The 56,871-nt window shown below is 65.9% G+C and carries 56 protein-coding genes (2 of these 56 cut by a window edge); 20 read left to right on the forward strand and 36 right to left on the reverse strand.

From position 1 onward, the window contains the following. From ilvA to CFB89_RS34235, 3 genes are all read left to right on the forward strand, one after another. Nucleotides 1-427, forward strand: the end of a protein-coding gene (ilvA, locus tag CFB89_RS14220; RefSeq protein ID WP_089468420.1) for a threonine ammonia-lyase, biosynthetic. It extends 1,097 nt beyond the left edge of the window; only the last 427 of its 1,524 coding nucleotides appear in the window; its start codon lies beyond the left edge, outside the window; it ends in the stop codon at nt 425-427. A 12-nt stretch (nt 428-439) separates the two neighbouring features. After that, nucleotides 440-1,264, forward strand: coding sequence for an NADPH-dependent 7-cyano-7-deazaguanine reductase QueF (gene queF, locus CFB89_RS14225; RefSeq protein ID WP_089468421.1), 825 nt, complete (start codon nt 440-442; stop codon nt 1,262-1,264). Between the two features lie 108 nt (nt 1,265-1,372). Next, nucleotides 1,373-1,648, forward strand: coding sequence for a hypothetical protein (locus tag CFB89_RS34235; RefSeq protein WP_144030108.1), 276 nt, complete (start codon nt 1,373-1,375; stop codon nt 1,646-1,648). A 168-nt stretch (nt 1,649-1,816) separates the two neighbouring features. Here the strand turns inward: CFB89_RS34235 and CFB89_RS14230 are convergent, their stop codons facing one another. From CFB89_RS14230 to CFB89_RS14255, 6 genes are all read right to left on the reverse strand, one after another. After that, the gene (locus CFB89_RS14230; RefSeq protein ID WP_089468422.1) at nt 1,817-2,029 is read right to left on the reverse strand and encodes a hypothetical protein; all 213 of its coding nucleotides are present in this window, start codon (nt 2,027-2,029) and stop codon (nt 1,817-1,819) included. A gap of 231 nt (nt 2,030-2,260) precedes the next feature. Then, a complete protein-coding gene (locus tag CFB89_RS14235; protein ID WP_089468423.1) occupies nt 2,261-2,614 on the reverse strand; it encodes a DUF1493 family protein in 354 nt (117 codons plus the stop codon). After that, a complete protein-coding gene (locus CFB89_RS14240) occupies nt 2,614-3,048 on the reverse strand; it encodes an STM2901 family protein (RefSeq protein WP_089468424.1) in 435 nt (144 codons plus the stop codon). The genes CFB89_RS14235 and CFB89_RS14240 overlap by 1 nt, the downstream gene beginning before the upstream one ends. A gap of 251 nt (nt 3,049-3,299) precedes the next feature. Beyond that, on the reverse strand, nt 3,300-3,686 hold the full coding sequence (locus CFB89_RS14245; protein ID WP_050016655.1) for a RidA family protein: 387 nt from the start codon (nt 3,684-3,686) through the stop codon (nt 3,300-3,302). Nucleotides 3,687-3,761: 75 nt separating this feature from the next. Further along, entirely contained in the window at nt 3,762-5,243 is a 1,482-nt protein-coding gene (locus CFB89_RS14250) for an amidohydrolase family protein (protein ID WP_089468425.1), read from the reverse strand. Between the two features lie 2 nt (nt 5,244-5,245). Beyond that, nucleotides 5,246-6,184, reverse strand: coding sequence for a MurR/RpiR family transcriptional regulator (locus tag CFB89_RS14255; RefSeq protein WP_089468426.1), 939 nt, complete (start codon nt 6,182-6,184; stop codon nt 5,246-5,248). A gap of 119 nt (nt 6,185-6,303) precedes the next feature. On the opposite strand from CFB89_RS14255, the gene CFB89_RS14260 reads away from it, so the two are divergent. Both CFB89_RS14260 and CFB89_RS14265 read left to right on the forward strand, forming a co-directional pair. Then, entirely contained in the window at nt 6,304-7,584 is a 1,281-nt protein-coding gene (locus CFB89_RS14260) for an amino acid deaminase (RefSeq protein WP_089468427.1), read from the forward strand. Nucleotides 7,585-7,743: 159 nt separating this feature from the next. After that, nucleotides 7,744-8,325 (forward strand): DJ-1/PfpI family protein, encoded by a 582-nt coding sequence (locus tag CFB89_RS14265; RefSeq protein WP_089435629.1) that lies wholly within the window; start codon nt 7,744-7,746, stop codon nt 8,323-8,325. 68 nt (nt 8,326-8,393) lie between these two features. Here the strand turns inward: CFB89_RS14265 and CFB89_RS14270 are convergent, their stop codons facing one another. After that, the gene (locus CFB89_RS14270; RefSeq protein WP_069620876.1) at nt 8,394-8,840 is read right to left on the reverse strand and encodes a MarR family winged helix-turn-helix transcriptional regulator; all 447 of its coding nucleotides are present in this window, start codon (nt 8,838-8,840) and stop codon (nt 8,394-8,396) included. A gap of 54 nt (nt 8,841-8,894) precedes the next feature. Then, nucleotides 8,895-10,490 (reverse strand): MDR family MFS transporter, encoded by a 1,596-nt coding sequence (locus tag CFB89_RS14275; RefSeq protein WP_089468428.1) that lies wholly within the window; start codon nt 10,488-10,490, stop codon nt 8,895-8,897. A 106-nt stretch (nt 10,491-10,596) separates the two neighbouring features. Between CFB89_RS14275 and CFB89_RS14280 the strand changes: the two genes are divergently transcribed. Next, nucleotides 10,597-11,439 carry an EcsC family protein gene (locus CFB89_RS14280; protein WP_089468429.1) on the forward strand — a complete coding sequence of 281 codons (843 nt, stop codon included), beginning with the start codon at nt 10,597-10,599 and terminating at the stop codon, nt 11,437-11,439. Here the strand turns inward: CFB89_RS14280 and CFB89_RS14285 are convergent. From CFB89_RS14285 to CFB89_RS14305, 5 genes are all read right to left on the reverse strand, one after another. Beyond that, entirely contained in the window at nt 11,409-12,371 is a 963-nt protein-coding gene (locus CFB89_RS14285) for an alpha/beta hydrolase (protein WP_089468430.1), read from the reverse strand. The two genes, CFB89_RS14280 and CFB89_RS14285, sit on opposite strands and share 31 nt — an antisense overlap. 89 nt (nt 12,372-12,460) lie before the next feature. After that, complete coding sequence (locus CFB89_RS14290) at nt 12,461-12,895, reverse strand: CHRD domain-containing protein (protein ID WP_089468431.1); 435 nt, start codon at nt 12,893-12,895, stop codon at nt 12,461-12,463. 328 nt (nt 12,896-13,223) lie between these two features. Next, nucleotides 13,224-13,997 (reverse strand): class II aldolase/adducin family protein, encoded by a 774-nt coding sequence (locus CFB89_RS14295; protein WP_089468432.1) that lies wholly within the window; start codon nt 13,995-13,997, stop codon nt 13,224-13,226. A gap of 244 nt (nt 13,998-14,241) precedes the next feature. Next, a complete protein-coding gene (locus CFB89_RS14300; protein WP_089468433.1) occupies nt 14,242-15,864 on the reverse strand; it encodes a phospholipase D family protein in 1,623 nt (540 codons plus the stop codon). A gap of 214 nt (nt 15,865-16,078) precedes the next feature. Next, on the reverse strand, nt 16,079-16,795 hold the full coding sequence (locus CFB89_RS14305; protein WP_089468434.1) for a FadR/GntR family transcriptional regulator: 717 nt from the start codon (nt 16,793-16,795) through the stop codon (nt 16,079-16,081). A gap of 128 nt (nt 16,796-16,923) precedes the next feature. Between CFB89_RS14305 and CFB89_RS14310 the strand changes: the two genes are divergently transcribed. The 4 genes from CFB89_RS14310 to CFB89_RS14325 are packed head-to-tail and all read left to right on the forward strand — an operon-like array spanning nt 16,924 to nt 21,636. Further along, nucleotides 16,924-17,721 carry a (Fe-S)-binding protein gene (locus tag CFB89_RS14310; protein ID WP_089468435.1) on the forward strand — a complete coding sequence of 266 codons (798 nt, stop codon included), beginning with the start codon at nt 16,924-16,926 and terminating at the stop codon, nt 17,719-17,721. Beyond that, a complete protein-coding gene (locus CFB89_RS14315; protein WP_089468436.1) occupies nt 17,718-18,443 on the forward strand; it encodes a lactate utilization protein C in 726 nt (241 codons plus the stop codon). Before CFB89_RS14310 ends, CFB89_RS14315 begins: the two co-directional genes overlap by 4 nt. Beyond that, complete coding sequence (locus tag CFB89_RS14320; protein WP_089468437.1) at nt 18,440-19,885, forward strand: LutB/LldF family L-lactate oxidation iron-sulfur protein; 1,446 nt, start codon at nt 18,440-18,442, stop codon at nt 19,883-19,885. Before CFB89_RS14315 ends, CFB89_RS14320 begins: the two co-directional genes overlap by 4 nt. Nucleotides 19,886-19,935: 50 nt before the next feature. Next, on the forward strand, nt 19,936-21,636 hold the full coding sequence (locus tag CFB89_RS14325) for a lactate permease LctP family transporter (protein WP_089468792.1): 1,701 nt from the start codon (nt 19,936-19,938) through the stop codon (nt 21,634-21,636). Nucleotides 21,637-21,759: 123 nt separating this feature from the next. Here CFB89_RS14325 and CFB89_RS14330 read toward each other — a convergent pair whose 3' ends face one another. From CFB89_RS14330 to CFB89_RS14350, 5 genes are all read right to left on the reverse strand, one after another. Then, nucleotides 21,760-22,521, reverse strand: a complete 762-nt coding sequence (locus tag CFB89_RS14330) for a M48 family metalloprotease (protein ID WP_089468438.1) — start codon at nt 22,519-22,521, stop codon at nt 21,760-21,762. A gap of 203 nt (nt 22,522-22,724) precedes the next feature. Beyond that, the gene (locus tag CFB89_RS14335; protein ID WP_089468439.1) at nt 22,725-23,507 is read right to left on the reverse strand and encodes a glycosyltransferase family 2 protein; all 783 of its coding nucleotides are present in this window, start codon (nt 23,505-23,507) and stop codon (nt 22,725-22,727) included. A gap of 125 nt (nt 23,508-23,632) precedes the next feature. Then, nucleotides 23,633-24,925, reverse strand: coding sequence for an endoribonuclease L-PSP (locus tag CFB89_RS14340; RefSeq protein ID WP_089468440.1), 1,293 nt, complete (start codon nt 24,923-24,925; stop codon nt 23,633-23,635). A 37-nt stretch (nt 24,926-24,962) separates the two neighbouring features. Next, nucleotides 24,963-25,679 carry a 3-oxoacyl-ACP reductase FabG gene (gene fabG, locus CFB89_RS14345; protein ID WP_089468441.1) on the reverse strand — a complete coding sequence of 239 codons (717 nt, stop codon included), beginning with the start codon at nt 25,677-25,679 and terminating at the stop codon, nt 24,963-24,965. 124 nt (nt 25,680-25,803) lie between these two features. Next, a complete protein-coding gene (locus CFB89_RS14350) occupies nt 25,804-26,088 on the reverse strand; it encodes a phosphopantetheine-binding protein (protein ID WP_084044082.1) in 285 nt (94 codons plus the stop codon). Nucleotides 26,089-26,631: 543 nt separating this feature from the next. On the opposite strand from CFB89_RS14350, the gene CFB89_RS14360 reads away from it, so the two are divergent. The 10 genes from CFB89_RS14360 to CFB89_RS14405 all read left to right on the forward strand — a co-directional run bounded on the left by CFB89_RS14360 (nt 26,632) and on the right by CFB89_RS14405 (nt 37,009). Then, nucleotides 26,632-27,285 (forward strand): hypothetical protein, encoded by a 654-nt coding sequence (locus CFB89_RS14360; RefSeq protein ID WP_089468442.1) that lies wholly within the window; start codon nt 26,632-26,634, stop codon nt 27,283-27,285. Between the two features lie 59 nt (nt 27,286-27,344). Further along, nucleotides 27,345-29,105, forward strand: coding sequence for an AMP-binding protein (locus tag CFB89_RS14365; protein WP_089468443.1), 1,761 nt, complete (start codon nt 27,345-27,347; stop codon nt 29,103-29,105). Then, complete coding sequence (locus tag CFB89_RS14370) at nt 29,102-30,079, forward strand: acyl-CoA synthetase (RefSeq protein ID WP_089468444.1); 978 nt, start codon at nt 29,102-29,104, stop codon at nt 30,077-30,079. The genes CFB89_RS14365 and CFB89_RS14370 overlap by 4 nt, the downstream gene beginning before the upstream one ends. Beyond that, nucleotides 30,076-30,714: an outer membrane lipoprotein carrier protein LolA gene (locus tag CFB89_RS14375; protein ID WP_089468445.1), complete on the forward strand. Its 639-nt coding sequence runs from the start codon at nt 30,076-30,078 to the stop codon at nt 30,712-30,714. Before CFB89_RS14370 ends, CFB89_RS14375 begins: the two co-directional genes overlap by 4 nt. Next, nucleotides 30,714-33,188 carry an MMPL family transporter gene (locus CFB89_RS14380; protein ID WP_089468446.1) on the forward strand — a complete coding sequence of 825 codons (2,475 nt, stop codon included), beginning with the start codon at nt 30,714-30,716 and terminating at the stop codon, nt 33,186-33,188. Before CFB89_RS14375 ends, CFB89_RS14380 begins: the two co-directional genes overlap by 1 nt. Further along, a complete protein-coding gene (locus CFB89_RS14385) occupies nt 33,185-34,069 on the forward strand; it encodes a polysaccharide deacetylase family protein (RefSeq protein WP_089468447.1) in 885 nt (294 codons plus the stop codon). Before CFB89_RS14380 ends, CFB89_RS14385 begins: the two co-directional genes overlap by 4 nt. 63 nt (nt 34,070-34,132) lie before the next feature. Beyond that, a complete protein-coding gene (locus CFB89_RS14390; RefSeq protein ID WP_089468793.1) occupies nt 34,133-35,356 on the forward strand; it encodes a beta-ketoacyl-[acyl-carrier-protein] synthase family protein in 1,224 nt (407 codons plus the stop codon). Nucleotides 35,357-35,364: 8 nt separating this feature from the next. Then, a complete protein-coding gene (locus CFB89_RS14395; protein WP_089468448.1) occupies nt 35,365-36,183 on the forward strand; it encodes a beta-ketoacyl synthase chain length factor in 819 nt (272 codons plus the stop codon). Next, nucleotides 36,180-36,683: a hotdog family protein gene (locus CFB89_RS14400; RefSeq protein WP_089468449.1), complete on the forward strand. Its 504-nt coding sequence runs from the start codon at nt 36,180-36,182 to the stop codon at nt 36,681-36,683. Before CFB89_RS14395 ends, CFB89_RS14400 begins: the two co-directional genes overlap by 4 nt. Beyond that, nucleotides 36,680-37,009, forward strand: a complete 330-nt coding sequence (locus CFB89_RS14405; protein WP_089468450.1) for a hypothetical protein — start codon at nt 36,680-36,682, stop codon at nt 37,007-37,009. Before CFB89_RS14400 ends, CFB89_RS14405 begins: the two co-directional genes overlap by 4 nt. Before the next feature lie 112 nt (nt 37,010-37,121). On the opposite strand, the gene CFB89_RS14410 is transcribed toward CFB89_RS14405, so the two are convergent. The 18 genes from CFB89_RS14410 to CFB89_RS14495 form a co-directional block, all read right to left on the reverse strand. After that, the gene (locus CFB89_RS14410; RefSeq protein WP_089468451.1) at nt 37,122-37,328 is read right to left on the reverse strand and encodes a hypothetical protein; all 207 of its coding nucleotides are present in this window, start codon (nt 37,326-37,328) and stop codon (nt 37,122-37,124) included. 105 nt (nt 37,329-37,433) lie between these two features. After that, nucleotides 37,434-38,177 (reverse strand): acetoacetyl-CoA reductase, encoded by a 744-nt coding sequence (gene phbB, locus CFB89_RS14415; RefSeq protein ID WP_089468452.1) that lies wholly within the window; start codon nt 38,175-38,177, stop codon nt 37,434-37,436. 219 nt (nt 38,178-38,396) lie between these two features. After that, complete coding sequence (locus tag CFB89_RS14420) at nt 38,397-39,578, reverse strand: acetyl-CoA C-acetyltransferase (RefSeq protein ID WP_089468453.1); 1,182 nt, start codon at nt 39,576-39,578, stop codon at nt 38,397-38,399. A 302-nt stretch (nt 39,579-39,880) separates the two neighbouring features. Next, the gene (gene phaP / locus CFB89_RS14425) at nt 39,881-40,465 is read right to left on the reverse strand and encodes a TIGR01841 family phasin (RefSeq protein WP_089468454.1); all 585 of its coding nucleotides are present in this window, start codon (nt 40,463-40,465) and stop codon (nt 39,881-39,883) included. Between the two features lie 501 nt (nt 40,466-40,966). Continuing rightward, complete coding sequence (locus tag CFB89_RS14435) at nt 40,967-41,731, reverse strand: ParA family protein (protein ID WP_089468455.1); 765 nt, start codon at nt 41,729-41,731, stop codon at nt 40,967-40,969. 113 nt (nt 41,732-41,844) lie between these two features. Beyond that, complete coding sequence (locus tag CFB89_RS14440) at nt 41,845-42,465, reverse strand: DNA-3-methyladenine glycosylase (RefSeq protein ID WP_089468456.1); 621 nt, start codon at nt 42,463-42,465, stop codon at nt 41,845-41,847. Beyond that, on the reverse strand, nt 42,452-42,982 hold the full coding sequence (mug, locus tag CFB89_RS14445) for a G/U mismatch-specific DNA glycosylase (protein WP_089468457.1): 531 nt from the start codon (nt 42,980-42,982) through the stop codon (nt 42,452-42,454). Before mug ends, CFB89_RS14440 begins: the two co-directional genes overlap by 14 nt. A gap of 131 nt (nt 42,983-43,113) precedes the next feature. Continuing rightward, nucleotides 43,114-43,314, reverse strand: a complete 201-nt coding sequence (locus CFB89_RS34880) for a hypothetical protein (RefSeq protein ID WP_179233437.1) — start codon at nt 43,312-43,314, stop codon at nt 43,114-43,116. Between the two features lie 246 nt (nt 43,315-43,560). Continuing rightward, entirely contained in the window at nt 43,561-43,827 is a 267-nt protein-coding gene (locus tag CFB89_RS14450; RefSeq protein ID WP_089456946.1) for a PAAR domain-containing protein, read from the reverse strand. Between the two features lie 22 nt (nt 43,828-43,849). Further along, nucleotides 43,850-44,251 (reverse strand): hypothetical protein, encoded by a 402-nt coding sequence (locus CFB89_RS14455; RefSeq protein WP_089468458.1) that lies wholly within the window; start codon nt 44,249-44,251, stop codon nt 43,850-43,852. Next, nucleotides 44,248-50,235 (reverse strand): type VI secretion system tip protein TssI/VgrG, encoded by a 5,988-nt coding sequence (tssI, locus tag CFB89_RS35330; RefSeq protein ID WP_089468459.1) that lies wholly within the window; start codon nt 50,233-50,235, stop codon nt 44,248-44,250. The genes CFB89_RS14455 and tssI overlap by 4 nt, the downstream gene beginning before the upstream one ends. Before the next feature lie 1,038 nt (nt 50,236-51,273). After that, nucleotides 51,274-52,221 carry a toll/interleukin-1 receptor domain-containing protein gene (locus CFB89_RS14465; RefSeq protein ID WP_089468460.1) on the reverse strand — a complete coding sequence of 316 codons (948 nt, stop codon included), beginning with the start codon at nt 52,219-52,221 and terminating at the stop codon, nt 51,274-51,276. Nucleotides 52,222-52,343: 122 nt separating this feature from the next. Next, nucleotides 52,344-52,925, reverse strand: coding sequence for a TIR domain-containing protein (locus CFB89_RS14470; protein ID WP_089468461.1), 582 nt, complete (start codon nt 52,923-52,925; stop codon nt 52,344-52,346). An 89-nt stretch (nt 52,926-53,014) separates the two neighbouring features. Further along, a complete protein-coding gene (locus CFB89_RS14475; RefSeq protein WP_089468462.1) occupies nt 53,015-54,496 on the reverse strand; it encodes an SIR2 family protein in 1,482 nt (493 codons plus the stop codon). A gap of 58 nt (nt 54,497-54,554) precedes the next feature. Continuing rightward, nucleotides 54,555-55,340: a toll/interleukin-1 receptor domain-containing protein gene (locus CFB89_RS14480; protein WP_179233438.1), complete on the reverse strand. Its 786-nt coding sequence runs from the start codon at nt 55,338-55,340 to the stop codon at nt 54,555-54,557. A 146-nt stretch (nt 55,341-55,486) separates the two neighbouring features. Further along, nucleotides 55,487-56,095: a toll/interleukin-1 receptor domain-containing protein gene (locus CFB89_RS14485; protein WP_089468463.1), complete on the reverse strand. Its 609-nt coding sequence runs from the start codon at nt 56,093-56,095 to the stop codon at nt 55,487-55,489. A 40-nt stretch (nt 56,096-56,135) separates the two neighbouring features. After that, nucleotides 56,136-56,774 carry a hypothetical protein gene (locus tag CFB89_RS14490; protein WP_089468464.1) on the reverse strand — a complete coding sequence of 213 codons (639 nt, stop codon included), beginning with the start codon at nt 56,772-56,774 and terminating at the stop codon, nt 56,136-56,138. Then, nucleotides 56,771-56,871: the final stretch of a toll/interleukin-1 receptor domain-containing protein gene (locus tag CFB89_RS14495; RefSeq protein ID WP_089468465.1), read on the reverse strand. It continues 1,066 nt past the right edge of the window; 101 of the gene's 1,167 nt are visible here — the last part of the coding sequence; its start codon lies beyond the right edge, outside the window; its stop codon occupies nt 56,771-56,773. Before CFB89_RS14495 ends, CFB89_RS14490 begins: the two co-directional genes overlap by 4 nt.

Genomic DNA, 56,871 nt, shown 5'->3' on the forward strand with positions numbered 1-56,871 from the left:
CGATGCGCAATCCGCGCACATCTTCGTCGGCGTGCAGATCAAGCGCCGCGGCGAATCGGCGGAGATCGCCGCGAACTTCGAGTCGCACGGCTTCAAGAGCGTCGACCTGACGCACGACGAGCTGTCGAAGGAACACATCCGCTACATGGTCGGCGGCCGCTCGCCGCTCGCGCTCGACGAGCGCCTGTTCCGCTTCGAATTCCCGGAACGGCCGGGCGCGCTGATGAAGTTCCTGTCGTCGATGGCGCCGGACTGGAACATCAGCCTGTTCCACTACCGCAACCAGGGCGCGGACTACAGCTCGATCCTCGTCGGGCTGCAGGTGCCGCAGGCCGATCGCGCCGAATTCGAACGCTTCCTCGCAGCGCTCGGCTATCCGTATGTCGAAGAGAGCGCCAACCCGGCTTACCGCCTCTTCCTGTCGTAAAGGTTTCGTGCAATGAATCCCGAACACTCCCCGCTCGGCAAGGCCACCGTCTACGCGGCGCAGTACGACGCGTCGCTGCTGTTCCCGATTCCGCGCGCCGGAGCGCGCGCGCAGCTCGGCATCACGTCGGCGCTGCCGTTCTTCGGCACCGACATCTGGAACGCATACGAGCTGTCGTGGCTCAACGCACGCGGCAAGCCGCAGGTCGCGATCGCGACGTTCTACGTGCCGGCCGAATCGCCGAACATCGTCGAATCGAAGTCGTTCAAGCTGTATCTCGGCTCGTTCGCGCAGTCGAAGTTCGACTCGGTCGACGCGGTGCGCGACGTGCTGAAGCGCGACGTGTCGGCCGCGTGCGGCGCGAGCGTATCGGTGCAGTTGGTGTCGGCGCACGATTTCCGCAAGCTGGAGATGGACGAGCTCGACGGACTGTCGCTCGACCGGCTCGATCTCGACACCGACGTGTACGAACCCGATCCGTCGCTGCTGTCGGCCGCCGAGGATGAAGCGCCGGTCGAGGAGACGCTCGTGTCCGACCTGCTGCGCTCGAACTGCCCGGTCACCGGCCAGCCCGACTGGGGCAGCGTGCAAATCCACTACGTCGGGCCGCAGATCGATCATGCGGGGCTGCTGCGCTACATCATCTCGTTCCGTAATCACACGGGCTTTCACGAGCAGTGCGTCGAGCGGATCTTTCTCGACATCCTGCATGCGTGCAAACCGGTGAAGCTCGCGGTGTATGCGCGCTATACGCGCCGCGGCGGGCTCGACATCAACCCGTTCCGCACGAATTACAACCAGCCGATGCCGGATAACGCGCGGACGGCGCGGCAGTGAATGAGTGGGTTGGCGGACATTTTCGGTCCGCCAACTCCGCCTGCGTGCGGAAAGCGCGCTTCTCTAATTCGGTGCGAATACGTCGGCCCGGCACTTCGGACAATACAGGTGGATTGTTCGACCATCGTCCACGGAAATGAAGCCTCGCCTTGCCTGGTCTATTCTCCATTTCGCCGCGCCACCACCCGCCAGACGCGCTTCGCCTTCGGCATAGCAACGCGCCGCGTCCAGGTCATGGCTGTACGCCCGTTCTGTTACGCGGCCCGCACGCTTGAAAAATGCGCTGACATCTGCACGCCGAAGAACAAACGTACGACACATATCCGCCGTTTCGTCCCCGCTGATGTCAGCCGACCATGCATCGTTCCTGAAGATTTCGACTGACTCCGGCACGACAATGGGTAGCGCGCCGCCAGGCGATAACCTATTGGACAGCGTGCCCGCAAGCGCACCGTGGTCGGTCAAGAGCGCCAAAGTCAAAACTGCGATCCAGATCACCATTGCCCCCCGGCGGCGTCCGTGGGGTTCTTCCGCAAGCCGCGACGTACACTGTCACCTGTCCCGCGCCGGCAAGCCGCCAAAGGTGCGTGCAAAGTTGCTCTCGATATAGGCCAGCGCACGCGTCAGCGCGTCGTGGTCTTCGTACAGATCGACAAGCGCGTCCTCATCGAGCGAATCTGGACCGATGCGCTTGATCTGTTCAAGCCGCAGACGGATGGTTTCCATCAGTACGGCGCATTCGCCCATCAGCAATGGTACGGCCATGTCGGCTGGAATTTCTGCTGGGTCACCTGAAGTCGTTTCAATTCACCTTTTGACAATAAGTAGCCTACTCCCGCAGCAAACCGATGAATTTGGCAAACGGCATGTTGCCGGGAGGCGCCGACCTGTGATGCCCCTCAATCAAGGCATGCGCCTTACCAAACACAGCCCCAAGAGCAATTACGCATTGCCCGGCATCCGCCAGACACCGCGCCTGTTCGAATATCCGATGTTTCACGGCAGCGCGGCCAATCGCGCGGCGTCCCATCTCCTTTCCACGGCTGCACGATGCAGCATCGCGAGCGTAATCGGTTCCCGTTTGAAGTCGTGCGGCTTTCGGAGCACCCATCGCAGGAATAGCGAATAGAGCAACCCTTCGCCTTCCATTAGGAAATATCTGTGGAAATCGAAATCCCCCGTATCCACAGCAAACCGTTCAAAAAAGTGCCCCATGAAATCGTTGGCTTCGTCGCCGGTTTGACCCAGGTCTTCCCAGAGCCGAGTGCCAGCGGCGAGCGGCTTCGATGGGCCGAGCCCTGCCTCCGACCTGACAAAGGCCTCGATCTCGTCCCAACTCACGTTTTCCATCAGAACACCCTATCCTCGCGTTTGACCAGGCTGTTGTATCTGGAGACCGTGCCGTGAACGATCGCGAACACGTCACGCGCAAGCAGCGCCCAACCCACGCCGGGAACGGCACGTCCGACGAACACGCTGAGCTTACGGGTCAAGATGATCCGAAACGACTTGATACTCTGCAGCGTGACGGTGGGTAAAATCTTCCTGTTCAACTGGTATCGGAAAATCGATCGAGCCATGACGGATGCGACGGACGTTCCTTTCGTCGCGCCGCCGAATTTCTGCCGCGTCGGCAAAACCGGCCAGCCCGCGAGAATCAGGATCAGAGCTTCGACATCGTCGATCCCGGCCCGTGCACACGTCTCTTCTACAGCCACGAAAAAGAAAAGCTCGGCGGGAGTGAGATCCGAATGAACGCTGTCGCGGTATGTATTGCTCGACATGGTGCGACTTCACGAAATCGTTGATCGGGAAGACGACCATACCCAGCAATCCGCTTAGTCTGCTCGTTCGAATTTCACGATGCCGGTTGCGAATTACGCGCCCATCACTGCCGTCACCCGTCAGACGGACCTATCGTCTCGCGCTCTCATCGACAGGATTCTATTCAAAGTGTAAAAATTCAGTGCCAACGCAACAAGGCCGGTGCACATCAATGCACCGGCCTTGTTGTACAGCTTCCGCCCTCGCCGCGTTACTTCACCGGCGGCTTGTACGCGATGCAATCGACCTCGACCTTGCAGTCGATGACCATACTCGACTGCACGCAGGCCCGCGCCGGCGGGTTCTCGCCGAAGTACGACACGAAGACCTTGTTGAACGACGCGAAATCGCGTGCGTCGTCGAGCCATACGCCACAGCGCACGACGTGCTCGAGGCCGTAGCCGGCTTCCTTCAGGATCGCGATCACGTTCTCGATCGTCTGCTTCGACTGCGTGACGATCCCGCCTTCGACGACCTCGCCGTTCACCATTGGCGTCTGGCCCGACACGTACAGCCAGCCGTCCGCCTCGACCGCACGCGCGAACGGCATCACCTGGCCGCCGGTCCCCTTCGCTTCGCCCACGCCATATCGCTTCATCGTTTCACTCCTCAAATTTCGGTTACGGATGCGCGCGCCGACAGCGGCGCGCGCGGAAGATCGAAATGCACACGTTCAGAACGCCGCATCGGCACTCGCGGGCACGCGCTCGCCGCGCGCGACGAAACCGCCGGCGCGCTCGCCGGTCGGCTGGCCGTTTTCGTACGTCAGCACGCCGTTCACCCACACCGCGTCGATTCCGTGCGCGGGCTGTTGCGGCTTCTCGAACGTCGCCGCGTCGATCACGCTCGCCGGATCGAACAGCACGAGATCCGCGTGGTAGCCGACGTGCACCTCGCCGCGCTTCGCGATCCCGTAGCGGCGCGCGGACAGCGACGTCATCTTGCGGATCGCCTCCTCGAGCGGCAGCAGGTTCGTATCGCGCACGTAGTGACCGAGCACACGCGGAAACGCGCCCCATAGCCGCGGATGCGGCAGCGGATCGTTCGGCAGCCCGTCGGAGCCGACCATCGTCGCCGGATGCGACAGGATTCGGCGCACGTCGTCTTCGGACATGTTGTGGTACACGGCGCCCGCGGGCCGGATGCGCTGCGCGGCTTCCTGCTCGGTCACGCCCCAGTCGGCCGCGATCGCCTTCAGCAGCTTGCCCGCGACTTCCGGGTGCGGCTCCGACCACGTGATCGTGATGTCGATGTCGCCCGTCACCTGCTTCAGGTCGAGCGTCGACGAGCTGCGGCTGTACGGATAGCAGTCGCAGCCGACCGGCTGGTAACGTCGCGCGCCGTCGAGCGACGCGAGCACCTCGGTGCTGCGCCCCCAGTTCGACGGGCCCGCGCACTTCAGGTGCGAGATCACGACCGGCACCCGCGCGTGGCGGCCGACGCGATAGGCCTCGTCCATCGCGTCGAGGATCGCGTCGAACTCGGTGCGCATGTGCGTCGTATACAGCGCGCCGGCCTTGGCGAGCGGCTCGGCGAGCGCCATCACTTCCTCGGCCGGCGCCGCGAACGCGGAGCCGTACGCGAGGCCCGACGACAGGCCGAGCGCGCCGTTCGCGAGCGCCTCCTCGAGCTGCGCGCGCATGCCGGCGATCTCGTCGTCGGTCGCCGCGCGGTCGAGGCGGTCCATATGGTTGTTGCGCAGCGCCGTATGGCCGACGAGCGCCGCGACGTTCACGGCCGGGCGCGCAACGTTCACGGCCGCGACGTAAGCGGCGAAGGTCGGGTACTGGAACGCGCCGCGCTCGCCGAGCAGGTTCATCGGGTCGGGCGGATCGCCCGCGAGCGTCACCGGCGATGCGCTGATCCCGCAGTTGCCGACGATCACGGTCGTCACGCCCTGCGAGATCTTCGGGATCATCTCCGGCGCACGGATCACGTGCGTGTCGTCATGCGTGTGCACGTCGACGAACCCCGGCGCGAGCGCACGGCCGTTCGCGTCGACGACGTGCTCGGCCAGCCAGTTCGACAGGTTGCCAATCGCCGCGATCAGGCCGTTGCGGATCGCGACGTCGCGCATGACGGGCGGCGCGCCGGTGCCGTCGTACAGTTGCGCGCCGACGATCAGCGTATCGGCGGCTTCGGGATGCGAATGCATGGTCAGTCTCCTACCGGTTGACGGTCTCCGCCGCCACGGTGCGCATCGAGCGCGTGTTTGATGCGGCGCAGCGATTCCCGGCCCGCATCGCCGAGCCGCAACGCGACGCCGGTGACGAGCACGTCGATCGCCATCATCATCGCGTAGCGCGACGTCGACGGCTTGTAGATGAAATCGGTTTCGAACGCGACGACGGGAATCAGGTGGTCGGCGAGCTTCGCGAGCGGCGACGCCGGCGCGGTGATCGCGATCAGCTTCGCGCCATAGCGCTTCGCGAGCCGACAGCTTTCGAGCAGCTCGGGCACGCGCCCGCTCACCGACAACGCGACGACGACGGTATCGCTCGACAGCGTCGCGGCCACCATCCGCTGCAACAAGCTGTCCTGGTAGCTCGCGACCGGCCGGCCGAAGCGCACGAGCCGGAAGCGCAACTCGTCGGCCAGCGCGGTCGAGCCGCCGCCCTGCCCGTACACGTAGGTCATCTTCGCGCCGGCGAGCAGGTCGGCCGCCGCGTCGAACGACGTGTTGCGCAACAGCTGGTGGTTGTGCGCGAGCGCCACGCGGATCTCGTCGTAGACCATCGACGCAGGGTTCGCGTCGTCGGCCGGCGCGTCGTCGGACGGCACCAGAAAGCGCTGGCCGACCGCCGCCGCCTGCGCGACGAGCACCTTCAGTTCGCGCACGTCGCGGCAGCCGACGGCCTTCGCGAAACGCGTGACCGTCGCGACGCTGACCTCCGCGTCGCGCGCGAGCGCGCCGATGCTCGCATGCGCGGCGCGCGCCAGATCGGCGAGGATGAACGCGGCGACCTTGCGCTCGGCCTCGCGCAGCTCGGGCGCGCACTCGGCGATCCGCGCGACGATGTCGAGGACCGGCGGGGCGACCTGAGCCGGATAAGGCTCGGCGGCGAGCGGAGTGGGCGGGGAAGCGGGCGTGTTCATCGACGGAAAAGGGTATGAAGCCTGATGTTATTAAATAACATCACCGCGCCGATGCTACTTTCTGTACCATCTGCATGTCAACTTCAGTGCAATGCATAGTGATGATGGAGCGGGATGACATGAAAGTTACAAACTATCAGGAAGCGACGATCGATCCGTTCGGCAAGGGTCTGGGCAATGTGCCGAGCGCGAGCGTGCCGCTCGGCGACGCGGGCCGGCTCGAATGGAACCTGCTCGCGGAAGACGTCAGCCTGCCGGCCGCCGTGCTTTACGAGGATCGCGTCGAGCACAACCTGAACTGGATGCAGGCGTTCGTGCAGAAATACGGCGTCAAGTTCGCGCCGCACGGCAAGACGACGATGGCGCCGCAGTTGTTCCGCCGCCAGCTCGACGCCGGCGCGTGGGGCATCACGCTCGCGACCGCGCACCAGACGCAGGCCGCGTATCACGGCGGCGTGCGGCGCGTGCTGCTCGCGAACCAGTTGGTCGGCCGCCAGAACATGACGATCATCGCGGGGCTGCTGTCCGATCCCGATTTCGAATTCTTCTGTCTCGTCGATTCCGCGGAAAGCGTCGACCAGCTCGGCCGCTTCTTCGGCGACGCGAAGAAATCGCTGAACGTGCTGATCGAACTCGGCGTGCCGGGCGGCCGCGCGGGCGTGCGCGATGCCGCGCAGCGCGAGGCCGTGCTGGCCGCGATCGCGCGCTATCCGGACACGCTGAAGCTGGCCGGCATCGAACTCTATGAAGGCGTGCTGAAAGAGGAAGGCGAGATCCGCGCGTTCCTGCAACAGGCGGTCGCGCTCACGCGCGAGCTGGCCGAAGCCGGCCGCTTCGCGCGCACGCCGGCGATCCTGTCCGGCGCCGGTTCGGCGTGGTACGACGTGGTCGCGGAGGAATTCAGGAAGGCGTCCGACGCGGGCTTCGCGGAAGTCGTGCTGCGTCCGGGCTGCTACCTGACGCACGACGTCGGCATTTACAAGAAGGCGCAGACCGACGTGTTCGCGCGCAACCCGATCGCCCGTTCGATGGGCGAAGGGCTGCTGCCGGCGCTGCAGCTGTGGGCGTACGTGCAGTCGGTGCCGGAAGCCGATCGCGCAATCGTCGCGCTCGGCAAGCGCGATGCGGCGTTCGATGCGGGCCTGCCCGAGCCGGCGCGCCACTTCCGCCCGGGCCGCGACACCGCGCCGCGCGACGTCGTCGCCGCCGAAGGCTGGGCCGTCACCGGGATGATGGACCAGCACGCGTACCTGCAGATCCCGCCGGGCGCGGACGTGAAGGTCGGCGACATGGTCGCGTTCGACATCTCGCACCCGTGCCTGACGTTCGACAAGTGGCGCCAGGTGCTCGTGCTCGATCCGCAGTTCCGCGTGACGGAAGTCGTCGAAACCTTCTTCTGACGCGCGCCCGGCGCGCGACGCCGCCCGGCTGCGCACGCGGGGCGGCCGTCACGCGCGCTTCAATCTGCGGGAGTACACTGCGCTTTCGTCCTCGGGGCCCGTCGCGGCCGTCATGCACGGCGCGAGCGGGCCTTCAACGCCGCTTCACTGGAGAAAGCCATGGCCGCGAAGAAGATCCTGTTCCTGACCGGCGATTTCGCCGAAGACTACGAAACGATGGTGCCGTTCCAGGCGCTGCAGGCCGTCGGCCACCACGTCGATGCAGTCTGCCCGGGCAAGCGCGCGGGCGACAAGATCAAGACCGCGATCCACGATTTCGAGGGCGACCAGACCTATACCGAGAAGCCCGGCCACCACTTCACGCTGAACGCGGCATTCGACGACGTCGATGCGGCACGCTACGACGCGCTCGCGATCGCGGGCGGCCGGGCGCCCGAATATCTGCGACTCGATCCGAAGGTGATTTCGCTCGTGCGCGAGTTCGCCGAAGCCGGCAAGCCGATCGCGGCGATCTGCCATGCGGCGCAACTGCTCGCGGCCGCCGACGTGATCCGCGGAAAACGCATTTCGGCGTACCCGGCCTGCGCGCCGGAGGTGAAGCTCGCGGGCGGCGAATACGCGGACATCCCGGTCGACGCGGCCGTGACCGACGCACCGTTCGTCACCGCGCCCGCATGGCCCGCGCATCCGGCGTGGCTCGCGCAGTTCCTCGCGCTGCTCGGCACGCGCATCGAGCTGTAAAGCTGCGTCCCATCGGAATGAAATGAAGCGATGGCCGGCGGCACGGACGTGCCGCCCGGCTCCGCGGATCAACGCGCGACCGGCGTCGACCCGACGTCCGCGATCCGCGATTCCAGCATCGCGAGCGCACCCGACAGTGCATTGAGCACGTCGTCCGGCAACTGCGCCATCGTCTGTTCGAGAAACGCCTTGCGGCGCGGCAGGCATGCGTCGAACGCGGCGCGGCCTGCGTCCGTCAGCGTGACGTTGGTCACGCGGTTGTCGCGCGCGTCCGATTCGCGTTCGATCCAGCCGAGCGCGTCGAGCGACTTCAACTGGCGCGTGAGCGCGCCCGGATCGATGCGCAGCACTTCGACGAGCTTCTTCTGCGACGCATGCCCGTCCATCGTATGCAGCGCGACCATGATGCGCCAGCGCGGCATCGGCTGCCCGACGTGCGCCTCGAACGCGGTCATGAAGGCGCGATACGTGCGTCCGAATTGCTGCAAGATCGCGACGCGGTCCTGTTCTTCCATGCGCTGATTTCGTTCCGGTGAATCGTTGAGTCGTCGAATCGCTCGCCCGATCGGTCAATCGGCCGCGACGTGCGGTTCGATCTTGCGCCGCAGCGCGATCGGCGGCACGCGGCGGCACTGCCACACCGACACCACGGCGACGACGGCCGCCATCGCGACGCCCAGGTGAATCGCGCCGACCAGCGATTCGCGGGCCGCCTCCAGCAGCAGCGCGCCATTATGCCCGGCACGCGTCAACTCCGCGACAAGGCCGCCCTGCGCCGCGCGATCGATCAGGATCTGCGGATCGGCGAGCCGCGCGTGCCACTGCATCGCCTGATCGGCGGACAGCGCGCTGCGCACGCCGCTCGAATACATCTGATTGACGAGCGTGCCCGTGAGCGCGGTGCCGAGCATCCCGCCGACCATCCGCAGCGACTGCAGCAGCGCGGTCGCGATGCCGAGGTGCTCGCGGCCGGCCGTCTGCTGCGCGAACACGGTGAGGTTCGGCAGCACGAAGCCGAGCCCGATGCCGCCCGCGACCATCAGCGCCATCAGCCCCCACGCGGGCGTCGTGTGGGTCGACACGACGATGCCCGCGCACGCGATGGCGAACAGCACGAAGCCGACGTGCAGCATCGTGTTCGGGTTGCGAATGCGCGTGACGACGCGGCCGTTCATGATGCTGCCGATCGTGATGAACACGACGAGCGGCGTGATCACGAGCCCGGCCTCCTTCGGCGACATCCCGAAGCCGCCCTGGAACAGCAGCGGCGCGTAGAACAGCAGCGAGAACATCGAGAACCCGGCGAGGATCGCGAGTACGAACAGCGCGGACAGCGCGCGATTGCCGAACATGTCGAACGGCAGAATCGGCTGCGCGCAGCGCTTCTCCCAGTGCCACAGGCCGAGGCCCGCCGCGACCGCGACGACGAGCAGCAGCGACGCCCAGCTCGCGACGCCGTACTTCGGCAGCCATTCGACGAACAGCTGCAGCGCGCCGAGCGACAGCGCGATCAGGAGCGCGCCCGGCCAGTCGAGCCGCATCTTGCGATCGTGCGCGACGTGGCGCAGGTGCGGCAGGTAGCGCCACACGAAGATCAACGACAGGATGCCGATCGGCAGGTTCACGTAGAACACCGAACGCCAGCCGAACGACTGGGTCAGGAAGCCGCCGAGCGACGGCCCGACCGCGTTCGCGATGCCGAACGCGGAGCTCATCAGCACCTGCCAGCGCAGCCGCACGACGGAATCCGGAAACAGGTCGGGAATGCATGCGAACGCGGTGCCGACCAGCATCCCGCCGCCGATCCCCTGCAGCCCGCGCGCGAGCACGAGGGTCAGCATGTCGTTGGCCATTCCGCACAGCACCGATGCGCCGGTGAACACGACGATCGACACGATCACGAAAGGCTTGCGGCCGTAATAGTCGCCGAGGCGGCCGAAAATCGGCACCGTGATCACGGAACTGAGCAGGTACGAGGTCGCGACCCACGCGTACAGGTCGAAACCGCGGAGTTCGGCGACGATGGTCGGCAGCGCGGTGCCGACGACCGTCTGGTCCAGCGCGACCAGCATGGTGACGAACGAGATCCCGATCATCGCGAGCAGCGATTCGCGGAACGGCAGGACTTGCCCGCTCGAATGGTGGGCGGCAGTATGAACGGCCATTTTTTGTCGACGCAACTTTTGCCGGGTCAAATAATCTCAAAATTCTAGCATGCCGGAGTAATCTAGGCTGGCGAGGGTTCAGCGCCCGTTCACGCCAAGGAGAAAGATGGAACCGATTTCAATCACCCCCGCGACGGCGCTGTCGGCCGACGATCGGGACGCGCTGCGCCGCGCGAAGCAGGTGCTGGAAAGCCCGTCGCTGACGATGAAGCTGACGGGTGTGCTCGGCGCGCCGGTCGAGAAAATGATCGCGCGGCTGCCGGACTTCGCGACCGGCAAGATCAACGATGCGACCCAGCTCGCGCTGCGCAAGTGCCTGAACATCGCGCTGCGCACGCTGGGCAAGCCGCAGGCGCCGGACGCCGAACCCGAGAAGCCGAGCAACCTGCTGCACAAGCTCGCGGTCGCGACGACCGGCGCGGCGGGCGGCGCGTTCGGCTTTCTCGCGCTGCCGGTCGAGCTGCCGGTGACGACCACGCTGATCTTCCGCTCGGTATGCGACATCGCGCGCAGCGAAGGCGAGGACCTGACGTCGGTCGATACGCAGCTGCAATGCCTGGCCGTGCTCGGCATGGGCGGCAACCCGGACAAGCAGGAGGAGGACGCCGATCTCGGCTATTTCGTGCTGCGCGGCGCGCTCGCGCAGGCGATCTCGAAGGCGTCGTCGGACATCACGGCCAAAGGCATCGCCGCGCACAGCTCGGCGGCCGTGTTCAAGCTCGTGCAGACGGTGGCGTCGCGCTTCTCGGTGCAAGTGACCGAGCAGATGGCCGCGAAGTCGATCCCGGCGATCGGCGCCGTGCTCGGCGCGACCGTCAACACGCTGTTCATCGACCACTTCCAGCAGATGGCGCACGGCCACTTCACCGTGCGCCGGCTCGAACGCAAGTACGGTTCGGTGGCCGTCAAGGCCGCCTATCAGGCGATCGACGCCTCGCCCGCACGCTGAACCGCGCGCTCGACCGCGACGCGGCGCACGAACGCGGCCGCGCGGTCGAGCGCGTCGCGTGCTTCCGGCACCATGGGCGCGTACAACTGCCACACGTGCGGCATGTCGGGCCACACGTCGATGTCCACCTGAACGCCGGCCGCCTTCGCCTTCTCGGCGACGCGGCGCGAATCGTCGAGCAGCACCTCGGTGCTGCCGACCTGGATGTATAGCGGCGGCAGGCCCGTGAAATCCGCGTAGAGCGGCGATGCGTACGGATGCGTCGCCGGCGCGTCGCCGAGATACAGCTTCGCGGCCTTCGGCAGCGCCGCGGCCGCGAACATCGGATCGCGGCCGTCGTTGCCGCGCATCGTGTCGCCGGTGCCGGCGAGGTCCGTCCACGGCGAGAACAGGATCGCGCCGGCCGGCAGCGGCTCGCCGCGGTCGCGCAGCGCGACGAGCGTCGCGAGTGCGAGGCCGCCGCCCGCCGAATCGCCGCCGAACACGATCGACTCGGGCGGCGTGCCGAGCGCCAGCAGTTCGTGGTACGCGGCGAGCGCATCGTCGAGTGCGGCCGGGAAGCGGTTTTCGGGCGCGAGCCGGTAGTCGAGCGAGAAGGAACGCACGCCCGCGCGCTTCGTCAGCCCGAACACCAGCGGGCGGTGGGTTTTCGTCGAACAGAAGTAGTAGCCGCCGCCATGGAAATACAGCAGCGTGCGGCCGGGCCCGCGCGCGGCGCCCGAGTCGGCGCGCTCGAGCCATTCGCCGCGCAGCGGTGCGTCGCCCGGGCCGTAGCACTGGCGCAGCCGGTAGCCCGACGGCGGGCGGCGCGGCACGATCATCCGCAGGTCGGTAAAGCGCCGGGCACGCGCGGGGTCGAGCACCTCGCGCGTGGTTTCCGGACGAAACTGCCAGCGCAGCAGCCAGCAGGCGAACTTGCTTTGCCAACTCATCGGACGCACTCCGTCATCAGAATGTGACGATGGTACGGGCGAACGCTCCCGCGTCGCTCGACAAGTGCCTCTACATCAAACGCCGGCGCTCAGTTCGCCGGCATCATCTGGCCGCGGATCTCGCCGGCCGGGTGCTCCTTCGTATGGATGTTGAAGTACCACTTGCCGCCCATCAGGTCGGTGACCTGCTCGTCGGTGAGCGCCTTCGAACCCTTGATGGGGCTCGCCAGCTCGTCCTTCGGAATCGGCACCTGCACGCCGGCGTTCTGGCCGACCGGCGCGGGCCCGTGGAAATGCGCGGCCGTGGCCGGCCCGGTGAGGTGCGCATAAGTGACCGTCCACTGCAGCGTATGGGTGGCCGTATCGTAAGTGGCGTCGACGGCGCCCGAGCCCTGGGTCGCCGTCGGCGGCACTTCGCTCGACGGCTGCAGACTGGCGGACAGGCGCACCGTTTCGGCAGCGGCGCTGCCGGCGGCCAGCACGCCCGCCAACAACGCAACCTGGAGCAAACGCAGCTTGAGCATGGAGTCTCCTTGTACGACGTGGTACGCCGCCGGAACGGGGGCGCTACGCATGATGGTAGTCGATCGCCGTCGCGCCGGCAGTCCGCCGAACGGCCATGCCGCGAATCGCCGCCCCGCCCGTCGGCGCGCCGCCGTGGCCGACGATCCGGCGCGACGCCGCTCGCCCCGGTCTGCGTCAGTCTGGAACAGACCTTTGCAGCCTGATGGCTGAATCCAGGCGCGGCGTTTCGCTACACTTCGTTCCACAGTTGCTTGTTTCCTTCGTCCGAAGGAGTCTGCGAGTATTCACGCGGCCACCCGGCCGCGTTTTTTTTGCATGCGCCGCGCGTCACGCGCGGTAACCCGGATCGATCCGGTCGACGATCCGCTGCAGCGCGTCGAACGCGTCCTGCCCCGCGCCATGCTTCGGATCGAAATTCAGCGAATCGCGCACGCACCCTTCGAGCACGGGCGGCGCAATCGGCAGCGCATCGCCGATCGCATGCGTCGCGACCTGTACCTCGCATGCACGGTTGAGGAGCCACATCAGCGCAAACGTCTGCGCGAGCGTCGCGCCGATCGTCACGGGCCCGTGGTTGCGCAGCAGCAGCACGGGGCGCCCGCCCGCGCTGTCGACGATGCGCCGGCCTTCCTCGAGATGCACGGTGATGCCTTCGAAGTCGTGATACGCGATCTTCCCGTACAACTGCGCCGAATAGAAATTCGAGAACGACAGCCCGTCGCGCGAGCAGCATACGGCCATCGTCGGCGTGGTGTGCACGTGCATCACGCAGTGCGCATCGGGCAGCGCCGCATGGATCGCGCTGTGGAACGTGAAGCCGGCCGGATTGATCGGCCAGTCGGAATGGCCGATCACGTTGCCGTCGATGTCGATCTTCACGAGGTTCGACGCGCACACCTCGCGGTAATGGAGCCCGAACGGATTGATCAGGAAATGGCCATCCTCGCCCGGCACGCGCAGCGAGATATGGTTGTAGATCAGCTCGGTCCAGCCGAGATGATCGAAGATCCGGTAGGCGGCCGCGAGTTGCACCCGCGCCTGCCATTCGGCTTCGGAGAAGCGCGCGGGGCGCGTGAACGGCTGGTTCGGTACACGTTGCATGGGGAACTCCGGTTGTGGCGGCGAGCGGCGAGCGGCGAGCGGCGCTGCGCATCGTCCATCGCCTGCCGGCGCCGCAAGCGATGCATGCGCCGCGTATGCGCCGCATGTGCGGCGCGTCGTTCCGGCCCGCATTGCGCGAGCGCTCCGCCGGCGCCCTTCACGATAGGCATATCGTTGCGCGCACAACCATATCACCTTTCGCCGCGCACCGGTATCGCGGGTTTCGCCGGAGCTGTTCCCGCCCTTACAACTGGTCGTCGACCGGCAGCAGCGTGAAGATGCCGGTCATTACGTTGCGCAGCAGTCCCGCATGCGGGTCGACGTGATAGGTGGTGGTCTGACCGTCGTCGGTGCCCGTCCATTCGAGCGCGGGCGGGCTGCCGTCGGCCCGCTTGGCGAGCGTCACGCGGTAGCTTTCGTCCGGCTGCGTCACGCGCGCGAAGATCGCCGCGGCCTGCTGCGCGAGCACCGGGCTGTGGATCACGAGCGCGAGCTCGGTGTTCAGGTACGCGGAACGCGGGTCGAGGTTCAGCGAGCCGATCACGAGGATTTGCCGGTCGATCACGTACGCTTTCGCATGCAGGCTCGCGCGCGAGCGCGACCCGAACAGCCGCGCGGGCTGCTGGTCCGGCTGCGATTTGAATTCGTACAGCTCGACGCCGCGCTGCAGCAACGGCACGCGGTATGGTGCATAGCCGGCCTGCACCGCGACCGCGTCGGTCGCCGCGAGCGAATTCGTGACGATCGCGACGCGCACGCCGCGCGCGGCCGTGTCGCCGAGGATCTTCACGCCGGCGTCGTGCGGCACGAAGTACGGCGAAAACGCGAGGAATTCCTTCTGCGCGCCGCGCGTCAGCTCGGCCAGGCGCTGCATCGGCGGGCTCACGTACGTGCCGGTCGGCCGCGCGACCTTGGTCGGCGCATCGACCTTGAATTCGGCCGGCGCCCACACGAGTTCGAGTTCGGCGCGCGCGATCTGCCGGGCGAGCGGCGTCGCGTTCAGCGGCTTCGCGTTGTACGGATCGGCGTTCTTGCGCCAGTGCTCGCGCAGCTCGTCGCGCATCGCGTCGAGATCCTTAGGATCGAACTTCTGATGATTGAGCACGCGCAACGGATAGCTGCTCGCGCTCGCCCAGTAGTCGTCGAAGCTCTTCGAGATGTCGTGGGTCACGGGGCCGGCCGCCAGCACGTCGAGATCGCGGAACTGGAGCGTCGGGCTCGCACTGAAATATTCGTCGCCGAGATTGCGGCCGCCGACGATCGCGAGCTGGTTGTCCGTGATCATCGCCTTGTTGTGCATCCGGCGCGTGAAGCTGTCGATCCGCGTGAAGAAGTTGGCCGTGCGCTCGACCACCCCGCGCTGCGACGCGCCGAACGGGTTGAACACGCGGATCTCGATGTTCCGGTGCGTATTGAGCGCAGCCATCACGCGATCGATATCGTCGAAGTTCAGGTCGTCGACCAGCATCCGCACGCGCACGCCGCGATCGGCCGCGTACAGCGCCGCGCCGAGCAGCAGCTTGCCGGTCGTGTCCTCGGTCGCGATGTAGTACTGCATGTCGAGCGTCTTCGTCGCCGCCCGCGCGAGCGCGATGCGCATCTGCAGTGCGGTGGCGCCGTCGGCCAGCAGCCGGAAGCCCGACTGTCCCGGATGCGCGGCTTCCGGCGCGGCCAGTGCGTCGCGCAGCGGTGTCGCGGTATCGGCCGGCAACGCGTGGGAGACGGGGCGATCGAGCGAGGTGGCAGGCGGATGCGTCGCGCACGCGGCGAGCGGCAGCAGTGCGCAGACGACCAGCGCGCGGGCCTGGCGGCATGCGGCGCGCCACGGCGGCACGGCCGGTGCGCGCCGGATCAGGGACGTGAGCACGAAAGCTTCCTCGACAGTCGGATCAATGGGCACGTCATCGCCGCGGCGCGCGGCTGACAGGCGGTTGCGGTCGATTCTAGTGGGCGCCCGACGAACCGGTCAATTAGGCGGGGCCGCATGCCGCGCCGAGCAACCGCCACGCGCGCCGTGCGGCGCGGCGTCTCGTCCGCGACGGCCGCCGCGCAAGCCATTGCAGCCACTGGTCCGACCAATCTCACGACGCGTCGCCGCTGCGCTCGAAATGGCTGCGCACGTAGTCGATATGCGTCTGCATCGCGGTGCGCGCCTCCTCGGGGCGGTGCGCGCAAATCGCGTCGCATACCACCCGGTGCTGCAACAGGAGCAACTCGGATGCCTGCTCGTCCCCCATCGTCATCCCAGCCACGTTGATCGAAATGTGCTCGCGCAACATCCCGATCACGCTCGTATGCAGATGCAGGAACATCGTGTTGTGCGACGCGAGCGCGATCGCCTCGTGCAATTTCGCATCGGTCGCGGCTTCGACGGCCGCGTCATCGTTCGCGTGCGCGGTTTCGAGCTCGCGCAGCAGCGCGCGAATCCGGCGCCGGTCGTTCGCATCGGCCCGCAGCGCGGCGAAATAGGCGGTCGCGCCTTCCAGCACGCGGCGGAATTCGAGGATGTCGTCGCGCAGCGCCGGATGATCGGCGACCAGTTGGCCCCATGGCGACGCGATGCCGGCGCGCAACTGGTCGGTCACGTAGACGCCCGCGCCGCGCCGGCTCTGCAGCAGCCCGCGCGCGACGAGCCGCTGGGTCGCCTCGCGCACCGTATTGCGCGCGACGCCGTACTGCAGCGCGAGCACGCGCTCGGCCGGCAGCCGCGCGCCGGCCGGCCACGTGCCGTCGAGCAGCGCCGTCTCGATCTTGCGCATCACCACTTCGGTCCGGCCCCGTGCCGTCATCGCCGCCATCGTCGCGTCTCCCCGCGGAATGCGTGCCGCGCCGATTGGCCCAACCAATTTGAGCTGCGGCGCGGACGCGGCAATTATGCAGCGAAATCGACGCTCCGCACGCCGGACCGTCGCCTCTGGAGCGAGACATGAACCCACGGCCGTACCCCACCGCCCCCGCGCACGTCTATCTGTTCGCGACCTGCCTGGTCGACCTGTTCGTCCCCGAAGCGGGGCTCGACGCGGTCCGCCTGCTGGAACGCGAGGGGCTGACCGTCCACTATCCGCGCGGCCAGAGCTGTTGCGGGCAGCCGGCCTACAGCAGCGGCAATCCCGACGAAGCGCGCCGCGTCGCGGCCGCGCAGCTCGACCTGTTCGCGCAACCGTGGCCGGTGATCGTGCCGTCCGGTTCGTGCGCGGGCATGATCCGGCACCATTGGCCGGCGCTGTTCGCCGACGATCCCGTTCACGGCCCGAAAGCGCGCGCGATCGCGGAGCGGACCTACGAACTCGCCGAATTCCTCGTCCACGTGCTCGACGTGCAGCTCGACGCGGTGGTGGCCGACGCCGGCCCCGGCGAACGCGTCGTACTGCACACGTCGTGCGCGGCACGGCGCGAGATGGGCACGCGCGTGCACGGCGTCGCGCTGGTCGACGCGCTGCCGGGCGTGACGCGCATCGAACACGAACGCGAGTCCGAATGCTGCGGCTTCGGCGGCACGTTCTCGCTGAAGCATCCGGACATCTCCGGCGCGATGGTGCGCGACAAGGTCGCGTCGGCCTGCGCGACCGGTTGCGACCGGCTCGTGTCCGCAGACTGCGGCTGCCTGCTGAACATCGGACACGCCGCGGCCAAGGCCGGCGCGGCGCTGCCCGTCGAGCATCTCGCGAGCTTCCTGTGGCGCCGCACGGCCGGCGCCGGCTCGTTGCGCGGAGATTCGCAATGAGCGCACGCGACGCGATCCTCGCGCGACTGCGCGCCGCCGCACCGGGCGTCGCGACGAACGCCGCGCCCGCGCTCGATGCACGCATCGACGCGCATTACGACACGCGCCGTGCTTTGGCCGGCCCCGCCCTGGATGCACGCGTGCAGGCGATGCAGACGGCGCTCGCCGCGTCGCATGCCGAAGTCTGGTGCGCGAGCGCCGACGCATGGCCCGCGCAGCTCGCCGCACGTCTGGCCGATGCCGGCGTGCGCCGCCTGCTGCTCGACCCGGCCCGCGCCGAATCCGCGGCGCTCGCCCGCGCGCTGCCCGAACCGGTCGCGCCGGTGCCGTTCGACCGGCCGATCGACGCCTGGAAAACCGAACTGTTCGACACGATCGACGCGGGCTTCACCGTCGCACGCTCGGGCATCGCGGCGACCGGCACGCTGGTGCTTGCGCCCGATGCCGGCACGCCGCGCACGGTGTCGCTGGTGCCGCCGCTGCACGTCGCGCTCGTGCATGCGAGCACGCTGCATGCGGACCTGCACGCCGCCGTGCAGGCCGAGCGCTGGCCAGCCGGCATGCCGACCAACCTCGTGCTGGTATCGGGCCCGTCGAAGACGTCCGACATCCAGCAGACGCTCGCCTATGGCGCGCACGGCCCGCGCCGCCTGTGGGTCGTGATCGTCACCGATTCGGCCGCGCCGTCGGCCGCCCCCGCTTGCGAGGAGCTACCGCGATGAGCGACCACACGCTGCAATTCGTCGCCCCCGGCGACTTCAAGACCCGTGCGCGCGCCGCGCTCGACGATCCGGCGCTGCGCCGCAGCTTTCGCGGCGCGATGGACTTCCTGCAAGGCAAGCGCGCGACGCAATTCCCCGACGACACCGAGCTGCAGCACCTGCGCGATCTCGGCGAAGCCGTCCGGCAGCACGCGCTCGCGCAACTGCCCGCGCTGCTCGAACGGCTGGAGACGAAGCTCACCGCAGCCGGCGTGCACGTGCACTGGGCCGAGACGGCCGCCGACGCGAACGCGATCGTGCTCGGCATCGCGCAGGCGAAGAAGGCGCGCCGCGTGATCAAGGGCAAGTCGATGGCGAGCGAGGAAATCGAGCTGAACCATTACCTCGCGGAGCACGGGGTCGACTGCATCGAATCCGACATGGGCGAATTCATCGTGCAGCTCGCGGGCGAGAAGCCGTCGCACATCGTGATGCCGGCGATCCACAAGACGCGCGCCGACATCGCCGAACTGTTCGAGGCGCACCTGCCCGGCACGCGCTACACGGAAGACGTCGACGAACTGATCCAGACCGGCCGGCGCGCGCTGCGCCGCGCGTTCGCGGAAGCGGACATCGGCCTGTCCGGCGTCAACTTCGCGGCGACCGACACGGGCACGCTGTGGCTCGTCGAGAACGAAGGCAACGGCCGCCTGTCGACGACGGTGCCCGACACGCACGTGGCGATCATGGGGATCGAGAAGGTGGTCGAGAAGCTCGAGCACATCGTGCCGCTGTCGAGCCTGCTCACGCGCTCGGCCACCGGCCAGGCGATCACGACCTACTTCAACCTGATCTCCGGCCCGCGCCGCGACGGCGAACGCGACGGCCCGCGCGAGCTGCATCTCGTGCTGCTCGACAACGGCCGCACGCAGGCGTACGCGGACGAACAGTTGCGCGCGACGCTGCAATGCATCCGTTGCGGCGCGTGCATGAATCACTGCCCCGTCTATACGCGCATCGGCGGCCACGCGTACGGCACGACCTACCCGGGCCCGATCGGCAAGATCATCTCGCCGCACCTGCTGGGCCTCGACGCGACGGCCGACCTGCCGACCGCGTCGACGCTGTGCGGCGCATGCGGCGAGGTGTGCCCGGTGCGCATCCCGATCCCGCAATTGCTCGTGCGGCTGCGCACCGAAGCGAACCGCAAGCCCGACGAACCGGTCGCGCATCCGTTGCGCGGCCAGGGCGCGACCTACGACCGCACGGAAGAACTCGTGTGGCGCTTCTGGTCGGGCGCGTTCGCGCATCCGCGCGCGTACCGCGCATTCCGCTGGGCCGCGACGCGCCTGCGCGCGCTCACGCCCGCGAAACAACTGGGCTGGACGCAGCACCGCACGCCGCTCGAACCGGCGCCGCGCAGCCTGTCCGACCTGCTGCGCGCCCGCGGCCAGCCCGAATAGCGCATCCGCTTTCAAACCCGTACCCCGATAAATCCATGGAGGAGACCACCATGCAGGTTTGGCACCAGATCTACACCCCGCTCGGCAGCCTCGGGCTGTCGGCGCTCGTCGCCGCGATTCCGATCATCTTCTTTTTCGTCGCGCTCGCCGTGCTGCGGATGAAGGGCCACGTCGCCGCCGCGATCACGCTGCTGCTGGCGCTCGGCGTCGCGATCGTCGCGTACGGCATGCCCGTGCCGCAAGCGCTCGCGGCGGCCGGCTTCGGCTTCGCGTACGGCTTGTGGCCGATCGCGTGGATCATCGTCGCGGCGGTGTTCCTGTACAAGATCGTCGTGAAGACCGGCCAGTTCGACATCATCCGCGCGTCGGTGCTGTCGATCACCGACGACCAGCGGCTGCAGATGCTGCTGATCGGCTTCTCGTTCGGTGCGTTCCTCGAAGGCGCGGCCGGCTTCGGCGCGCCCGTCGCGATCACGGCCGCGCTGCTCGTCGGCCTCGGCTTCAAGCCGCTGCATGCGGCCGGACTGTGTCTCATTGCCAACACCGCGCCGGTCGCGTTCGGCGCGATGGGCATCCCGATCATCGTCGCCGGGCAGGTGACGGGCATCGACGCGTTCCACATCGGCGCGATGGCCGGCCGTCAACTGCCGCTGCTGTCGCTCGCGGTGCCGTTCTGGCTCGTGTTCATGATGGACGGGCTGCGCGGCGTACGGCAGACGTGGCCGGCCGCGCTCGTCGCGGGCGGCAGCTTCGCCCTCACGCAGTACTTCACGTCGAACCACATCGGGCCCGAGCTGCCGGACATCACGTCGTCGCTCGTGAGCCTCGTGTCGCTCGCCGCGTTCCTGAAGGTCTGGCAGCCGAGCAGCGCGAAGCAGACGGCAGGCGGAATCGTCGCGTCCGGCGGCGGCGCGGCGCTCGCCGGCTTCGGCGCGGGCGGCAACGGGGCGGGCGCGAGCCGCCAGGCGTCGCCGTACACGCTCGCGCAGACCGTGCGCGCATGGTCGCCGTTCCTGATCCTGACGGCCGTCGTCACCGTGTGGAGCATCGCGCCGTTCAAGGCGCTGTTCGCCGCGCACGGCGCGCTCGCGTCGACCGTGCTGAAGTTTCACGTGGCCGGGCTCGACCAGCTCGTCGTGAAGACCGCGCCGATCGCCGCGACGCCGAAGGCGCTCGACGCGGTGCTGAAGATCGATCTCGTGTCGGCGGTCGGCAGCGCGATCCTCGTGACCGCGCTGATCTCGATGGCGCTGTTGCGGATGAAGCCGCGCGACGCGCTCGTCACGTTCGGCGAGACGCTGAAGGAACTGACGCGCCCGATCCTGTCGATCGGCCTCGTGCTCGCGTTCGCGTTCGTCGCGAACTACTCGGGGATGTCGTCGACGCTCGCGCTGATGCTGGCCGCGACCGGCGGCGCGTTCCCGTTCTTCTCGCCGTTCCTCGGCTGGCTCGGCGTGTTCCTGACCGGCTCGGACACGTCGTCGAACGCGTTGTTCTGCTCGCTGCAGCAGGCCACCGCCCATCAGCTCGGCGTGCCCGAAACGCTCGCGGTCGCCGCGAACACGACGGGTGGCGTGACCGCGAAGATGATCTCGCCGCAATCGATCGCGGTCGCGTGCGCGGCGACGGGCCTCGTCGGCAAGGAATCGGAGCTGTTCCGCTTCACGGTGCGGCACAGCCTGCTGTTCGCGGTGATCGTCGGGCTGATCACGCTCGTGCAGGCGTACCTGCTGCCGGGAATGGTGCCGTAAGCGGCATGCAGGCACGGCCCAAAACAAAACCCCACGCCCGAACAACGAGCGTGGGGTTTTTCATGTCGCATGCCGATCGCCGGCGTCGACGGCCGGCGACCCACTACGCGATCAGCCGCGGAATCAACTGCCCTTCGCGATGCGATCCTGGATGTGCTGCGCACGGCTCGCCGACGACGGGTGCGAGCTCATCATCGAGCTCTGGCCGCCGTCCATCTGCGCGAGCTTCTGGAAGCCGGTGACGAGGCCCTTCTGGCTCATGCCCTTCTGCTTCATCAGGTCGAACGAGTAGTCGTCGGCCGCGCTTTCCTGCGACTGCGAGAACTGCGCGTTGATGAACTTCTCGGTGATGTCGCCCAGCTGCGAGCTCGACAGCGCCGCCACGCCCGGCGATGCCGCGCCGGCCGCGCTGCGCGCCGCGCTGACCGCGTACGCCGTCTGCATCGCCTTCTTCGAGTGGCCGAGTGCGACGTGGCCCATTTCATGGCCGATCACGCCGCGCAGCTCGTCGTCGTTCATCATGTCCATCAGGCCACTGTACACGCGCACGCAGCCGTTGCCCATCGCCCACGCGTTGACGTCCTTGGTCATGTAGACCTTGTAGTTGATCTTCTGGCCGTTCAGCGTCATGTCGCCGAAGCCCTTCATCACCTTCGTCAGGCGCTTCGCGTAGGCGCTGTTCGCCGGCGCGATCTTCGATTCGGCGTCGCTCGACTTGCACGACTCGTTCGACAGCGCGGCGATGTCGCTGTCCGACAGCGTCGCTGCCTTGTACAGGTTGGTCCCCGCCGACGTCAGGCTGTTCGCGTCAAGGCTCTGCACCCCGCCGCACGCGCTCAACAGAAACGCCACGCCACATGCCGCCACCGCTTTCTTGAGTTGCATCCCGGAATCCCTCGATAGTTGTATTTGGGAGCGGCGATTTTGCATAATCCGGCAGAAAATTACCAGTTGTTTACAGCGAATGACACGTTCATTACTCAGTGGATTGAAACGACGCGGCGATCCGGCCCCGCATTGACGACGAAAGGCGCGGCAATCGCCGCACCCGGCACGGCGACCGGGGCGGCCAGCGGACGGGCCGTCGCTCAGGCCGCCTGGTCGCGGCGCCGCGTCAGGCGGCGGGCGACGAGCATCGGCAGCCGCATCGCGAAGCCGGTGAACAGGCGCAGGTGCATCCACGCGAGCAGCGCGTTGTCGCGGCCGTAGTGAAAATGCGACACGCCGCCTTCGTGGCGGCCGAAATAGCGCACCGGCGCATCGATGCGGATCGGGCGCACGCCCGCCCAGCACAGCCGCACGGCCGCTTCGGGATCGAAGTCGAAGCCGCGCATCCACGGCTGGCGCCGCATGATCGCCGCCAGCGGCGCGACCGGATACACGCGAAAGCCGTACAGCGAATCGCCGATCCCGGCCCACAGCGTCTCGAGGTCGGCCCACGCGTTCGACAGCCGGCGCCCCTGCACGCGCAACTGCGGCGCGCTCGCGTCGAACTTCGGCACGCCGAGCACCATCGCGTCGGGCGCGGCCTGCGACGCCGCCATGAAAGCGGGAATCAGGTCGGCCGGATGCTGGCCGTCGGAATCCATCGTCAGCACGTGCGTGAAGCCGCCCGCGGCCGCCGCGTCGAGCCCCGCGAGCACCGCGGCGCCCTTGCCGCGATTCTCCGGCAGCACGATCACGCGCAGGCCGGGATCGCACTCGGCCATTGCCTGCAGCCGTTCGGCGCTGCCGTCGGTGCTGCCGTCGACGACGACCCACACCGGATTCCACCGCGCGCGGGCCTGGCGCACGGTCGTGTCGACCTTGGTGCCCGGGTTGTAGCTCGGAATCAGGACGAGATGGGTGGACGACGCGTGCAGCTTGGACATGGGAACAGCCGATGGTGAAGACGGGGATCCTGACAAAAGTGTATGACTCGCCGACGAACGCCGGCACGCGTCGTCGACGCCGGCCGCAGGCCGGACCGGCGGGCCGATCGTGAGGCTCTCGCGCTTCATGACAGCCACGCCATCGCATGACCGGCGCTGGCCTCGATCTCGACCAGCAGGTCGTCGCGACACACGTCCGCATGCACGAACAGCGGCCGCACATGAGGCCCGGCCGCGTCGCGCAGCACGCGCTCGATCGCGGCCAGCGCCGCGATATCGCCGGCGTCGCGCACATAGACGCGATAGCTCAGGTCGGCGAGCGAGAACGGGCCGTGCCCCTGCCGCGCGGCCTGCTCGAGCACCGCCGCGAGGTTCGCGACCGTCTCGCGCGTCTGCGCGACGACGTCGCCGCGATGGACGGTACGGTGCCCGACGATGCTCGCGGTGCCCGATACGAACAGCACCGGCGCCGCCTTCCCCTCGGCCCAAGCGGCGGCGCGCGCGAACGTCGGCGCACGCGGGCCGTACTGCGCCGGATAGTGATACGCGCTGACCTGGCGCGGGTTCTCGATGGAATCGGCCGGCGTGCGGCTCGCGAGGAAATGAATCGCGAGCGGCGCGGCCGGCGACGCATCGCCTGCGACCGGCACGACCGAGCCGAGCGCGCACGCGGCCGGCACACTGCCCGTGAGCGCGCGTCGGCACGCATCGAACGCACGCTGACGGCCGATATTGAACTGACGATAGCGCTCGATCCCGCCCTGCACCGCATTGATCGCCGGCACGGTGTTCCAGATCCGCAGCGGATGCGGCATGCCGAGCGTATCGAGCAGGTCGAACAGCGCGCGGTACGCCTCGAACGTCGCGCGTTCGAGCGGCGTGCCGCCGTCGTGCGGCGCGTCGTGCGGCGCGTCCGTCTCGTGCACGACGAGGCTGCCGAACACGAGCCCCGCCGCTTCACTGTAGCGGTAGTGCAGCGCACCGCGCCGCGCGCTGCGCAGGTCGTGCGCATCGCATTGCCAAAGCTCGCAGACGGCATCGCCCGGTGCAACCTCGGCGCCGAGCAGCGCCATCTGCACCGGCGCGACCGGCAGGCCGGGCGCAGCATCGGTCAGCCTCCGCGCCATTGCGTCGGCGCGCGACGCGTCCGGTGCTCCCGCCGCGCCGATGCACACCGCGCCCAGCGCGCCGGAAAATACGCGATCGAGTCCGTCGCCCCACGTGCGCGCGTCGCGCAGCAGCGCGGCGAGCCGCGCATCGGTCATCTGGACGAGCCGCAGCGCGCGCTCGCCGCCGTGCGCGAACGGCACGGCGGCGGGCAACAGCGGACTCGGGCGCCGTTCGGCGTCGACTGGATGCACGGACACTTCGATTTCCTCACTATGCGGCGCAGGCCGCGCGACCCCGCGGCACTGCACCGCGTGGCGTTACGTCAGGCCTACGCGGCGCGCTTCGTCACGCGAGCCCGCCGTTGACGGACAACACCTGCCCCGTCACATAGGCCGCGGCGTCGGATACCAGGTACGCGACCATCGCCGCGACTTCGTCGGGCCGGCCCGCGCGCTGCGCGGGCACGAGCTGCTTGATGCGTTCGGCGGGAAACGCCGGTTCGGCCATCGGCGATGCGATGATGCCGGGCGCCACCGCGTTCACGGTGATGCCGCGCGACGCGAGCTCCAGCGACAGCGACTTCGTCGCGCCGATCAGCCCCGCCTTCGCGGCCGCGTAGTTGGCCTGCCCGCGATTGCCCGTCACGCCGGCCACCGACGCGATGTTGACGATCCGTCCGCGCCGCGTGCGGATCATCGGCAGCAGCAGCGGCTGCGTGACGTTGAAAAAGCCGTTGAGCGTCACGTCGATCACGCTGTGCCACTGCCGGCGCGACATGCCGGCCATCGGCGCGTCGTCGTGAATGCCCGCGTTGTTGACGAGGATCTGCACCGGCGCATCGTCGATGAACGGCTGCAGCACGGCGAGCGTCGCATCGGCGTCGGTCACGTCGAACGCGATCGCGTGCGCGGCGCCGCCGGCCGCGACGATCTGCTGCGCGACGGCCTCCGCCTGCGCGAGATGGCGGTTCGCATGCACCCACACTTCATGGCCGGCCTGCGCGAGCGCCGCGCAGATCGCCTGCCCGAGTGCGCCGCTGCCGCCCGTCACGAGCGCCCGCATCGAATTGCTCCGTTCATCGCGTTCTCACCTCGATCGATGCGGCCGCGCGCCGTCCGTCGAGCGCCGCCGCGTGCCGTCCTCACCGTTGCATCGCGCCCGTGCGCTACACCCATGCGCGCCGCCGTCACTTCGTGCGATGCGCGGCGACATAGGCCGCGAGCGCCCCGAGCGTCGCAAAGATCTTTTGGTTGTCCGGATTGTCCGAGCGCAGTTCGAAGCCGTATTTCTTCGAAATCAGCAGCGCGATTTCCAGGATGTCGATGGAGTCGAGCCCGAACCCTTCGCCATACAGCGGAGTATCGGCCGTCACTGTGTCGAGCGGGACGTCTTCGAGATTCAATTCGCCGATGATCAGCGTGGCGAGCTCTTGTTCCAGTGCGTTCATCATGGGTGCGTGCAGGCGGCCCATGGCAGCGGGAGGTGCACGGAAACGGCAACCGTCGGGCACGCCCGGCGCGTGCGAAATCTCCGTCCCTCCGGCGTCTGCCGGCTTCCCCGCCTGCGTCGTTGGGGGATTGTTTGTAAAAGTTACGCGGATTCTAGACGAAGGGTATCGGGCCGTATACCGCGAATGGTTACAAGACTGGCGAGCCATCGCCGCGGCCCGTTTCGGACGCGAATGCACGAGACGCTTGAGCCGCTTCGGATGGAAATGGACCGACCCCGCGAAACCGTTCGTCCGGTGCCATACAATCGGTTACAAAACCCGGTCGCGGCGGCCCCGAACCGCGCTGCCGCGGCCCTAAAATGAGCGTGCCCGACCACCGGCCCGGACCCGCGTCCCGGCCACCATTCATATGATGTTTGACGCCCGCCCCGCGTCCCCCACGATCCGCCCGATGTTTCCAGCCATGCCGCATCCGCCCTTGCGCTCCGTTCCGGTTCGCCCGCCCGTCCGCCGCTGCCGCACGGCCGCCGACCGCTGCGCGCGCCGCGCGGCCGGAGGCCGCCGATGAGCCGGCTGCTGCCCGTCGCGCGGGGTGTCGCCGCGGTCGGCGTCGTGGCCGCCTACCAGGCCGGCGCGCACTACGCGAGCGCAACGCCTGGCGCGCACGGCTTCGGCCTCGCGATGGCGCTCGTGCCGCCGCTGCTGCTCGCGCTCGGCGCGGCGCTGCGCTCGCCGCGGCGGGCGTGGCTCGTGCCGGCCTGGCTGCTGGTCGCCGCCACGCTGTGGGCCGCGCGCGCGCCGCTCGCGCAGCACTTCGAATGGGGCCTGTATCTGGAGCACGCGAGCTTCAACGTCGCGATGGCGCTGCTGTTCGGCCGCACGCTCGTGGCCGGCCAGGTCCCGCTGTGCACGCGCTTCGCGGCGATGATCCACGGCACGGTCACGCCGGCCGTCGCGCGCTACACACGGCGCATCACGCTCGCGTGGACGCTGTTCTTCGTCGCGATCGCCGCCGTGTCGACGCTGCTGTTCGCGACCGCGCCGATCGTCACGTGGTCGACCTTCGCGAACTATCTGTCGCTGCCGCTCGTCGCCGCGATGTTCGCGGCCGAGCATGCGTGCCGGCGTTTCGCGCTGCCGCACGAGCCGCGGCCGCGGATGGTCGACGCGGTGCGCGCGTATCGCGCGTCGACCCACGCATCGCAGGGCTCGCGATGAATTCATGACCGGCACGGCCCCGCGGCCGTGCCGGCCTTCGTTCCCGTCTTGACCGATTTATGCCGACTCACCCGCTGGTATTCCATTCCTCGCCGGACCAGACGATCGCCTGGCGCGACGGCGCGCCCGTCACCGTGCGCGCGTTCGTCGCCGACGTCGCGCGCGTGGCCGCCGCGCTACCCGCCGGCGGCCACGTGTTCAACGTGTGCCGCGACCGCTATCGCTTCGCGGTCAGCCTGTGCGCGGCGCTCGTCGCCGGCAGGATCAGCCTGCTGCCGTCTACGCACACGCCGGAAATGGTCCGTCAGCTCGCGTCGTTCGCGCCCGACGCGTTCTGCCTGCACGACGCGCCCGATTGCACGATCGACCTGCCGCGCTTCGCGTATCCCGATGCCGCGCCCGGCGAACCGGCGAGCGACGCGCCGTTCGCCGTGCCGCGGATCGATGCGGCGCGGATCATGGCCTACGTGTTCACGTCCGGCTCGACCGGCCAGCCGGTGCCGCACCGCAAGACCTGGGGCTTCCTGGTCGGCTGCGTGCGCGCGGCGGCCGCTCGCCTCGGGCTGCTCGACGGCCGCGCGGCCACGCTGATCGGCACGGTGCCCGCGCAGCACATGTACGGCTTCGAATCGACGGTGCTGCTCGCGCTGCTCGGCGGCCTCGCGTTCAGCAACCGCCAGCCGTTCTATCCGGGCGACATTCGCGACGAGCTCGATGCGATCCCGCAGCCGCGCGTGCTCGTCACGTCGCCGATCCACCTGCGTGCGCTGCTGTCGGCCGGCCATGCGCTGCCGCCCGCGGCGCTCGTGCTGTCGGCCACGGCGCCGCTGTCGGAAAAGCTCGCGCGCGAAGCCGAGGCCGCGCTCGACGCGCCGCTCGTCGAGATCTACGGCAGCACCGAAACCGGCCAGATCGCGACCCGTCGCACGTCGCAAGGCGCCGCGTGGGAACTGTTCCCGGACATCCGGCTCGACGCACGCGACGAACCGGACGGCGACGACAACGGGCCGACCGTGTGGGTATCGGGCGGCCACGTCGAGGCGCCGGTGCCGATGGGCGACGCGCTCGAACTGCTCGGCGACGGCCGGTTCCTGCTGCACGGCCGCAAGGCCGACCTCGTCAACATCGCCGGCAAGCGCACGTCGCTCGCGTACCTGAACCATCAGCTCAACGCGATTGCCCAGGTGGTCGACGGCGTGTTCTTCATGCCCGACGAAGCCGCGCCGGCGCACGGCGACACGGCGCTCGAGCCGGTCACGCGGCTCGTCGCGCTCGTCGTCGCGCCGACGCTCGCGGCCGCCGATCTGCAACGCGCGCTGCGCGAGCGGATCGATCCCGCGTTCATGCCGCGCCCGCTCGTGTTCGTCGATGCGCTGCCGCGCAACGAAACGGGCAAGCTGCCGCGCGACGTGCTGGCCGCGCTCGTCGCGCACCATGCGCGCGCGACGGCCACGGCGGCTGCAACGGCCGCGCCGCCCGCCGAGCGCGCCCCGGCCGGCACGCCCGCGCTTGCGTTCACGATTGCCGCCGACCATCCCGCGCTGCCCGGCCACTTCCCCGGCCATCCGGTCGTGCCGGGCGTCGTGCTGCTCGATCGCGCGATCCATACGATCGGTGCGGCGCTGAACCGTCCGCTGCACACGTGGCGGCTCGGGTCCGCGAAATTCCTGAGTCCGGTCGCACCCGGCGAACCGCTCGCGCTCGCGTACGACGCCGCGGCCAGCGGCGCGATCCGCTTCACGGTGCGCGCCGGGTCGCGCGAGGTCGCGAGCGGCGTGCTGTCCGCACCGCCGGCCGCGCAGGACGGTGCGCAACGATGAAACGCACCGCATGGGCCGAGCGCCAGGAGCGCAGCAACGCGAGCCTGCTGCGTGCGATGACGTGGATCTCGCTGCGCTTCGGCCGACCGCGCGCGCGCATCGTGCTGCACCTGATCGCGACGTATTTCGTGCTGTTCTCGCCGGCCGCGTGCGCGGCGTCGCGCGACTACCTGCGCCGCGTGCTCGGCCGCCCCGCGCGCTGGCGCGACGTGTACCGGCACGTATTCACGTTCGCGGCGACGATCCACGATCGCGTCTACCTGATGAACGGACGCTTCGACCTGTTCGACATCCGGCTGCACGGCGAGACGCGCGTCGATGCCGCGCTCGCGGATGGGCGCGGCGCGTTCCTGATGGGCGCGCACCTCGGCAGCTTCGAGGTCGTGCGCGCGATCGGCCGCACGCGTCCGGACCTGCGCGTGGTCGTCACGATGTACGAGGAGAACGCGCGCAAGATCAACGCGACGCTCGCCGCGGTGAACCCGGCCGCGCAGCCGGAGGTGATTCCGCTCGGGCACGTCGACTCGATGCTGAAGGTGCGCGAGCGCCTCGACGCGAACTGCTTGGTCGGCATGCTCGCCGATCGCACGCTGCTCGACGACGCGGCCGCGTCGCTGCGACGCCTGCCGCTGCTCGGCGCGCCGGCCGCGTTTCCGCTCGGGCCGCTTTACATGGCCGCGATGCTGAAGCGCCCGGTGATCTTCATGACGGGCCTCTATCGCGACGGCAACCGCTACGACGTGCACTTCGAGACGCTCGCCGATTTCTCCGACGTGCGGCGCGACGCGCGCGCGGCGGCGGTCGACGCGGCGCTCGCGCGCTACGTCGCGCTCCTCGACAAGTACTGCCGCATGGCGCCGTACAACTGGTTCAACTATTTCGATTTCTGGCAGGGCGGCGATGCCGCGGCCGCGCGCCGCGCTGTGGCGCACGCCGGCGCCGACCTGCCCGCCACGAGGGATTCCGACGCATGATCGCCGTTCGCCGCCGCCGCCCACTCCCGTTCTCGCCGCACCGCATCGCCCGCGTGCTCGCCGCCGCGGCCGCCACGATCGTGCTGGCCATGCCCGCGCACGCAGCCGACGCCGGCTCGGCGTGGACCCTCGACCGGCTGATGTCGACGCTCGCGCAGCACAAGTCGGGCCGCGCGACCTTCACCGAGACGAAAACCCTGTCGATTGCCGAGCAGCCGATCGAATCGTCGGGTGAACTGATGTTCGTCGCGCCCGACCATCTGGAAAAGCACACGCTGAGCCCGAAACCCGAACACCTCGTCGTCGACGGCGACATGCTCACCGTCGAGCGCAACAATCGCAAGTACACGCTCGCGCTCGCGCGCTATCCGGAGCTCGGCGCGTTCATCGACAGCATCCGCGCGACGCTCGCCGGCAACCGCTTCGCGCTCGAACAGGTGTACAGGGTAGCCCTTTCCGGACGCGGCGACGACTGGACGCTGACGCTCACGCCGCTCGATTCGCGGATGCTGAAGGTCGTCAGCACGATCACGCTCGACGGCACGCGCGACGTGTTGCGCAGCGTCGCGATCCGGCAGGCCGACGGTGATCGTTCGGTGATGCGCCTGCAACCGGTCGCGGCGAACGCGAACTGATGGACGAGCGCACGCGCCCCGCCCCCGTCGCCCGCCGCGTGCCCGCATGGCGGCAGCGCGCGGTGCTCGCGTGGCTGCTCGCGCTCGTCGCGTGCGGTATCGCGATCGGGCGCGCGCACTTCACGGCCGACCTGTCCGCGTTCCTGCCGAATGCGCCGAGCGCCGGGCAGCGCGTGCTCGTCGACCAGTTGCGCGACGGCATCGTGTCGCGCCTGATTCTCGTCGCGATCGACGGCGGCGACGCGGGCACGCGCGCCGCGCTGTCGCGGCGCATGGCCGGCACGCTGCGCACCGATCCGCAGTTCGCGGCCGTGCACAACGGCGAGGCCGCGAACGACGCGCGCGACCGGCAATTCATCTTCGACCATCGCTATCTGCTGAGCCCGGCCGTCACGCCGCAGCGCTTCAGCGCCGACGGCTTGCACCGGGCGCTCGGCGACAGCCTCGACCTGCTGGGTTCGTCGGCCGGCCTCGTCGCGAAGGCGATGCTGCCGCGCGACCCGACCGGCGAAGTCGCCGCGCTGGTCGACGGGCTCGACAGCGCGGCCGAACCGGCGAGCCGCGACGGCGTGTGGGCGTCGCGCGACGGCACGCGCGCGGTGCTGGTCGTGCAGACTGCCGCCGCCGGCTCCGATACCGACGCGCAGGCCCGCGCGATCGACGCCGTGCGCCGCGCGTTCGCGGCCGCGACGCGGGCCGTGCCGAACGCGAACGCCGCGACGCTTGCGATGACCGGCCCCGGCGTGTTCTCGGTCGACACACGCGACACGATCCGGCACGACGTCGAACGGTTGTCGACGGCAAGCGTCGTGCTGATCGTCGCGCTGCTGCTCACGCTGTACCGTTCGCCGCGCACGCTCGCGCTCGGCCTGCTGCCGGTGCTGACCGGCGTCGCGGCCGGGATCGCGGCGGTCGGCGTCGCGTTCGGCACGGTCCACGGGCTGACGCTCGGTTTCGGCACGACGCTGATCGGCGAAGCCGTCGACTATGCGATCTACCTGTTCGTGCAATCGGCGCAGGCCGGCACGCGCGGCGCCGCCCGGCCGGCCGACGCGACGCGCGCGTGGGTCGCCGCGTACTGGCCGACGATCCGGCTCGGCGTGCTGACGTCGGTGTGCGGGTTCGCGTCGATGCTGTTCTCCGGCTTCCCGGGCCTCGTGCAACTCGGGCTGTATTCGATCGTCGGGCTGACGGCCGCCGCGCTCGTCACGCGCTTCGTGCTGCCGCACCTGCGCGGCGAGCATGTCGCGATCCGCGACGTATCGCGCGTCGGCGCCGTGCTCGCGCGCGCGGCCGACGCCGCGCCGCGGCTGCGCGGGCCGCTCGCGGTGCTCGTGGTCGCCGCGTGCGCGACGCTCGCGCTGCATCGCGACGCCCTGTGGAGCCGCGAGCTCGCCGCGCTCAGCCCGGTGCCCGCGCCAGCGCAGGCGCTCGACGCGCGGCTGCGCGCCGACGTCGGCGCGCCCGACGTGCGCTATCTCGTCGTGATCGCCGCGCCGACCGAACAGGCCGCGCTCGAAGGCGCGGAAAAAGTCGCCGCGCAGTTGCAGCCGCTCGTCGACCGCGGCGCGCTCGGCGGTTTCGAAAACCCCGCACGCTACCTGCCGAGCGATGCCGCGCAGCGCGCGCGCCAGGCGAGCCTGCCGGATGCAACGGCGCTCGCCGCACGAATGCGCGATGCCGTCGCGCACCAGCCGATCGCGGTGAAACCCGGCCTGTTCGCGCCGTTCCTCGCCGACGTCGACGCCGCACGCTGCGCGCCGCTGCTGACGCGCGCGGACCTGCGCGGCACGTCGATGGCGCTCGCCGTCGATGCGCTGCTGACCGAACGCGACGGCCGCTGGAGCGCGATGCTGCCGCTGCGGGCGCCGGACGCCGCGCGCGCCGCGCAGCCCGCGTCGAGCCTCGACGCCGCGCCGATTCGCGCCGCCGTCGCGCGCGCGGGCGTGCCCGAGGCGCTGTTCGTCGACATGAAGGCCGAAGCCGATCGCCTGTACGTGAGCTACGTGCACGAGGACATCCGGCTGTCGCTCGCAGGATTCGCCGCAATCGCCGTGCTGCTGGCGATTGCGTTGCGCTCGCCGCGCCGCGCCGTGCGCGCCCTCGCCCCGCTCGTCGCGGCCGTGCTGGTCGTGACGGCCGGCTTCGCGCTCGCCGGCGTGCCACTGACGATCCTGCACCTCGTCGGGATGCTGCTGATCGTCGCGGTCGGCTCGAACTACGCGCTGTTCTTCTGCCGGCGCGACGACGCGCAGCCCGTCACGCCGTACACGCTCGTGTCGCTGCTGATCGCGAACCTCGCGACGGTCGCCGGCTTCGGGCTGCTCGCGCTGTCGCGCGTGCCGCTGCTCGAAACCTTCGGGCTGACCGTCGGCCCCGGCGCGATGCTCGCGCTCGCGTTCGCGGCGATTCTCGCGCCGCGCGCCGAGGGAACCGCGGGGTTCGGCCCGCGCGAACGAGGAGGCCGCGCATGAACGTGCCGCCTGTCATCTCGCCGCGCGATGCCGGCGACGCACGGCGCTGGAAGCCCACGCCGCTGATCGCGAGCGCCGCCGCGCTGCACGCCGGCGCGGCCGCAACCGTGATCGCGCAACCGGCCGCGTGGCCGTGGGCCGTCGGCGGCGTGGTCGCGTCGCATCTCGCGCTGACCGCGGCCGGCCTGTGGCCGCGCAGCACGCTGCTCGGCCCGAACTGGACACGCCTGCCGGCCGGCGCGGGCCGCCGCATCGCGCTGACGATCGACGACGGTCCCGACCCGGACGTCACCCCGCGCGTACTCGACCTGCTCGACCGCTACGACGCGCGCGCGACGTTCTTTTGCATCGGCGATCTCGCGCGCCGCCATCCGCGATGGATCGAGGCGATCGTCGCGCGCGGCCATGCGGTCGAGAACCACAGCCAGCGGCACCGCCATACGTTCTCGCTGTCGGGGCCGGCCGCGCTGCGACGCGAGATCGCGGCCGCGCAGCAGACGCTGACCGACATCGCCGGCACGCGCCCGCTGTTCTTCCGCGCGCCGGCCGGCCTGCGCAACCCGTTTCTCGAACCGGTGCTGTGCGAATTCGGCCTGCAACTCGCGAGCTGGACGCGGCGCGGCTTCGACACGCGTGCGCGCGACGCCGCGACCGTCACGCGCCGCCTGCTGCACGGGCTCGATGCACGCGACATCCTGCTCGTGCACGACGGTCATGCGGCGCGCGATGCGCGCGGCGAACCGGTCGTGCTCGACGTGCTGCCCGCGGTGCTGCGCGCGGCCGCCGGCGCGCAGTTGCACTGGACCACCTTGCGCGCGGCGCGCGCGCCCGAACCGTCCGGCCAGCCGGGCGTTTCGGCACCCCCGTTTGATAAAATCTGACCTCGAACGGCGCGCGTGCCAGCCCTGCTGCCGCGCCTGTTCCGGCCACCGGATGCGACCCTCGTGAACCCTCTCCTGCTCTCGCACTTCACCGCCACCAGCTGCATCGGCCGCGGCCTCGACGCGACCCTCGATGCGTTGCGCCACGCCCGCGGCGGGCTCGCGCCGTGCCACTTCGAGCGTGCGGATCTCGATACGTGGATCGGCGCGGTGGACGGTGTCGATGCACAGCCCGTGCGCGCCGATCTCGCCGACTTCGACTGCCGCAACAACCGCCTCGCGCAACTCGGCCTGACGCAGGACGGCTTCGACGCGCACGTCGCGGCGGCGGTCGCGCGCTACGGCGCCGCACGCGTCGGCGTGTTCATCGGCACGAGCACGGCCGGCATCCTCGAAACCGAACGCGCGTACCAGCGCCGCGATCCGGCGAGCGGCGCGCTGCCGGCCGATTTCCGCTACGCGCACACGCACAACCCGTATTCGCCGGCCGCGTTCGTGCGCGCGTATTTCGCGCTGCGCGGGCCGGCGATGGCGATCTCGTCCGCGTGCTCGTCGGGCGCGAAGGTGTTCGGCTCCGCGCGACGCATGATCGAGGCAGGGCTGATCGACGCGGCCGTCGTCGGCGGCGTCGATTCGCTGTGCCTGACCACGCTATACGGCTTCAACTCGCTCGAATTGCTGTCGCGCCAGCCGTGCCGGCCGTTCGATCGCGCGCGCGACGGCATCTCGATCGGCGAAGCCGCCGCGTTCGCGCTCGTCGAACGCGTCCCTGCCCCGCCCGCCGCGCTCGACGGCGACGCGATCCTGCTGCTCGGCATCGGCGAATCGAGCGACGCGCACCACATGTCGTCGCCGCATCCGGAAGGGCTCGGCGCGCGCGCCGCGATCGAGCAGGCGCTCGCGTCCGCCGGCCTCGGCGCGCACGAGATCGACTACGTGAACCTGCACGGCACCGCGACGCCGAGCAACGACGCAGCGGAAAGCCGCGCGCTCGGCGCACTGTTCGCCCGCACGCCGTGCAGCTCGACGAAGGGCGCGACCGGCCACACGCTGGGCGCGGCCGGCGCGCTGGAGGCGATCGTCGCCGCGCTCGCGCTGCGCGAGCAATTCGTGCCGGCCGGCGTCAACACGACGCAGCCCGACCCGGCGCTCGCAGCCGATTACGTGCTCGCGAGCCGCAACACGCGCGTGCACGCCGTCCTCTCCAATTCGTTCGGCTTCGGCGGCACGAATTGCAGCCTGCTCCTCGGCCGCGCCCAGAGCGTGGCCGGCCGCGCCCGACGTTGAGGCCCGCCATGACACTCACCGCCTTCATCGAAAGCATCGGCCTCGTCGGGCCGGGATTGCACGACTGGCCGCATGCGGCCGACGTGCTCGCGGGCCGTGCGCCGTACGTGCCGGCCCGCACCGAGCTGCCGCCGCCGGCCGGGCTGCCGTCCGCCGAACGGCGCCGCACGGGCCCCGTCGTGCGCGCCGCGCTCGCGGTCGGCCACGAAGCGGTGGCCGCGAGCGGCCGCGACGCCGCGACGCTCGCGACCGTATTCAGCGCGTCCGGCGGCGACGGCCAGAACTGCCACGCGATCTGCGACACGCTGGCCGGCGACGATCGCCAGCTGTCGCCGACCCGCTTCCACAATTCGGTGCACAACGCGCCGGCCGGCTACTGGAGCATCGCGACCCGCGCGACGGCGACGTCGAACGTGCTGTGCGCGCACGACGGCAGCTTTGCCGCCGGCCTGCTCGAAAGCCTGTGCCAGGTCGTCGTCGATCGCGTGCCGAGCCTGCTGATCGCGTACGACACCGACTATCCGGAACCGCTGCGCACGGTGCGGCCGATCGACGACGCATTCGGCGTCGCGCTCGTGTTCGCGCCGGAAGCCGGCGAACGCACGCTCGCCCGCATCGACGTGCAGCTCACCGATGCACCCGCGACGACGCTCGCGCATGCCGGACTCGACGCGCTGCGCGCCGGCAATCCGGCCGCGCGCGTGCTGCCGCTGCTCGATGCGCTCGCCACGCGGCGCTCGACGCGCGTCGTGCTCGACTACCTCGACGATACGCGCGTGCAGGTCGACGTCGCGATGTCCGAACCGTCGGCGGAGCGCGCGCGATGACCGCAACGGCCGGATCGACCCCGCCGCTCGACCGCGCGTGGATTGCCGCGCACATTCCGCATGCCGGCGCGATGTGCATGCTCGATTCGGTCGACGCGTGGGATGCCGAACGAATCCGCTGCACCGCGACGAGCCACCGCGATCCGCACAACCCGCTGCGCGCGCACGGGCGGCTCGCGTCGGTCTGCGGCATCGAATACGCGGCGCAGGCGATGGCCGTCCACGGCGCGCTGCTCGGCGCGCACGAAGCGCCGCCGCGCGTCGGCTATCTCGCGAGCGTGCGCAACGTCGACGCGTTCGTCGACCGGCTCGACACGTTCGAAGCGCCGCTCATCGTCGATGCGCAGCGGATGAGCGGCGACAGCCGCTCGGTGCTGTACGGCTTCGCGCTGCGCTGCGGCGAGCGCGTGCTGCTGTCCGGCCGCGCGGCGGTGATGCTCGACGCATCGGCCGCCGGCGCGTTTCAACCGGCGCCTGCCGGCCACACGAATCCTCGATGACGAGGCTTACCTCAAGGAAACCGGTCGTGAAAGTTCGTCAGTTCATTGGCGCCGCGCTCGTTCTGGCGCTGCTCAGCCCGCTCGCGCACGCGGACATGTCGGAAGTGAAGCAGGACATCAAGCGCGATTCGAAGGAAGCCGCGCATAAGACCGGCGAGGCCGCACGCAGCTTCGGCCACGCGACCGCGAGCGCAGCGAAGGCGGTCGGGCACGGCGTCGCCCACGTATCGCGCGAAGGCTGGGATGCCACCAAGCGCACGACGAAGCGGATCTTCCACAAGAACGACGCGGGCGAGTCGGCTGGAAAGCGCGAGAAGAACGACTGACTGCGCGCCCCGCGCGCGCTGCCGACGGCATGTGCGCGCGCCGTGACCGCTCACCCACTGCTCACCGACCGCTCGGCCATCGCTCACCGCTGGCGACGCGCCGGCGCCGCCGTCAGCGTGCCCGGCGCATGCGGTGCGGCGACCTCGCCGGCCTGCGCGCGAGGCACTTGCCGTACGCGACGAGCCAGCAATCGCGATGATCGAAGTTCCGCAGCAGCCGTGCGCGGCGCCGCTCGAGCCAGTAGAGCGAGATCGCCATCGTCAGCCCGATGGCCAGCGCCGAGCCGCCGATCGCCAGCCCGATCCAGGTGTCGCCCATGCGTTCTCCGGAATGCGGCGCCGAAGCGGCGCGCCTGCCGCCGCTCCGGCACGGGATGGGGAACGCGGCCCGCCCCCGTGCGAGCGCCGTGCGGGCCGCCGCACGTCACTGCATGTGCTGACCGCCGTTGATCGCGATGTTGGAGCCCGTCACGAAGCCGGCCTCCTCCGAGCACAGGTAAGCCACCAGCGCCGCGACTTCCTCGGGCTTGCCGAGCCGGCCCGCAGGAATCTGCGGGAGGATCTTCGTGTCGAGGATGTCCTGCGGGATCGCGGTGACCATCTTCGTCGCCAGATAGCCCGGCGACACCGTGTTCACCGTCACGCCCTTGCGCGCGACCTCGAGCGCGAGCGATTTCGTGAAGCCGTGCATGCCGGCTTTCGCGGCCGCGTAGTTGGTCTGGCCGACCGCCCCCTTCGAGCCGTTCACCGACGAGATGTTGACGATACGGCCCCAGCCGCGCTCGACCATGCCGTCGCAGACCGGCTTCGTCACGTTGAACACAGAATCGAGGTTCGTGCGGATCACCGCGTCCCAGTTGACCTTGTCGAGCTTGCGCAGCGTCATGTCGCGCGTGATGCCCGCGTTGTTCACGAGAATGTCGACCGGGCCGACGTCCCGTACGATCTTCTCGATGCATTGCTGGCACGAGTCGTGATCGGCCACGTCCACCGGGTACGCATCGAATTCCCGGCCGGCCGCATGCATCTCGGTCAGCCAGCGGTCCGCGCCGGCGTTGTTCGGCGAATACGTAACGACCACCCGGTGACCCGCGTCGTTCAACCGGATGCTGACCGCCTCGCCGAGGCCGCCCATTCCACCTGTCACAACTGCAATTCGCTTAGTCATACTATGAATTACCGACAAAAAAGTAATCGATGAAAGGCGGAGCGACGGCCTCGCACATGCTGCCGCCCCACCGCTTCGATGCGCAGCCGCCCGCGTCGCGGGCGCGGCACGCACCGGCGCCGCGCTGTGTTGTTGACTGCCTGTGTTGCGCGAAAACCGCCGGGCTCGCTTGCGACGCCGATTCGCGCCGCAAGCGAGCCGTGTCGTCAGACGCGCTGCTCAGACGCGCTCGATCGCGAGCGCGACGCCCATCCCGCCGCCGATGCACAGCGACGCCAGCCCGCGCTTCGCATCGCGCTTGGCCATCTCGTGCAGCAGCGTCACCAGGATCCGGCAGCCCGACGCGCCGATCGGATGGCCGATCGCGATCGCCCCGCCGTTCACGTTCACCTTCGACGTGTCCCAGCCCATCTGCTTGTGCACCGCCAGCGCCTGCGCCGCGAACGCCTCGTTGATCTCCATCAGATCCAGGTCGCCCGGCGTCCAGCCCGCGCGCTCCAGCGCACGGCGCGACGCCGGCACCGGGCCCATGCCCATCACGCTCGGATCCACGCCCGCGTTCGCGTACGCCTTGATCCGCGCCAGCGGCGTCAGGCCCAGCGCCGCCGCCTTCTGCGCCGACATCACCAGCACCGCCGCCGCGCCGTCGTTCAGCCCCGACGCGTTCGCCGCCGTCACCGAGCCGTCCTTCGCGAACGCCGGCTTCAGCCCGGCCAGCGACTCCGCCGTCACGCCGTGACGCACGAACTCGTCGGTCGCGAACTGCAGCGGTTCGCCCTTGCGTTGCGGGATCGACACCGGCACGATCTCGTCATCGAAACGCCCGGCCTTCTGCGCGGCTTCCGCCTTGTTCTGCGACAGCGCCGCGAACGCGTCCTGCTCTTCGCGCGTGATCCCGTATTCCTTCGCGACGTTCTCTGCCGTGATGCCCATGTGGTACTGGTTGTACACGTCCCACAGCCCGTCGACGATCATCGTGTCGACCAGCTTCGCGTCGCCCATCCGGAACCCGTCGCGCGAGCCCGGCAGCACGTGCGGCGCCGCGCTCATGTTCTCCTGGCCGCCCGCGATCACGATCTCCGCGTCGCCCGCGACGATCGCGTTCGCCGCCAGCATCACGGCCTTCAGGCCCGAACCGCACACCTTGTTGATCGTCATGCCCGGCACGGCGCTCGGCAGCCCCGCCTTGATCAGCGACTGCCGCGCCGGGTTCTGCCCGGAGCCGGCCGTCAGCACCTGGCCCATGATCACTTCGCTGACCTGCTCGGGCTTCACGCCCGAGCGCTCCAGCACCGCGCGGATCACCGTCGCGCCCAGTTCCGGCGCCGCGAACTTCGCGAGCGAGCCGCCGAATTTGCCGACCGCGGTCCGCGCGGCCGATACGATCACTACATCCGTCATGTTCAGTTCCTGCATCGAAATCAGTTCGTCGTGGTGACGCCGGCACGAGGCGGTTGCACATGGCGACGGCGTGCGTCGGGCCACCCGCCGCGATCGCGGTCGCACGCCGCCGTACTAGCGGGCGACCTCCGTTCGCATGGACGGCACGGCACACCGCGGCACGGGCAACCGTGCACGGGCGTCTTGCGGCGAACCGGACGTTTGCCGGACCCGCGCGGCACACGCGGCGTCCGGCGCCATCCGGCGCCGATCAATCGTGTCGCGCCTGCGCGCGACACGCATTCACGCGCGCATTTATGCGATTACGCAGCCGATTCGCGCGCAGCCGCTGCGTCCTTGCGGGCGGCGGCCGCCGTCTGCTTCGCGCCGCGCGCGGCCGTTTCGCCGACCGCATCGAAGCCGCTCTGCGCCGCCTGAATCGCCTGCCCCGTCGCCGCGCGCACGGAATCGGCCGCGGCGCTCGCCGCGGACAGCGCCGAATTCAGCGCGGCCACCACGGGCGCCGAGCCGGCCGGCGCATGCTTCGACAGTTCGCCGAGCACGTCCTTCAGGCGTTTGTCGTTCTGTTCGTACTGCGCCTGCGCGACCTTCGCCCATTCGGACTGCGTCGACACCGCGATGTCGAACAGATGGCGGCCGTACGACACGACCTTGCCGGCCGCTTCCTGCGGCGCCGCGACCTGCTGCGCGAAGCCCGCCGCCGGGTTGTTGCTGTTGAATGCGTTCTTCAGCTTGTCCTCGTATTCCTCGAGCGCCGTCCGGGCCGCTTGCAGGTTGAGTTCGACGACAGCCTCGAAACCTTGGATCGCCGGACGGGCGACCGCGAACCACGCGGCGATACCGGATTGATAATCGGCGGCGAGTTTTTCGGGGGCAAATACGGACATCGGGCACGCTCCTGTTGGCAATGCGAGAGACAAACGTAAAGAAAAACGGAAGCTTGATCGACAGTCGCTTCCTTATTGGCAACCCGTCGCCTGGCTGGGCGCGGGAAGTTGAAGGAAGCCATTCTAGATCGATTAATTGTCAATTAAATGGCATTAATGATAAGTATAAACCCTTATTACCCTTTGAGGCGACCGCCGAGCCTCGGGCACGCGCCGAAATATCAGACAGGATATCGCCCGCTCCGACCGGCAATGCCTTTTTACCTTTTTACAGCATACCGCATCATGACCCCGAGCAACATTTACCCACTCATTATTCTGTTTATTAGAAAACCGGCCTGCATTGAAACGCAGCGAACGCCCATGTAATCGTTTTTCGGGATTTATTATGAAATCGTTTCCGGTATTATTAATAACGGAATCAATGATCGGAAGAATCATGGGCTGCGATAAAAACAAGGCCGCTTGAAGCGGCCTCGGTCGATGCGGGCAGATGCGGGCTCAGCCGGCCAGTTCGCGATGCAGCGCGCGGAACTCCTGCGCGAGCTTGTGCGCCGGCTCGAGATGGATCACCGGCGTCGACTGCTGATGCGATTCGCGGATCTTCACCGATGCGGACAACCGCGACGCGAGCACCGGCAGCCCTTCGTCGACGAGCTCGTCGACCAGCCTCTGCGGCAGGCTCGCGCGCGGCTGGAACTGGTTGATGACGATCCCTTCCACTTCGAGCGCCGCGTTGTGGTCCTGCTGGATTTCCTTCACGTTCTCGAGCAGCGTGTACAGCGCGCGGCGCGAGAAATCGTCGCAGTCGAACGGGATCAGGCAGCGCTCGACCGCGATCAGCGCCGAGCGCGTATAGAAATTCAGCGCGGGCGGCGTGTCGATGTACACGGCGTCGTACATGTCGAGCTCGTTCAGCGCGTCGCGCAGCTTGTAGATTTTGTAGCGCGATTCGAGCTTGCCGTGCAGCGTGTCGAGATCCGGATGCGCGGGCATCACGTCGAGCCCGTCGAACGGCGTCGCGTGGATGAACGACGCGACGTCGACCGGACGAAAGTTGAAGGTCAGCGCGGTTTCGAAGAAGCCGGCGACGCCCGGTTGCGCATCGGCCGCGGCGTCGCCGAGCAGGTAGCGCGTCGAGTTCGCCTGCGCATCGAGATCGATGACGAGCGTGCGCAGTCCTTCGCTCGCGCTGATCGCCGCCAGGTTGCAGACGATCGTCGACTTGCCCACGCCGCCCTTCTGGTTGAATACGACCCGCCGCATGGTGCCTCCTCGATCGAAACGCCGAAACGGCCAGCTTAGCCGATCAATAATGGCGACCGCGTGACGCGGGTCGAATCGGGCGCGACTGGTACGCGACTTATACGCCGCACGCGTCAGATACGCGGCACCGCGCCCGATACGTATCGGTTGCCGGGCACGCTCCACCGCCACGGGAGATCCTGGCCGACGCGAATGCCGATGCGCGGCCCGCCCGCGAGATCGGCGGGCGGCGCCATCCCGTCGTCGACGATCGCGAACCCGTCGCGCGCGCCGACCAGGTCCACGCCATCCTGCGCGCCGCCGATCCCCATCGCCTGCGTCAGCCGGGCCGGCCCGCGGCACAGGTCGCGATCGCGCGTGCGCGGCGGCCGCGCCGCCCGCATCCGGTCGAGCCCGTGCAGCGGCTCCAGCGCGCGGATCAGCACGCCCGTTCCCGCGCCGTCCGGGCCGCACACGCAGTTGCAGCACCAGTGCATGCCGTACGTGAAATAAACATAGAAGTGCCCGGGCGGCCCGAACATCGTCGCGTTGCGCGGCGTCTTGCCGCGATAGGTGTGCGCGGCCGGATCGAGCGCCCCCGCATACGCCTCCACTTCGACGATGCGGCCGGCCCGGCCGTCCGCCGCCGCGAGGATCTTGTTGAGCAGTTGCGGCGCCACCTCGGTGGCCATGCGATTGAAGAATGCGCGCGGCACGATGGTGCCCGGCCATGGCGCCGCCTTACTGCGCCGCATCGTGCTCCTCCGTCGTCGCCGCGAGATGAAGCTCGCGGTACGCATCGACCAGATCGGCGAGCCCGAATGCGAGGTTTCTGCCGCTCGGGTTCGGGAGCACCCACACTCGCGCATGCTGGATGCGGGCGGGTTGCAGCCCCCACGCGACCTCGCGTTGTCCCGACAGCGCCGAATACGCCGCCTTGCCGAGAAACGCGACGAAGCGCGGCGCATGCTGCGCGACCTTCTGCTCGAACCCGGCGGCCGCGGCGGCGAATTCCGCGCGCGAAAGTTGATCGGCACGGGCGGTCGGCCGCGGCACGACCGCCGTCAGCCCGCAGCCGTAACCGAGTATCGCGCGATCGTCCTGCGGCGAAAGTTCCGTCGGCGTGAAGCCCGCGAGATGGATCACGCGCCAGAAGCGGTTGTTCCGCCCCGCGAAGTGATGGCCGGTCGCGGCCGCGAGCAGGCCGGGATTGATCCCGCAGAACAGGACGTCGAGATGGGGCCAGATGAGGTCGGGAAGTGCGTCAGCCACGTTTGATCCGGAGAGCGGCGTGCGGGAACGACGTAAACGAAACAAGGCCCGAAAACCCGGGCCAAGCGACTGGCTTGACTCGGACATTCGGGCCCATCGTGATGCGAAGGTGCGACTGGCGATCAGAACGGTTAGCGGAACATGCCACTGTAAAAAAATCTGCCAACCTCTTGAAGCGCCACAAATTCCAATGAACGATGATGGCCACTTGTAACGAACCGTCCAGCAAAGGCTAGGCAAGCCCTTTGTACGATGACCGATGCGATCGAAATCGTGAACCCTTGCGCCTCGAACGGCGGGCTGCTCACCACCGAATCGACTACGTCGCTCAAGGTTCATATCCTATAGGCAACGGTATACGATAACAAGCGCATCATGCTCTCGGCGTAGCGATCGCTTTTTGCCAGGGTTCAGTCGAAGATCAAGCGCTCCTGCAGGATCCCCGTGTCGAACGCTGCGCTAGCGCCTCGTCATTGAGCACAGCTTGCAAATCTCCAGTCCCAATCGACGTGCCGGTATTGCAGGCATGCATTTGGTGACGGTAGCTCGGCTCCCCAGACAGCAAGAGCCTGTCAGATTCAACTACTCACGACAAACGTCTGTTGAGTCGCTATTAGCGCGGCGCCACACGCGGTCTTCATCCCATCCAGCGCTACCGGTCGACCGTCTATCGCATACTGGTTCGAACCCTGGACAATGGGAAAGACACCACTGCATTTCGGGCACGCAACCATGTGTCCAATACCTGCTGGTGGGCGACCGTTTAGGTCGGCACGCTCGAAGCCTTCGAGCACCAAGCCGCCATGATCAGTTGAATCACCCTTGCGAATGATCGGCTTTGTCAATGCAGCCTCCGCGTCGCACTATCTATCCGAATAACTTACGTAGTCCTTCAAAAATCACGGACCTCTCAACGTAACCAAAAGCAGAAATCGCGCACACAACGCCAATGGCCGAGTACAGCAACAACATCTTGTTGATCGCCAACATGTCCGCCCACGATGCCTTCGTGAGCACTGCAAGAATAAGTGCAGCCGCAACTCCACCAGCGATGATAACCACAGGGAAAATCGCGCCTGATGGAATCACCGCCTTCACCCAAGCCATCGGGTAAGACAAAACCATTGCCGAAAAAAATGCGACTACAAACGCAACGACGGCGAACAAAAGCGAGACAATCCCAAAGTCCCGAATGGAAAGAAGCCCAATCAACACTCCGCCCACAATTGCGGCTGTCAAGCTCGCTCCAAGCAACTCAGAGAATCTCACTTTTTATCTCCTTGACACCCCATATATTTAAATATATTTGCATCGACTTTACCCCACAACGAATCAGCAGCCCATTCATTAATCTTCGGGAGATATCCGGTTCCCTCGCCGTAAGTATGGATACTGATTGAATTACCGTCGTCCGATACCCATCGCCTGACAATCCCTGGTGAGAGCAAGTGGCGCCCTGGCTCGGTAACGTTGATTACCGTCGCGCCACCATCCTTGACAACATGATGCACGTACCCTACCGGTAACGCAAAGCTTTCTTGTCCATTCTTGATGGGTTCCCCCGACGCACCGGGAGCAGGATATCGAAGCAATCCTTCAACTGCACTCTTGTAGTTGCACTTTGGATTCGTCTTTTGACAAGAATTAACCACATTGTATGAATGGAATCTCGGATTCGATTCATCAAACGACGGAACTCCGTCTGCGTCAACACCGGTAACTCCATCCTTACCTGGCGTATACAACCCAAGCGGATCATATTCAGACGCCGGATTCGATTCGGCATATGCAAATTTGTTTAGACCACCAACAATCCCGATCGGGTCTTGATTAATGTACCGCCCTACTTGAGGATCGTAATACCGATATCGGTTGTAGTACAAGCCGGATTCCAGATCGCGATACTGCCCTGGGAATCGAATCGGATTGTCAATTTCCTCTGAAATATGCATCCGCGCTTGGCCATAGCCTTTGAGATCGACGGCCCACACCACCTTACGCTCGTCGTCGACCAGTTCTTGCGGCGTGCCCAAATGATCGCTTAGATAGTGATAGCGCTTACCACCCTCAAGCTTTGCCAGTGGCCCCCTGTGGTCTGGATGCGGAATATATGTAATCACCGAATCGTCTCGGGGCGACGCACCTGCCAACACTTCCTGCAGCATCCAATCGCCGTCCCAAGTGAACAACGTCGTTCGAGGTGCTTCGTTTGCAGGCGTGTGGATTTTCGCAATTCGTCGGCCAATTGCGTCGTATCTGTATTCGGTTCGAGCACCGTCAGCATGCTCAACGCCTGAGAGTTGATGCGCACCGTCGTACCAGTATCTCGTCGAGCGCGGCGCGGCCGTGATTTCCTGCCCGCCGGGAGAGTCCTGTCTCGACAATAGCCTACCAATCAGGCTCGATGCAGGTTGAGGAGGGGACGCTTCTCGCCCAGCTTGTACCGTCTGTCCGATCCGGTTGCCATGTCCGTCGTAAGTAAACTCGAATAGCGTGCGCGCCTCTCCGTTCGCATCGACAAAACGCGACAGCCGATCGCCGATCACGTTCGGCCCGATCAAAGCCGCGGACTCCAACACCGCGCCATTTGCACTTTGCGCCAATAGGTTCCCCGCCTGATCGTACTGGAACGCTTCGTTTGTCACCTCAGCACTTGCTTCCCCTCCTGTTTGGGCGATACCAATCAAGCGGGCGAGCGGATCATAGTGGTACCGCTTGTCACCACGCCAAGTGTCCGCCAATCGGGTCAATTGCCCGCTCGGGTCGTACTCCCATGAGCGCCACGGTCGCGGTTCTGCGCGTGGCTCGCCGCGCTCGTCGAGGTCCTGCAATCGTTGCGATGCCAACTGACCGGCATCGGTATATTGGAAAAGTTGTGCGATCGGTCCCTGTGTACTCTGAATCGTTCGATGCAACGCATCGCGCTCAAAGCTCGCTAGCACCCCGCCATCCAACAGCAATCCGTGGATATGTCCGCGGCCGTAGCGCTGCCAAGTCAGCACGCTCCCGTCCGGCAACATGGTCTGGCTGCGGTTGCCAATCGCGTCAAGTTGATGCTGGAGTCTCCAGACGCGGCCGTGGTGTGCTTGCAGCTCAGCGACTCGTCGCCCCGCGGCATCGTACTCGTAAGTGATTTGTGACTCGACGCCGATTGCCGGTCGATGGTGCAATTGCTTGAGCAAACCTCGTTCGTCATAGATGAACGCCGTACTTGTGCCATCGCCAAGGCGCCGCTCGATCGGACGGCCGAGATTGTCGTACAGCAGCACTGTGCGCATTTGCCCGTCTTGGCCGTAATCGATTTGCTCGATCTGTTCGCCTGCAGCGTTATATGCGACCTGCTGTCGACGGCCGTCGAATCCGGTCTGCTCCACGATACGTCCCCGAGCGTCGTAACGGAACGTACAGTGCTCGCCTTTCGCGTTCGTCAAACGAACAAGCCGTCCAAGCTCATCGTATTGGAACGAGGTCCGACCACCCATTGGATCCGAGACGCCAACAGATTGGCCATACTCATCCCAGGTCACACGCGTCGTTCGCCCCAGCGGATCGACATGTGCAATTGCTCGTCCCGCTTGATCGTACTCGGTCTTCCATACGCCGAGCCCTGCGGGTTCGACGGCAGCCGGCTTTCCCGAGGCATTGCCGTGGAATTTGCTCGTTTGACCCAACGCGTTCGTCTGGCTGGTTAGGCGACCAAACTCATCGTACGCATACTGCGTCGTGAATCCCGAACAGTCTGTACGGGCGATCAATTGGCCAGCCTCGTTCCACTGAGTACGAGTCACGTTACCAAGAGCATCCGTGTGCGTGACCGGGAGGGCATTCTCGAATACGGTGCTTGCAGAATTCCCCAGCGGATCGATTTCCTTCACAAGATGTCCGTCCGCGTCGTACTCGCGCTGCCAGATCTGGCCGGCAGGATCCGTGATGCGCACTGGCAGATTCAGATCGTTGTACTCGATTCGCGTCAAGTGACCCGCGGCATCCCGAATTGCGACCGGGCTACCCTGTGCGTCGCATACCGCTTGCGTTGTTCGGCCCAGCGCGTCCGTCCGCCCGACAATGTTGCCGGTTTCGTCGAATTCGGTTGTCTCGGTGCTGCCGTTTGGGTAAGTGATCTGGTCGACCGCCCACAGCCCGTTGTACCGATACGTCGTTGCGTTCCCAAGCATGTCGGTGACACGCGTCATCCGAACCGACGCCTGGTAGTCGAAGCGTGTATCGCGCGTGACTATTGGCTTGCCGTCTTCGTTTCGGGTATATGCGTAGGTACGTACGCAGCGCGATTGCGGTGTATCGCCGTCCCATTCGGACACGAAGGCTGCCCCCGCCGGCATCTCGTAACGGGTCAACAGGTGATGCTGATAAGCGTACCGCCAAGTTCGATTACCCTGATCGATCGCCTGGACCAGGTCACCATTTTCGTCGTAGCGATAGGCAGCGAGTTTCCGTTTCGAATCGCCATGCCCATCTACCCAATGGACTTCAGTGATGCGGCCGGCTTCATCGTGTTGGCACGTCACCGTATGGACGTTATTTCGCACCTCCCGCAGGCTACCCATCGGCGTATAACCGAACGTCAGAGCTTGGCCATCCCGAGTTTCATACCGGGCAAGTTGCCAACGCATCGCGTCAGCCGGATGCTGTTCATATGTTTCGATGATTCCGCTTGCGAAGCGAATCGCGTAACGCTGCCCGCTTTCGTTATCGTCAAGGCGCGCGAGCGTGAATTTCTCGACTGGATGGAAACATTCCTGGCCGAGCTCAAGTAGCGGGAAATGCAACTGACGGCCATCGAGGTCAAAATAGACCAGCCTCGATATTCCAGCGGTCGTCTGCCGTTGAACTTCGGTCGAATACTGGAGCTTCCAAGCAACACCGAAACTGCCCGTCCGCTGATCTGCGCTACGGTAACGCCGATTCCAGCGGATTGGCACCCGGCCGGGTAGCGTGAAATCGTCGTGAGTGAGCAGTTTCTGGCCGGTCGCTACATCGACAGGGTGCGCCGACTGCGTCTTTTTGGCACACTCCGCGCAATCAGCCTCGGTCACGGGCGCAAGACCCTTGGCGCTGCCGCCACTTTGCGTTACTGGCCCTTCGAGATAAATACCCTTGCCCTTGAGATGGATGCCTGCTGCATCAATCGTAATCGTCCCCCCGGGGCCAATCAGTTGCGCAGTCGATGCACCCGACAGACTCGCCTGGCCCTGATCTGTAATCCTGATCTGGTTGCTATCCGCGCTTGTGACGTGATCTGGAAGTTGCGGACTGAAATCCGGAGAGATCTCGAGCGGCGCCTCCTGATCCTTCTTGACGGCGTCCCCGACCGCCTTGCCGCGCACCGTTACCGTGTAGGCGTGACCCACGTGCGCGGTCCAATCCTCTACGACACGATCCGTTCGGCTCATCCCGACCGTGCTCGCCATCTGCAGCACGACATTACGCAAGAACAGACCGCCGACGTTGACGTTGTAGGCAAGTCCAACGTTGAGCATCTTGCCGAGACCAACGCTTTGTACCGATGCCAGCCCAACCGTCTCAACCTTGACGCCTCCGGTCGAGAGCGTCCAGTTCCGGCCGATCTGCGCCTTCTCGTCCTGTCCAACTGATTTTTGTCGATCGACACCAACCGAATGCGACTCGTCGTTTTCGACCTCGATGCGCTGATCCTTCTCCGCATGCAGCCAGACTTCTTCCTGTCCCTTCCTATCTTCGAAGCGAAGCGCATTGGCTGTATTGACGTCACCGCCCGTGCTCGAGCGCGTCAATATCCCGCTCTGCGTTGCGTTTGCTGGCAAACTCCATGGCGGCGTATTCCGGGCGTTGTAGACAGACGAAATGATCAGCGGACGATCGGGATTTCCGTCACTGAAAACGATGACGACTTCGTCGCCGATGCGGGGCAACTGAATCATCCCGAAGCCCGCGCTCGCCCACGGCTGTGAGACGCGCACCCAACACGAGCTACCCTGATCGCTTTTGCCCAGCCGGTCCCATGGGAACTGCACTTTCACGCGACCGAGTTCGTCGGTATAGATTTCCTGACCTTGAGGGCCAACCACGGTAGCGGTCTGGACGCCAATAATGGCCGGTCGAGGAATCGTCAGCAGTGGACGGTAAGGGATCTTCTTGCGAATGCAGCGGAATTCGTTGGTGTACGTTGCGACGCCGGGCTGCGCCTGATAGTTGTTCGTACCGTGATGTCGGACCCAGGTCACCAGAAACTGGCGATCCTCGGGCTGGGCGCGCTCATGGTCGTAATGGGCCTCGATTTGTACGTAGCGATCGGGCTCGATCCGTCGGCAATGAGTGGCGCCGACGAAAAACTTGCTATGTGCGGCGAGTGCTTCAGCGCGGAACCTCGCCAACTGTTCGCCGCGGTCGCTGTCAGGGAAGCCGTGGGCGCCCAGATAATCATAGACTTCGTAGTTGTCGACCTCGCCCTGATTAATGCCAGTGTCGCGCTCGACCAGGCGTCTCGCAGCCGGTGCCTTGTAGTCGCCGGTCTTGAGCGTCGTGCTGCCGGACGTCAATTGCCGGCGCGCAACGAACGACGTGACCACTTGTTCATCGTCCAGTATTTCGTCGGTCGAGTACCGCAGCATCGGACTACGCCCGGAGATCGGCTGGGCGTTCGTTGACGTGTCGGTAATGATCAGTGTGTGGGCATCTTTCTTGTGTTCGAAATAGAAGAACAGTCCTTCTTCCTGTATGAGACGCAAAGCGAATGCCCGATCCGTTTCTTTGTACTGCGTACAGTAGCTGCGGTTCGCGGTCGGCTTCAGTAGCCGTATCTCCACATCGCCGAACTTTCGATAGCGTTGAAATACTGCAATCAGAATTTCTTCAACCGTTTGCTCTTGGAAGATTCTGATGTCCTGCCGCCGATCCATGAACGCGATCCATGGCCGAGCAGTCGCTTCGTAGATCGCGAGGCCGCCGTCCATGCCTGTGTGCTCAAAATCCGTCACATAGCCGTGGAAGTAACGCTCCTCGGAACTGGCGATCGCATCGGTCAATTGCAGGGTTACTGCGACCGGTTTTCCGATCAGTTTCTTGAGCTCGATGTTCGGATCCTGCGAAGCCAGCTTGAGCTGAATCTCGAACAACTGACCCAGCCCTTCCTCGCATCGAAATTCAGTCAATACGAGGTCGGACCGTCCAGACAGCGGTGTCTTGATCGTGAACAGTCGGTTATTTTGAAGCGCAAAGAATTGCTTCGCGATCTCGGCAAAGGAGAGCGGCGGCATACGTTATCGTCCCGTCTTGTTGGTCTAGCTGGACTTGGAGGCGGCCCGCCCCCCTACAAACGAAATGCCCCCTCCAAGTGGTGAGCATTCATATCATCATACGATGATACTGAATGCTGACTGTCAGGAAGTGCAAACTTTTCGAGATAAGCGGTGCCACATCGCTTTTCGCCGTCATGAGATGGAACTTGTTTGTCGGCGCGCGTCAGCTTACGCCCGTCAGGGAGCGTACTTTCAGTTCGCCGCGTCTGTCGAATGAAGAAACTTGCCGCCGCACAGAGCGTAGGAACAGATCAATTTAGCCCCTTCTGCCCTTTTAGAATTTCTCGTCTCTGCGGCGCATACAGCCCAAGCGCTTCGGCTCGATGGTGAATGCTCCTTCGTCGAAGCCCATGCGCACGTAGCTTCGCGATGGAATATTCCACGATCTCTGGCACCGGCAAACCCAGTGGGTCTCCGTGCACCAAGAGAGGCAAGCGTTCGCCGCTCTCAAGACGAACTTCACGAATTGCGTATCGGATCACGCTAGGCTCCATTCGACGAATGGAACCCATTTTTCATCGACTATGCACGTTCCGCCTAGATCGAAAAATGTGTAAACGAAAAAAGGACCCGAAGACCCAAGCTAAATCGTTGATTTAGCGCGAGAATTCGGGTCCATCCTTACAATAGGAGCTAACGTTCCTCCTAGAACGGTTCTGTTCCGATATTCCGTAAACATTGTCACGCGACGAAGGACAGACTGACCGCCACAATGCCGACCGCTGAAAACCGTAAAGATTGGCCCTGGACATGCCATGCGCCTATTGGGTGATGCTCGATGCGCGACGCGCGCTGAATTGAGATCAGTCTAAGCTCTTGTCACCGATCATACGCAGTGAATCATCAGTCTTTTGGGTCCGCTTTCTACCGGCGCCCTCCATCCCCAGTGCTGCTGACGGGCCACCCGTCCAACCAGCGGCCGCAGACGTTCGCCAGCACCGTGCCGTCGCTCCACTTTCGTTGCCCCCGAGCATACGGGTCCGAGCGAACAGACCGTCAGGGGATCAGACGATCCAGTGCATCGGTCCATCGGTCGCCCCCAAGCAACATCTGAACGCAATCGGACCAGTCAAACATCAGTGGCTCCGCGTATTTCGTCAGACAAATGACATTCCGTGCAATCTCGTAGCCAACGGTAACAATATCGCCAACGTGTTCGCTCACCTGTTGCGAAAAAAACTCCGACGATACGGCGACACCCAGGGTTAGCATTGTGCGCACCGCAGGTCCGTACTCCCAATGCCAGATACCCGCTCCTGGTTCATACCTGTCCCTTCTGGTGTTCACATGATCCGAGAACCGGTGGTCAGCGTACATCCATCGCGCCGGTAACAGAGGTCTCGAATCGCCGATTAACACGCGCCGCGTAACTGGGTCGCCAACAACCTCCCAGGATTGCGCTCCGAAGTAGACGCTGGCGCGATCATAAATGCGAGTCCTTCGCACTCGATCTGCAATGTCCTTTTCGATAACCGGCGATGTTGCGTGTTCGAGCACGAGCTTTAGGGTGCCACCGATAGACGTGCCGCTCTCGATAAGAGTGGTCAGGTCAACGCATCGCCTGTCTGCCAACAACGCAGGCAACGCTGACTCGTTCAGGCTTTCGACCACGAGCGGAATGATCCTGATGTCCCGGTGGCTAGCCTCTCCCGCGAGAATCTCAAGCTCCTGAGCCACACCGGAGTGTGACCGACCCGCCGAGTTGATGAAATCGCTGTCGCAGATACAGAGAATATCCACGTCGCCTTCGCGCAACATCGCTGAGATTGCTTGCGTAAACGACCGACCGGGCAAAATACTTTCGTGATCCCAGAAGACCGTGAACCCGTTAAGTTCGAGCGGACTGACGATCTTCTCGTGAATCCACGATTTTTTCTGCCCGGCGGAATCACCCCAAGCGTATGAGACAAATACAGGTAAGGAAGAGGAGCTTGCACGGTGCATGATTCCCGATCATTCAGTGGGTTATTCTGATGGTATGCTTCAGGGGCTGCGACGAGCCTCGTCTCCTGAGATCAGCGCCTTCTGATCGGCAACGCTGCAGGATACGGGCGTCGCCAGCTTGTTCAACCGACCCATGTGGCGAACGAATCGTAGCCCTCGTCGGCAGACCAACAATACGTGCGATACCCGAGCTCCGACAGTCGCATGGTTTTGCCGCGTTTGGCATCGCCGGCCGTGTTCTTCAAGGTGTAGCCAGACATAGTGGACGACGCAACCCATTTACCGTTTTCGGCCTCCATCGGCTCAACTGACGTGCCATCTGAGCTGTAACGCAGCGCCAGATAGTCAAACGGATTGGGTCCGTTCACCTTAACCTTCTGGTCCTTTCCCTTGATCTGATTGATGTGGACACCGAATGTTTTATTTCCGCGATAAATGCTTCGGAAGATTTCGTAACGCACCCAGGGTCGCGCGTATGTCTGCGAGCCGATCAGCACACAGGTAGTTGACGTATTGTCGAGCCCGTCGTGGATCAGCTTCTTCAGATCAGCTGCGCCCTTCTTCTTGCTCTCTTCCCAAATCGACGCATCGAAGAATCCCGCATCCTCCCGGTCTTCCTTCGCAACCCAGTGGTTGCGCACGACGTTTGCTCGAAAGTCAATGACGTCCTGATAGTGGAAACTAAAAAATACGCGTTTTGCCATAATTTGCCATACTCCCTCTGATCACTGATATTTCAACGAGGCCTAACTCGTCATACCCAGCACGCAAATTTACCTTGCAGTGAACCCCGTCAGGCGTTCGAGCGGATGGCCTCGACCACCTTTACAACTGCTTGGATGACGGATCTGGGATCTGACAGGCGACTGGTTGGACCTAGCGCTTCCAATGCCCCCCGGAATCCCACAGTGGCATTCGGATAGAAGGCGGGCAGTTCATCCATCACGCTGTTCCACAACCGCGCGGCAACGTAGCCCGTCGCGCCCACGGGGATCACCTTCAGTCCCTGGTCAACAGCCATGTCGAATTCGGCTGCAACGCCGTCGGCGTCGATGATGTCATCACCCTGCCGCTTGTTACCGAACAGGAAGATCGCGATGCCCGCGAGCCCGATCATTTCCTCGCGGTAGTGCTGATAGGCCTTGCGCCTTGCCCGCGGGTCACTGATGGCAATTGGAAACGGGCGGGCGACCAGCTGCGTCTGCCGGTACCTGCGCTTGTCCCGCAGTATCGGATCGAGTGCGCCAGCGATCACGGAAGGACCAACGCCGAGCCCAAAACCCGTCACGATCCGATACTTCTTTTCGACTAGTGCCTGACTGAGGCCGGCAACAAACTGGTTCGCCATGTCAATTTTCCACGGCGAAAAATCGTCCGCGCTGCCGGAAATGAAGATCGTCCGCTGCCGGTACTCCTGTTCGATGGCGGCAAGAATGCGAGTGATGTCTCCATACTCGTCAACGAGCAGCGTGTGAACACCAATGCGGGCGAGATCCTTAATCAGGAACGTCTGCTGGTGCTTCCGGTATTCGAAGTCAGCGCCTTTTTCCCGTGCCTTTTTCTGCTCCCGACGCATGATGCAGTAATGCTGCTTCGGTGCTTGGTGCAGTGTGACCCGTACGCGACTCATCACATAATCGATATTCGGATCACTGAAGCTGAAACCGAGGAAAAGAAAGGTCTTTGCCGTCAGGTCGCCGCTCAGGGCGGTGACAAACGGTTCGTGCTTGCGAAAGTAACCTTCGTAATCGTCCTTGGTCAGTACGGCATCGTCTGGATGCTCGACGTCACCGTGCATCTTATAGACGACCGCATCCCGGTTCGGCGTCGTCTTCTTCAGCTGCCTGACTTCATATTTGACGTCTGCGACCTTGTTCGCCTGCTCAAGCGCAGTTTCGATCATCCGATCGTAGTTGGTCGTCCAGTACGTCGAAATCGGCAACCGCGCCAGAATCTCGTGGTTAGTCGTCGGCTTACGTATATCGCTGAACTCCGAAACAATTCGTCGATTCAGCTCCGAACGGTTTCTGCGTTCATTCAAGTGATACTGGGCAAGCGCGACCAGATTCGTCTCGCGGTCGATGTCCAGCCCCAGCTCTTCTGCGACGCTGCGCAGCAACTCTTTCCAGTTAACATAGCCTAGCGATGCGGACAATCCTGCGCCAGCGAAGATTGCAACGTTGTTGTCAACGAGTTCATCCGTGAAGGCACGGATAAACGCCCTCACCTCACCCGAGAACTTTGAGGGCACATCTTTTACCTGCCTTGTTGCCATAGATGGTAGTGCTCCGCGAAGTCACGTGGATGTAAAAGTCGGCCTGTCGTGCTGAAGGTTAGGCTTCGTTTGGCTGCGGCTTGAATGCGTACAGCGCATCCAGGGCGTCCGTGCCGCGACGTTCCGCGTTTTGCCATCGGATCAGGTCGTTGTGGTTCAGGTTTGCCAAGTGCGAGAGTTCCACTTCGTAATGAAATGGTGTCGCGCTGTCGGCAATGATCCGCTCCCTGCCAGACTTCTCGATAGACTCGAGGACGACCCGGGAAGGCATGCGTTTGCGGATCAGCTTGCTGGTCGTGAGTTCAGCATAGATCCACGGCGAAGCCGTCAACGATGCACCCGCATCGTCGATGGATTCCTTGACCACAATCGACGAGGGCGTGTTGAGAAAGATGATGCATTCAGCGCGATCTATCATCGTCGAAAGTGCGCAGGACAACATCATATGGACGTGGCTAGTCGAACGGTTACGCGCCTCGTAACTGTAGGTTTTCTCGTCATCGTTCTTGCAATGCGCGTTGTCGATCTGCTTCAAGAGATCGTCCGAATATCCCCAAACGGTGGAGTCGATGAAGGCGCGAAGACCGAATTTGGCATCGAGCCATCCTGCAAGACTGAGCGCCAAGTCGACGTCCCGGTGCGAGTGCGAGATGAACACCTCAGCATTTTCCGCCCCGAACCAGTCGGCCTGCAGTTGGGTCGCGTCGATCGCATCGTCCTTGACGTAGCGAGTGATCTCGGGACGCATCCTTCCCGAATCGGTGTCAAAAAGAGCCTTCCCCCTGTCTTTATACGTGCCAAAGGGGTTGCCATTTTGAATTTTAAGGTTGAATCCCCGGTACATCCTGATCTCCAGGTTCTTATTGAAACAGCTGCATGTCGCTTGCCGCCGCTCTGGTTGTTATGAATACTCATGCGCACCGGTGCGCCTGGCACCATAATGTGCACACGGGAAAGACAGTCGCACCCCGTGGCAATCGTTACCCTGAACTATCCGATTACCTTCGGACGTTGAAAACCCGAAGTCGATCTGCGCCACCGCAGAAACGACTCGCTGTTGGGAGACTCAAACAGCGTGACACCAGACGGACCCGTTGCAGGCGGCCTCACGATTTCGAGATCGCCTTCGATGTCGATCCGCACGTAGGGGTACAGCCCGAGAAACTCGCGCCCGTGATAGTACTCCGTGTCTTGGGATACCACTGGCAGTATCGCCACGTGGCCTTTCGCGGCATCGAACCAGCCAAGCTCCCAGCACATCCAGCGGGATTGAACTGCCCCTTGCGTGTCGATAAAAAGCATCGTATCGCTCGCACGCATGGCCTCGCGCACTGCGGCTGCATTCGCGGGAGTAACGGCCGCGCGATCCGATTCTGGCGATTCGATCCAGTCACAGTACACCGAGTAGCCCTGTTGCTCGAGATAATCATAGACACCGAGCACAATTTCGGCGTCTCGCATGGTCTGCGACAGGAAAACGTCGTATCGCTTGCGTGACTGGTTACGGATCCGGTCCAGGCACTCGTGGGCAGCGAGTTTTTCAGCGTTTGCGCGATGCTTTGCCCGATCGCGCATCTTGCGCTCATTTAGTAGTGGCATTTTGGCAGTCGTGTTGTAGAGCGTGCTTCAGCAGCGCCGCTCAACCATAGCGGTCCTGTACATCGGCCGGCTGCTCGTCAGGACGTTGGTATCGCCGTTCCCGTACGGAAATGCCCAAATGCCTGTGAAGCAATGACACGTAGTCAAGGTCATTGACGAGGTCCTCGTCGAGCGACGGCATCTGCGCGGCAATCTTGAGCACCGCCCCACCCGTAGTCGCAATCGGAATCACCCGGGTAGATGGCTGCAGTTGCCGGATCAGTTCATATTCAGCGACGATTCCGCCCATTCCACCGATAAACACGGCGGACTCAAATTCGTGTTCCGTGAATATCCGGTGCCGCATGTGCAAAAGGCTTTTCTCCCTGTCCTTGAGCACATCGTCGGTGTAGACGACATTTCTGAAGCGATCATTGTCTTCCGGAAATTCATCGCGAAAATGTTGTGACTGGTATAGCCGAACCCATGCGCCATAGTCGACGCCAAGGCTCTCGGCGACCACCCATATCATGGGAGTGATCGCCGGTTGACCGCCCCAGATTAGAACGCGACGTCCGAGGACGACGTGCACCAGCGCCGATACAGCAGCAGTAATCGCCACCGTATCGGCTGTCGCTGCAAACTCGGGGCCTCGGCGAGGGTCCGGCACGCCTGCGGAAAGGAAGATTGCGTTCTTCACGCCGGTGTCTCCCAGGCCGGAAGTTTCCAGCCCGCGTCCGCCGCCGGGACTGCACGGACCGACGCGATGTTCTCATCAAGCCACTCCAGGTGCGTTC

The sequence above is a fragment of the Burkholderia sp. AU16741 genome (assembly GCF_002223345.1).
GTDB lineage: Bacteria > Pseudomonadota > Gammaproteobacteria > Burkholderiales > Burkholderiaceae > Burkholderia > Burkholderia sola.

Coding starts and splice junctions, on each gene's coding strand:
- CFB89_RS14315 (WP_089468436.1), top strand. CDS start 17,718: ATGAGCGCACGCGACGCGATCCTCGCGCGACTGCGCGCCGCCGCACCG.
- fabG (WP_089468441.1), bottom strand. CDS start 25,679: ATGCGGGCGCTCGTGACGGGCGGCAGCGGCGCACTCGGGCAGGCGATC.
- CFB89_RS14440 (WP_089468456.1), bottom strand. CDS start 42,465: ATGCGGCGCAGTAAGGCGGCGCCATGGCCGGGCACCATCGTGCCGCGC.
- CFB89_RS14305 (WP_089468434.1), bottom strand. CDS start 16,795: ATGGCGGCGATGACGGCACGGGGCCGGACCGAAGTGGTGATGCGCAAG.
- CFB89_RS14235 (WP_089468423.1), bottom strand. CDS start 2,614: ATGGAAAACGTGAGTTGGGACGAGATCGAGGCCTTTGTCAGGTCGGAG.
- tssI (WP_089468459.1), bottom strand. CDS start 50,235: ATGCCGCCGCTCTCCTTTGCCGAGATCGCGAAGCAATTCTTTGCGCTT.
- CFB89_RS14465 (WP_089468460.1), bottom strand. CDS start 52,221: ATGCACCGTGCAAGCTCCTCTTCCTTACCTGTATTTGTCTCATACGCT.
- CFB89_RS14485 (WP_089468463.1), bottom strand. CDS start 56,095: ATGCCACTACTAAATGAGCGCAAGATGCGCGATCGGGCAAAGCATCGC.
- CFB89_RS14270 (WP_069620876.1), bottom strand. CDS start 8,840: ATGGAAGAACAGGACCGCGTCGCGATCTTGCAGCAATTCGGACGCACG.
- CFB89_RS14420 (WP_089468453.1), bottom strand. CDS start 39,578: ATGACGGATGTAGTGATCGTATCGGCCGCGCGGACCGCGGTCGGCAAA.
- CFB89_RS14320 (WP_089468437.1), top strand. CDS start 18,440: ATGAGCGACCACACGCTGCAATTCGTCGCCCCCGGCGACTTCAAGACC.
- CFB89_RS14260 (WP_089468427.1), top strand. CDS start 6,304: ATGAAAGTTACAAACTATCAGGAAGCGACGATCGATCCGTTCGGCAAG.
- CFB89_RS14335 (WP_089468439.1), bottom strand. CDS start 23,507: ATGTCCAAGCTGCACGCGTCGTCCACCCATCTCGTCCTGATTCCGAGC.
- CFB89_RS14405 (WP_089468450.1), top strand. CDS start 36,680: ATGACGAGGCTTACCTCAAGGAAACCGGTCGTGAAAGTTCGTCAGTTC.
- phaP (WP_089468454.1), bottom strand. CDS start 40,465: ATGTCCGTATTTGCCCCCGAAAAACTCGCCGCCGATTATCAATCCGGT.
- CFB89_RS14375 (WP_089468445.1), top strand. CDS start 30,076: ATGATCGCCGTTCGCCGCCGCCGCCCACTCCCGTTCTCGCCGCACCGC.
- CFB89_RS14480 (WP_179233438.1), bottom strand. CDS start 55,340: ATGTACCGGGGATTCAACCTTAAAATTCAAAATGGCAACCCCTTTGGC.
- CFB89_RS14290 (WP_089468431.1), bottom strand. CDS start 12,895: ATGCTCAAGCTGCGTTTGCTCCAGGTTGCGTTGTTGGCGGGCGTGCTG.
- CFB89_RS14325 (WP_089468792.1), top strand. CDS start 19,936: ATGCAGGTTTGGCACCAGATCTACACCCCGCTCGGCAGCCTCGGGCTG.
- CFB89_RS14370 (WP_089468444.1), top strand. CDS start 29,102: ATGAAACGCACCGCATGGGCCGAGCGCCAGGAGCGCAGCAACGCGAGC.
- queF (WP_089468421.1), top strand. CDS start 440: ATGAATCCCGAACACTCCCCGCTCGGCAAGGCCACCGTCTACGCGGCG.
- CFB89_RS14245 (WP_050016655.1), bottom strand. CDS start 3,686: ATGAAGCGATATGGCGTGGGCGAAGCGAAGGGGACCGGCGGCCAGGTG.
- CFB89_RS14250 (WP_089468425.1), bottom strand. CDS start 5,243: ATGCATTCGCATCCCGAAGCCGCCGATACGCTGATCGTCGGCGCGCAA.
- CFB89_RS14475 (WP_089468462.1), bottom strand. CDS start 54,496: ATGGCAACAAGGCAGGTAAAAGATGTGCCCTCAAAGTTCTCGGGTGAG.
- CFB89_RS14350 (WP_084044082.1), bottom strand. CDS start 26,088: ATGGGCCGCCTGCACGCACCCATGATGAACGCACTGGAACAAGAGCTC.
- phbB (WP_089468452.1), bottom strand. CDS start 38,177: ATGACTAAGCGAATTGCAGTTGTGACAGGTGGAATGGGCGGCCTCGGC.
- CFB89_RS14395 (WP_089468448.1), top strand. CDS start 35,365: ATGACACTCACCGCCTTCATCGAAAGCATCGGCCTCGTCGGGCCGGGA.
- CFB89_RS14310 (WP_089468435.1), top strand. CDS start 16,924: ATGAACCCACGGCCGTACCCCACCGCCCCCGCGCACGTCTATCTGTTC.
- CFB89_RS14365 (WP_089468443.1), top strand. CDS start 27,345: ATGCCGACTCACCCGCTGGTATTCCATTCCTCGCCGGACCAGACGATC.
- CFB89_RS14295 (WP_089468432.1), bottom strand. CDS start 13,997: ATGCAACGTGTACCGAACCAGCCGTTCACGCGCCCCGCGCGCTTCTCC.
- CFB89_RS14400 (WP_089468449.1), top strand. CDS start 36,180: ATGACCGCAACGGCCGGATCGACCCCGCCGCTCGACCGCGCGTGGATT.
- CFB89_RS14285 (WP_089468430.1), bottom strand. CDS start 12,371: ATGAGTTGGCAAAGCAAGTTCGCCTGCTGGCTGCTGCGCTGGCAGTTT.
- CFB89_RS14230 (WP_089468422.1), bottom strand. CDS start 2,029: ATGGCCGTACCATTGCTGATGGGCGAATGCGCCGTACTGATGGAAACC.
- CFB89_RS14410 (WP_089468451.1), bottom strand. CDS start 37,328: ATGGGCGACACCTGGATCGGGCTGGCGATCGGCGGCTCGGCGCTGGCC.
- CFB89_RS14470 (WP_089468461.1), bottom strand. CDS start 52,925: ATGGCAAAACGCGTATTTTTTAGTTTCCACTATCAGGACGTCATTGAC.
- CFB89_RS14280 (WP_089468429.1), top strand. CDS start 10,597: ATGGAACCGATTTCAATCACCCCCGCGACGGCGCTGTCGGCCGACGAT.
- CFB89_RS14255 (WP_089468426.1), bottom strand. CDS start 6,184: ATGAACACGCCCGCTTCCCCGCCCACTCCGCTCGCCGCCGAGCCTTAT.
- CFB89_RS14385 (WP_089468447.1), top strand. CDS start 33,185: ATGAACGTGCCGCCTGTCATCTCGCCGCGCGATGCCGGCGACGCACGG.
- CFB89_RS14275 (WP_089468428.1), bottom strand. CDS start 10,490: ATGGCCGTTCATACTGCCGCCCACCATTCGAGCGGGCAAGTCCTGCCG.
- CFB89_RS14240 (WP_089468424.1), bottom strand. CDS start 3,048: ATGTCGAGCAATACATACCGCGACAGCGTTCATTCGGATCTCACTCCC.
- CFB89_RS14380 (WP_089468446.1), top strand. CDS start 30,714: ATGGACGAGCGCACGCGCCCCGCCCCCGTCGCCCGCCGCGTGCCCGCA.
- CFB89_RS14435 (WP_089468455.1), bottom strand. CDS start 41,731: ATGCGGCGGGTCGTATTCAACCAGAAGGGCGGCGTGGGCAAGTCGACG.
- CFB89_RS14265 (WP_089435629.1), top strand. CDS start 7,744: ATGGCCGCGAAGAAGATCCTGTTCCTGACCGGCGATTTCGCCGAAGAC.
- CFB89_RS14360 (WP_089468442.1), top strand. CDS start 26,632: ATGAGCCGGCTGCTGCCCGTCGCGCGGGGTGTCGCCGCGGTCGGCGTC.
- CFB89_RS14330 (WP_089468438.1), bottom strand. CDS start 22,521: ATGCAACTCAAGAAAGCGGTGGCGGCATGTGGCGTGGCGTTTCTGTTG.